Annotated in this window: 51 protein-coding genes, 2 pseudogenes and 1 riboswitch (2 of these 54 running past the window's edge); of the genes and pseudogenes, 28 read left to right on the top strand and 25 right to left on the bottom strand. The window is 67.8% G+C overall.

Going from position 1 to position 56406, the window contains the following annotated elements; all coding sequences use genetic code 11:
- The 7 genes from ACFQ50_RS06905 to ACFQ50_RS06875 form a co-directional block, all read right to left on the bottom strand.
- Positions 1-373, bottom strand: partial view of a SulP family inorganic anion transporter gene (locus tag ACFQ50_RS06905; protein ID WP_377994786.1) — the beginning only. The gene continues 1961 nt to the left of window position 1, outside the view; the window shows 373 of its 2334 coding nt (coding positions 1-373); its start codon is at positions 371-373; its stop codon lies beyond the left edge, outside the window.
- 420 nt (positions 374-793) lie between these two features.
- Complete coding sequence (locus tag ACFQ50_RS06900; protein ID WP_377994785.1) at positions 794-1654, bottom strand: phosphogluconate dehydrogenase C-terminal domain-containing protein; 861 nt, start codon at positions 1652-1654, stop codon at positions 794-796.
- A gap of 1 nt (position 1655) precedes the next feature.
- Positions 1656-2471, bottom strand: coding sequence for a sugar phosphate isomerase/epimerase family protein (locus ACFQ50_RS06895; RefSeq protein WP_377994784.1), 816 nt, complete (start codon positions 2469-2471; stop codon positions 1656-1658).
- A complete protein-coding gene (locus tag ACFQ50_RS06890; RefSeq protein ID WP_377994783.1) occupies positions 2468-3301 on the bottom strand; it encodes a triose-phosphate isomerase family protein in 834 nt (277 codons plus the stop codon). Before ACFQ50_RS06890 ends, ACFQ50_RS06895 begins: the two co-directional genes overlap by 4 nt.
- Positions 3285-3755: a ribose-5-phosphate isomerase gene (locus ACFQ50_RS06885; protein WP_377994782.1), complete on the bottom strand. Its 471-nt coding sequence runs from the start codon at positions 3753-3755 to the stop codon at positions 3285-3287. The genes ACFQ50_RS06890 and ACFQ50_RS06885 overlap by 17 nt, the downstream gene beginning before the upstream one ends.
- On the bottom strand, positions 3752-5524 hold the full coding sequence (locus ACFQ50_RS06880) for a dihydroxyacetone kinase family protein (protein WP_377994781.1): 1773 nt from the start codon (positions 5522-5524) through the stop codon (positions 3752-3754). The genes ACFQ50_RS06885 and ACFQ50_RS06880 overlap by 4 nt, the downstream gene beginning before the upstream one ends.
- A gap of 151 nt (positions 5525-5675) precedes the next feature.
- The gene (locus tag ACFQ50_RS06875) at positions 5676-7040 is read right to left on the bottom strand and encodes an MFS transporter (RefSeq protein WP_377994780.1); all 1365 of its coding nucleotides are present in this window, start codon (positions 7038-7040) and stop codon (positions 5676-5678) included.
- A gap of 213 nt (positions 7041-7253) precedes the next feature.
- On the opposite strand from ACFQ50_RS06875, the gene ACFQ50_RS06870 reads away from it, so the two are divergent.
- The 4 genes from ACFQ50_RS06870 to ACFQ50_RS06855 all read left to right on the top strand — a co-directional run bounded on the left by ACFQ50_RS06870 (position 7254) and on the right by ACFQ50_RS06855 (position 9702).
- A complete protein-coding gene (locus tag ACFQ50_RS06870; RefSeq protein ID WP_377994779.1) occupies positions 7254-7997 on the top strand; it encodes a FadR/GntR family transcriptional regulator in 744 nt (247 codons plus the stop codon).
- 72 nt (positions 7998-8069) lie between these two features.
- Positions 8070-8294 (top strand): sigma factor-like helix-turn-helix DNA-binding protein, encoded by a 225-nt coding sequence (locus tag ACFQ50_RS06865; protein ID WP_377994778.1) that lies wholly within the window; start codon positions 8070-8072, stop codon positions 8292-8294.
- A gap of 123 nt (positions 8295-8417) precedes the next feature.
- Positions 8418-8780 carry a cupin domain-containing protein gene (locus ACFQ50_RS06860; protein ID WP_377994777.1) on the top strand — a complete coding sequence of 121 codons (363 nt, stop codon included), beginning with the start codon at positions 8418-8420 and terminating at the stop codon, positions 8778-8780.
- 67 nt (positions 8781-8847) lie between these two features.
- Positions 8848-9702: a prephenate dehydratase gene (locus ACFQ50_RS06855; RefSeq protein WP_377994776.1), complete on the top strand. Its 855-nt coding sequence runs from the start codon at positions 8848-8850 to the stop codon at positions 9700-9702.
- Here the strand turns inward: ACFQ50_RS06855 and ACFQ50_RS06850 are convergent.
- Positions 9699-10859 (bottom strand): benzoate/H(+) symporter BenE family transporter, encoded by a 1161-nt coding sequence (locus ACFQ50_RS06850; protein ID WP_377994775.1) that lies wholly within the window; start codon positions 10857-10859, stop codon positions 9699-9701. The genes ACFQ50_RS06855 and ACFQ50_RS06850 overlap by 4 nt on opposite strands.
- A 182-nt stretch (positions 10860-11041) precedes the next feature.
- Here ACFQ50_RS06850 and ACFQ50_RS06845 point away from each other — a divergent pair, with 182 nt between their 5' ends.
- The 3 genes from ACFQ50_RS06845 to ACFQ50_RS06835 all read left to right on the top strand — a co-directional run bounded on the left by ACFQ50_RS06845 (position 11042) and on the right by ACFQ50_RS06835 (position 13753).
- Entirely contained in the window at positions 11042-11893 is an 852-nt protein-coding gene (locus ACFQ50_RS06845; protein ID WP_377994774.1) for a Rieske 2Fe-2S domain-containing protein, read from the top strand.
- Positions 11894-12001: 108 nt separating this feature from the next.
- Positions 12002-12430, top strand: coding sequence for a YciI family protein (locus ACFQ50_RS06840; protein WP_377994773.1), 429 nt, complete (start codon positions 12002-12004; stop codon positions 12428-12430).
- Between the two features lie 60 nt (positions 12431-12490).
- Positions 12491-13753 (top strand): RNA polymerase sigma factor, encoded by a 1263-nt coding sequence (locus tag ACFQ50_RS06835; RefSeq protein WP_377994796.1) that lies wholly within the window; start codon positions 12491-12493, stop codon positions 13751-13753.
- 7 nt (positions 13754-13760) lie between these two features.
- On the opposite strand, the gene ACFQ50_RS06830 is transcribed toward ACFQ50_RS06835, so the two are convergent.
- Positions 13761-14315 (bottom strand): cysteine hydrolase family protein, encoded by a 555-nt coding sequence (locus ACFQ50_RS06830; RefSeq protein WP_377994772.1) that lies wholly within the window; start codon positions 14313-14315, stop codon positions 13761-13763.
- 212 nt (positions 14316-14527) lie between these two features.
- On the opposite strand from ACFQ50_RS06830, the gene ACFQ50_RS06825 reads away from it, so the two are divergent.
- Complete coding sequence (locus ACFQ50_RS06825) at positions 14528-15109, top strand: adenylate kinase (protein ID WP_377994771.1); 582 nt, start codon at positions 14528-14530, stop codon at positions 15107-15109.
- A gap of 42 nt (positions 15110-15151) precedes the next feature.
- Here ACFQ50_RS06825 and ACFQ50_RS06820 read toward each other — a convergent pair whose 3' ends face one another.
- Positions 15152-15820: a response regulator gene (locus ACFQ50_RS06820; protein WP_377994770.1), complete on the bottom strand. Its 669-nt coding sequence runs from the start codon at positions 15818-15820 to the stop codon at positions 15152-15154.
- A gap of 12 nt (positions 15821-15832) precedes the next feature.
- Complete coding sequence (locus ACFQ50_RS06815; RefSeq protein WP_377994795.1) at positions 15833-17407, bottom strand: ATP-binding protein; 1575 nt, start codon at positions 17405-17407, stop codon at positions 15833-15835.
- 249 nt (positions 17408-17656) lie between these two features.
- On the opposite strand from ACFQ50_RS06815, the gene ACFQ50_RS06810 reads away from it, so the two are divergent.
- From ACFQ50_RS06810 to ACFQ50_RS06785, 6 genes are all read left to right on the top strand, one after another.
- Positions 17657-18667: a Bug family tripartite tricarboxylate transporter substrate binding protein gene (locus ACFQ50_RS06810; protein ID WP_377994769.1), complete on the top strand. Its 1011-nt coding sequence runs from the start codon at positions 17657-17659 to the stop codon at positions 18665-18667.
- The gene (locus tag ACFQ50_RS06805; RefSeq protein ID WP_377994768.1) at positions 18664-19167 is read left to right on the top strand and encodes a tripartite tricarboxylate transporter TctB family protein; all 504 of its coding nucleotides are present in this window, start codon (positions 18664-18666) and stop codon (positions 19165-19167) included. Before ACFQ50_RS06810 ends, ACFQ50_RS06805 begins: the two co-directional genes overlap by 4 nt.
- The gene (locus ACFQ50_RS06800; protein WP_377994767.1) at positions 19168-20826 is read left to right on the top strand and encodes a tripartite tricarboxylate transporter permease; all 1659 of its coding nucleotides are present in this window, start codon (positions 19168-19170) and stop codon (positions 20824-20826) included.
- The gene (locus ACFQ50_RS06795; protein ID WP_377994766.1) at positions 20823-21218 is read left to right on the top strand and encodes a universal stress protein; all 396 of its coding nucleotides are present in this window, start codon (positions 20823-20825) and stop codon (positions 21216-21218) included. Before ACFQ50_RS06800 ends, ACFQ50_RS06795 begins: the two co-directional genes overlap by 4 nt.
- A gap of 95 nt (positions 21219-21313) precedes the next feature.
- A complete protein-coding gene (locus tag ACFQ50_RS06790) occupies positions 21314-21634 on the top strand; it encodes a hypothetical protein (protein WP_377994765.1) in 321 nt (106 codons plus the stop codon).
- Between the two features lie 49 nt (positions 21635-21683).
- A complete protein-coding gene (locus ACFQ50_RS06785) occupies positions 21684-22646 on the top strand; it encodes a D-2-hydroxyacid dehydrogenase family protein (RefSeq protein WP_377994764.1) in 963 nt (320 codons plus the stop codon).
- Positions 22647-22725: 79 nt separating this feature from the next.
- On the opposite strand, the gene ACFQ50_RS06780 is transcribed toward ACFQ50_RS06785, so the two are convergent.
- The 8 genes from ACFQ50_RS06780 to ACFQ50_RS06745 all read right to left on the bottom strand — a co-directional run bounded on the left by ACFQ50_RS06780 (position 22726) and on the right by ACFQ50_RS06745 (position 33166).
- Entirely contained in the window at positions 22726-24366 is a 1641-nt protein-coding gene (locus ACFQ50_RS06780; protein WP_377994763.1) for a DUF222 domain-containing protein, read from the bottom strand.
- Between the two features lie 349 nt (positions 24367-24715).
- Positions 24716-27514, bottom strand: coding sequence for a PEP/pyruvate-binding domain-containing protein (locus tag ACFQ50_RS06775; RefSeq protein ID WP_377994762.1), 2799 nt, complete (start codon positions 27512-27514; stop codon positions 24716-24718).
- 81 nt (positions 27515-27595) lie between these two features.
- Entirely contained in the window at positions 27596-28018 is a 423-nt protein-coding gene (locus ACFQ50_RS06770) for a heat shock protein transcriptional repressor HspR (RefSeq protein WP_377994761.1), read from the bottom strand.
- Between the two features lie 15 nt (positions 28019-28033).
- Complete coding sequence (locus tag ACFQ50_RS06765) at positions 28034-29011, bottom strand: DnaJ C-terminal domain-containing protein (protein WP_377994760.1); 978 nt, start codon at positions 29009-29011, stop codon at positions 28034-28036.
- A gap of 93 nt (positions 29012-29104) precedes the next feature.
- Positions 29105-29761, bottom strand: coding sequence for a nucleotide exchange factor GrpE (locus ACFQ50_RS06760; protein WP_377994759.1), 657 nt, complete (start codon positions 29759-29761; stop codon positions 29105-29107).
- A gap of 2 nt (positions 29762-29763) precedes the next feature.
- Positions 29764-31635 carry a molecular chaperone DnaK gene (gene dnaK, locus ACFQ50_RS06755; RefSeq protein ID WP_377994758.1) on the bottom strand — a complete coding sequence of 624 codons (1872 nt, stop codon included), beginning with the start codon at positions 31633-31635 and terminating at the stop codon, positions 29764-29766.
- A gap of 237 nt (positions 31636-31872) precedes the next feature.
- Positions 31873-32316, bottom strand: coding sequence for a hypothetical protein (locus tag ACFQ50_RS06750; RefSeq protein ID WP_377994757.1), 444 nt, complete (start codon positions 32314-32316; stop codon positions 31873-31875).
- A gap of 127 nt (positions 32317-32443) precedes the next feature.
- On the bottom strand, positions 32444-33166 hold the full coding sequence (locus ACFQ50_RS06745; protein ID WP_377994756.1) for a TetR/AcrR family transcriptional regulator: 723 nt from the start codon (positions 33164-33166) through the stop codon (positions 32444-32446).
- Between the two features lie 144 nt (positions 33167-33310).
- On the opposite strand from ACFQ50_RS06745, the gene ACFQ50_RS06740 reads away from it, so the two are divergent.
- Entirely contained in the window at positions 33311-34291 is a 981-nt protein-coding gene (locus tag ACFQ50_RS06740) for an NAD-dependent epimerase/dehydratase family protein (protein ID WP_377994755.1), read from the top strand.
- Here ACFQ50_RS06740 and ACFQ50_RS06735 read toward each other — a convergent pair.
- Positions 34288-36468: pseudogene (locus tag ACFQ50_RS06735) on the bottom strand (MMPL family transporter). The gene ACFQ50_RS06740 and the pseudogene ACFQ50_RS06735 sit on opposite strands and share 4 nt — an antisense overlap.
- 157 nt (positions 36469-36625) lie before the next feature.
- On the opposite strand from ACFQ50_RS06735, the gene ACFQ50_RS06730 reads away from it, so the two are divergent.
- The 5 genes and pseudogenes from ACFQ50_RS06730 to pabB all read left to right on the top strand — a co-directional run bounded on the left by ACFQ50_RS06730 (position 36626) and on the right by pabB (position 41649).
- A complete protein-coding gene (locus ACFQ50_RS06730) occupies positions 36626-37141 on the top strand; it encodes a MarR family winged helix-turn-helix transcriptional regulator (RefSeq protein ID WP_377994754.1) in 516 nt (171 codons plus the stop codon).
- A 51-nt stretch (positions 37142-37192) separates the two neighbouring features.
- Positions 37193-38008: a methyltransferase domain-containing protein gene (locus ACFQ50_RS06725; RefSeq protein WP_377994753.1), complete on the top strand. Its 816-nt coding sequence runs from the start codon at positions 37193-37195 to the stop codon at positions 38006-38008.
- Between the two features lie 142 nt (positions 38009-38150).
- Positions 38151-38774, top strand: coding sequence for a LysE family transporter (locus ACFQ50_RS06720; protein ID WP_377994752.1), 624 nt, complete (start codon positions 38151-38153; stop codon positions 38772-38774).
- 116 nt (positions 38775-38890) lie between these two features.
- Positions 38891-39424, top strand: a pseudogene (locus tag ACFQ50_RS06715) (low molecular weight protein-tyrosine-phosphatase); the annotation flags it as partial.
- Between the two features lie 134 nt (positions 39425-39558).
- Complete coding sequence (gene pabB / locus ACFQ50_RS06710; protein ID WP_377994751.1) at positions 39559-41649, top strand: aminodeoxychorismate synthase component I; 2091 nt, start codon at positions 39559-39561, stop codon at positions 41647-41649.
- Between the two features lie 64 nt (positions 41650-41713).
- Here the strand turns inward: pabB and cls are convergent, their stop codons facing one another.
- Positions 41714-43189 (bottom strand): cardiolipin synthase, encoded by a 1476-nt coding sequence (cls, locus tag ACFQ50_RS06705; RefSeq protein WP_377994750.1) that lies wholly within the window; start codon positions 43187-43189, stop codon positions 41714-41716.
- 93 nt (positions 43190-43282) lie between these two features.
- Between cls and ACFQ50_RS06700 the strand changes: the two genes are divergently transcribed.
- The 3 genes from ACFQ50_RS06700 (at position 43283) to ACFQ50_RS06690 (ending at position 47115) form a co-directional block, all read left to right on the top strand.
- Positions 43283-44215, top strand: a complete 933-nt coding sequence (locus tag ACFQ50_RS06700) for an aminodeoxychorismate lyase (protein ID WP_377994749.1) — start codon at positions 43283-43285, stop codon at positions 44213-44215.
- Between the two features lie 99 nt (positions 44216-44314).
- Positions 44315-45862, top strand: a complete 1548-nt coding sequence (locus tag ACFQ50_RS06695; RefSeq protein WP_377994748.1) for an FAD-dependent oxidoreductase — start codon at positions 44315-44317, stop codon at positions 45860-45862.
- Between the two features lie 152 nt (positions 45863-46014).
- A complete protein-coding gene (locus tag ACFQ50_RS06690) occupies positions 46015-47115 on the top strand; it encodes an EAL domain-containing protein (protein ID WP_377994747.1) in 1101 nt (366 codons plus the stop codon).
- 53 nt (positions 47116-47168) lie between these two features.
- Here the strand turns inward: ACFQ50_RS06690 and ACFQ50_RS06685 are convergent, their stop codons facing one another.
- Genes ACFQ50_RS06685 through ACFQ50_RS06675 form a run of 3 tightly spaced genes read right to left on the bottom strand, consistent with a single transcriptional unit; the run spans position 47169 to position 51220 of the window.
- A complete protein-coding gene (locus ACFQ50_RS06685) occupies positions 47169-48218 on the bottom strand; it encodes a PLP-dependent cysteine synthase family protein (protein WP_377994746.1) in 1050 nt (349 codons plus the stop codon).
- A complete protein-coding gene (locus ACFQ50_RS06680) occupies positions 48215-49921 on the bottom strand; it encodes an aromatic amino acid ammonia-lyase (protein ID WP_377994745.1) in 1707 nt (568 codons plus the stop codon). Before ACFQ50_RS06680 ends, ACFQ50_RS06685 begins: the two co-directional genes overlap by 4 nt.
- 3 nt (positions 49922-49924) lie before the next feature.
- Positions 49925-51220, bottom strand: coding sequence for an NtaA/DmoA family FMN-dependent monooxygenase (locus ACFQ50_RS06675; protein ID WP_377994744.1), 1296 nt, complete (start codon positions 51218-51220; stop codon positions 49925-49927).
- A gap of 197 nt (positions 51221-51417) precedes the next feature.
- Positions 51418-51533, top strand: a riboswitch (SAM riboswitch).
- 13 nt (positions 51534-51546) lie between these two features.
- Between ACFQ50_RS06675 and ACFQ50_RS06670 the strand changes: the two genes are divergently transcribed.
- From ACFQ50_RS06670 to ACFQ50_RS06650, 5 genes are all read left to right on the top strand, one after another.
- The gene (locus ACFQ50_RS06670) at positions 51547-51855 is read left to right on the top strand and encodes a DUF1737 domain-containing protein (RefSeq protein ID WP_377994743.1); all 309 of its coding nucleotides are present in this window, start codon (positions 51547-51549) and stop codon (positions 51853-51855) included.
- Entirely contained in the window at positions 51852-52262 is a 411-nt protein-coding gene (locus tag ACFQ50_RS06665) for a rhodanese-like domain-containing protein (protein ID WP_377994742.1), read from the top strand. Before ACFQ50_RS06670 ends, ACFQ50_RS06665 begins: the two co-directional genes overlap by 4 nt.
- Position 52263: 1 nt before the next feature.
- Complete coding sequence (locus tag ACFQ50_RS06660) at positions 52264-53472, top strand: O-succinylhomoserine sulfhydrylase (RefSeq protein ID WP_377994741.1); 1209 nt, start codon at positions 52264-52266, stop codon at positions 53470-53472.
- A 374-nt stretch (positions 53473-53846) separates the two neighbouring features.
- Complete coding sequence (locus tag ACFQ50_RS06655; RefSeq protein ID WP_377994740.1) at positions 53847-54227, top strand: YegP family protein; 381 nt, start codon at positions 53847-53849, stop codon at positions 54225-54227.
- A 54-nt stretch (positions 54228-54281) separates the two neighbouring features.
- A complete protein-coding gene (locus ACFQ50_RS06650; protein ID WP_377994739.1) occupies positions 54282-55445 on the top strand; it encodes an aminotransferase class V-fold PLP-dependent enzyme in 1164 nt (387 codons plus the stop codon).
- Positions 55446-55483: 38 nt separating this feature from the next.
- Here the strand turns inward: ACFQ50_RS06650 and egtD are convergent, their stop codons facing one another.
- Positions 55484-56406: the 3' portion of an L-histidine N(alpha)-methyltransferase gene (gene egtD, locus ACFQ50_RS06645; RefSeq protein WP_377994738.1), read on the bottom strand. It continues 64 nt past the right edge of the window; only the last 923 of its 987 coding nucleotides appear in the window; its start codon lies off the right edge, out of view — the gene reads right to left on this strand; the stop codon is at positions 55484-55486.

Here is a 56406-nt window from a genome sequence, read left to right as displayed (position 1 = left end):
CCACCCTGGCCATGCCCAGCAGCACCTGCAGGACGCCGGCCGCCACGGTGATGGCGCAGGTGACGGGCCAGCCGAACTGCTCAATGAGGCCGGCGACGATGACTGTCAGGCCCGCAGCCGGGCCGCTCACCTGCAGCGGCGCACCGCCCAGGCTGCCGGCCACGATGCCGCCGACCGCAGCCGCGATCAATCCGGCCATGACCGGCGCGCCCGACGCCGCGGCAATGCCGAGCGACAGCGGAACGGCAACGAGGAACACCACGAGGGAAGCCGGAAGGTCCCAGCGGAGGCCGGATGTCAGGCGTGCCAGGACTGGTATCCGGCTCCTGCCGGGGTGGATGGGGTCTGGATCCGTGGCGGCTGGCGAGGGCATATAAGTCCTTAGCTCGTTCGAAGGGTCCTTATCCACGCTATTGACGCCCCGATAGAGGCCGCAAGGGTACCCGCCCGTGAGAAGAAACACGAGGTCAGACCGGACATAATGCGAAAACTCGTGCACTAATCCATTCGTTTGCATAAAACCTCCGCCGCCTCGCGGTCCGGTGTTCCCCATGGCACAGGGGCTCGCCGCCGGCCAGGAAAAACGGCCGCCGTTCAAGTCACATGGCCCGGGCCGCGGGTGACCGCGCGTTCACCCGAAAAATAAAGTCCGACGGCGGATCCCCGGCCGTGGGCGGCGGTGCCCGGTTCGGCTGATGAAGGTCTGTTAAACAGCAGTGGATCCATCCCCGCGGGATGGATCCAGTGCTGTTTTGGGCCAGTGCCGGCTAAAGGCGCTGAGCGGCTGACGGCCTTAGCGCTTGACGGCGTCCAGCTTCAGCATCTTGGCGATGACGTGGTCGAGCTCGGAGTCGTCGAAGATCTTCTTCCAGTCGTCCTTGATGATGGTGTTCTTGCCGTACTGGATGGCAATTTCGCAGGCCTCGGAGAACGGGTTGGAGCCGCGCAGGGCGTTGGTGAGGGCGATCTGCACGTGGCCGAACAGCATGGCCTTGGCCGCTTCCTCGGGCACGCCGGCGGTGTGGACGGTCTCGTGCAGCGCCTCGTTGAGCAGGGTGCCGATCATGCAGGCCACGGTCTCCACAAGGGTGGGCTCGAGGATGGCGAGCTGCTTCACGGTGACCCAGTGGACGTCGATCACGGGGGCGTAGATGACGCGGATGGTGGCCTCGGCGGCCGCCTTGGTGTCCGCGGAAGCGTCCTCGTCGATCGCGGCGACAACGTTCTGCGGGGCGCCCTCGCCGCCGAAGGTGTCCGCCCATTCTTCCTTGGTGGTGCGCTCCAGGAACACGGACGGGTGGCAGGGGTGGGCCACGGCCTGGACGACGTCGTCGCGCTTGGCCAGCAGGCCGGCGTAGGCGGCAGCCGGGTCCAGGGTGAGCAGGATGGCGCCGGACTTCATCTGCGGGACGACGCCTTCGGACACGATGCCCAGGACGGTGTCCGGAACGGCGAGGATTACGACGTCCGCGCCCTTGACGGCCTCGTCGGTGGCGGTGATTTCACGGCCTTCGGCGCGGACGCGGTCCTGGCCTGCGGGTGAGTTCTCGGAGTAGAACACGGTGTGGCCGGACTTCTGGAGGTTACGGGAAACGCGCATCCCCATCTTGCCTCCGGCTCCGATAACGGCGACGGTCAACTGTTCTGCAGACATTTCATTTGCTCCTTAGGAAATCGAGGCTTTGCTGGGTCCACTGGTTTTCGAGGCGGATGGTTTCGTCCTCGGAGTCCTGCCACGGCAGCCAGTGTTCGACGATCTGGTTAATATTTCTTTCTTTGGGCTGGAACTTCCGGGCCATGTAGTCATAGTCCAGAAGGCCTTCCCCGAGCGGCGCGCCGGAGTATGTAAACCCGACCCACCCCTCCTTGCGGCTGAACGCAAAGTCTTTGATGTGCATGTTCAAAACATGGGGCGCGACGGCGTCAATCACCTCACGCGGCGACTCCAGGGCCGCCACGGTATTGGCCGGGTCGCTGCACACGCCCAGGTACAGGCTGCCGACGCGCTCCACGACCTCCAGGATCCGGGACGTGGGGACCTGCTCATACGTCTCGATGGCGATTTTCACTCCGGCTGCCTTGAACTCTGGCAGGACCGCGGTGAAGATCTCCACCGCCTCGTCCGCTGTCGGGGTGTGGCCCGGGACGTTGAACATGGTCCGCAGCAGCGGCGCGCCCAGGATCCTGGCGATACGCAGGAACTTCCGCAGGTGCTCGGCCCGGATGCCCTTGGTGCCCAGCTCGAGGCTGATCCCGAGCGAGTCGGCGGTGGCCCGCACAGCCTGCAGTTCGTCGTCGCCCATGGCTTCCAGCGGCGCGTAGTCGCAGATCTGGAACAGGTCCACGCCCAGTGCCGCGGTCCGCTCCAGCGCCTCGTGGATGCTCAGCGGACGGGAAACCCGGTCCGAGAGCTGCCAGAAGAAGGCGTAGCTGCTCAGGCCAATCCTTGAGCCCGATCCGATCCGGCTCATACTGCCACCTCGAGCAGCCCCAGGCGCTCCGCGGCCTCATCCAGGATGTCCCGCACCGCTGACGGGTTGTGGGCGAAGCGGCCCAGGAACAGGCCGGCGACGGCGGGGCCCAGCTGGCTGATGAGGCCGGGGCCGGCGCTGCCGCCGTAAATGACCCGGCTGCATTCCTGGCCCGGGCGGCTGCGCAGGTGGGCGTCCAGTCCGGTGATGACCTCGCTGATGAACTCGGGCGACGCCGGTTCGGCTGCGCCGATGGCCCACTGCGGCTCGTAGGCCACGATGGTGCGTCCGGTGCTGCCGAGGCTTCCGGCACGGTTCAGGACGCCGTCGAGTTCGCGGATGCAGTGCTTGATGGCGTCTGCAGCGGTGCCGCGCTCGGGTTCGCCCACGCACAGCACCGGGGTGAGGCCGTTGCGGTAGGCCGCAGCGGTCTTCAGCCCGATCACGTCGTCATCCTCGCCGAAGATGCGGCGCCGCTCAGCGTGGCCTACCTCGGCGTACCGGCCACCGGTTTCGGCCACCATCTTGCCGCTGACCTCGCCGGTGAAGGCGCCTTCGTCCTCCCAGAAGATGTCCTGGGCGCCGGCTGCGGCCCCGGCGGCGGACAGGATCCGCGCGCACTCGGGCAGCACCGGGTGGGCCGGCAGGGCGAACAGTTCAATGTCGCCGCTGCGGACGGCCGGGTGGGCCGAAGCGACCTCGGCCACGTCCCGGCACCAGTCCAGGGTTCGCTCGTAGCCGAAGTACATCTTCAGGCTGACGCCGATGATCGCCCGCGGCTGAGTCAGGCCGGCAGCGTGGGGTGCGGCGGGATTAGCAGGAAGTGACACCTTCATAGTCCTTAATCAGGGTGACCTTCTCGGCGGAGGCCGAGGACTCGTCAAAGGTGTACGTCAGCCATTCCCTGGCGAGCCGGCGGGCGAGTTCCAGGCCGACGACGCGCTGGCCGAAGGTCAGCACCTGGGCGTTGTTGCTCAGGACCGAGCGCTCAACGGAGAAGCTGTCGTGCGCGGTGACGGCGCGGATGCCGGGGACCTTGTTCGCCGCGATCGCCACGCCCAGGCCCGTGCCGCACACCAGCAGGGCCCGGTCGGCCTTGCCGGCGGCGATGAGTTCGGCGGCGGCGATGGCCACGGACGGGTAGGGGGTATGGCTGGTGGCGTCCACCCCGACGTCCTGCACGGACTCAACCAGGTCACTGGCTTCCAGGTCCGCCTTCAGGGCTTCCTTGTACTCGAATCCGGCGTCGTCGGAACCGACGACCAGGCGCAGTTTGGCGCTCATGCGTTCTCCTTAGTGGTGGTTGCCGCAGCTTTCGCCTCGGCGAAGGTGTTGTGGATGGCGCGGACGATCAGCGCCATGGATACGGCGCCGGCGTCCGGGGTGCCCAGGCTCTTCTCGGCGTGCGGGCGTGCCCGGCCCATGAGGGGCAGCAGGTTGGCGGTTTCCTCGGCGGCCCGCTGCGCCACGGTGGCCGCCTCACCCCACGCGTCGGTGAGGGACTGGCCGGAGCCGGCGCCGGCGGACAGGGCGTCGCGGAACGGCACCAGCACGTCCACGAGGGTCTTGTCGCCCACCTTGGCCTTGCCGAACCCCATGATCGCGGCCGCCGCGCCGTTTACCCCGGTGGCGACAGCGCCGGCGTCGGGCGCGTTGCTGTCCCCGACCGCATCCCCGACTGCCCGCAGGGCCATGCCCCAGAGCGCACCGGAAGTGCCGCCGGCCCGGTCGGCCCAGGCGTCGGCGGCCAGGTGCAAGGTGGTGGCCGCACCGGCACCGCGTTCGACGGCGTCCGTTGCGGCCTCGACCGCTGCCCGGACACCGCGCTCCATGCCGATGCCGTGGTCACCGTCGCCGGCAATCGCATCGATGCGGCCCAGTTCCTCGACGTTGGCGTCAATGACATCCTTGGCGGCGCCGAGGGCGGCCAGGACGCGGACGGCAGCCGCGCGCGACTCATCCGTGGCTTCCGGGATCGCCACGGTTTCTGCCGCTTCGGCGGACAGTTCGTCCGCGGACAGTTCGTCGGCGCTCAGGGCAGCGGCCGTGACGGCGCCGCGGCGGAAGGCCGGGGCGTCAGCGGGGGCGTTCCAGAGGGTTTCGAGTTCCTCGTCCAGCCAGAACAGGGTCAGCGAGGTGCCGGCCATGTCGAAGCTGGTGACCAGCTCGCCGACCTGCGGGTCAACGGCTACCAGACCGGCCTCGGCGAGGAGCTGGGCGACGCGGCGGTAGACCACGAACAGTTCCTCGTACTTCACGCTGCCCAGGCCGTTGAGGATCGGGACCACGCGGGCGCCTTGCGCGGAAAGGCCGTCCGGGACCTCGGTGAGCAGCTTGCCCACCAGCAGCTCGGCGAGCTCATCCGCCGTCGGGATGTCCGTTTCATCGATGCCGGGTTCGCCGTGGATGCCCATGCCCACGGCCATCCGCCCCTCGGGGACGGTGAACAGCGGGTTCTCGGCCCCGGGGAGGGTGCAGCCGGTGAACGCGACGCCGAAGGAGCGCGTGCGGTCGTTGGCGCGTTCGGCGATTTCCACCGCGCGGTCCATGCCGTAGCCGGCCTCGGCGGCGGCGGCCGCGACCTTGAAGACCGTCAGGTCGCCGGCGATGCCGCGCCGCTTGGCGCGCTCCTCCAGCGGGGCGGAGGAGACGTCGTCGGTGACGGCGATGCTGCGGCAGTCGATGCCCTCGGCGCGGAGCTTGTCCTGGGCCTGGGTGAAGTGCAGGACGTCGCCGGCGTAGTTGCCATAGCCCAGCAGGACGCCGGCGCCGTTGTTGGCGGCTTTGGCCACGCTGTAGACCTGCTGCGCGGAGGGCGATGCGAAGAGGTTTCCCATCGCGGCACCGTGGGCCAGGCCCTGGCCCACCAAGCCGGCGAACGCCGGATAGTGTCCGGAGCCGCCGCCAACCACCAGTGCCACGGTGTCCGCGGTGCTCTTCGTGCTGCGGGCCACGCCGCCGGCAACGCGCCGCACCCACCGGCCGTGCGAGGCAACAAAGCCCTCGATCATCTCATCAGCGAACGCTGCGGGTTCATTGAACAAGCGGGTCATGCGGAACTCCTGGACCTATCAGTGGAAATCTCGGGTGGGGCTGGCGGGGCGGTGGGGACTGGTGCCGGGGGTGACCCAACTGACTGGCAGTTGTTGTCGTTATGGGCGCTCAAAACGACAACTAGTGCGAGTCAGTTGGGTAAGCCCGCGGTCAGGGCTCGGAGTGGTGTCCAGCGCCGGTGGGGTCCAGCGCCTCGGCGGCGATGCCCTCGCTGACCTTGCCGGAGCGGCTCAGTGCCACCATCAGGATGCAGGACAGGAGCATGAAGCCGCCGACGACGAACATCGGCACGGTGTAGCTGCCGGTCAAGTCCTTGAGCCAGCCGGTGATGTAGCCGGCACTGAAGCCCGCCAGGTTGCCCATGGTGTTGATCAGGGCGATGCCGGCCGCGGCTGCAGCACCGGTGAGGAACTGGGTGGGAACGGTCCAGAAGTTGGGCAGTGCCGCGAAGATGGACATGGCCGTGATGGTGATGACGGCGATGGTGGCTGCCGGGGAGCCGGCGAACAGGGCCAGCGGGATGCTGAGGCCGCCCACCAGGGCAGGAACCGCGATGTGCCAGGTCTTGACGCCACGCTTGGTGGCGTCCTTGGACCAGAAGTACAGGGCGAAGGCTGCCGGCAGGTACGGGATCGCGGTGATGAGCCCCTTCTGGAAGACATCGAACTTGGCGCCGTAGAGGCCTTCGAAGCCGGCAATGATGGTGGGCAGGAAGAACCCGAGGGCGTAGAGGCCGTAGATGAAACCGAAGTAGATCGCGGACAGGACCCAAACACGGCCGTTGCCGAAGACGGTGCGGACGCTGACGTGCTTGTTGCTGGCGACGGTTTCGTTCTTTTCCTTCTCCAGGGCGCCGGTCAGCCAGGTCTTTTCTTCAGTGGTGAGCCACTTGGCCTTTGCCGGGGAGTCTGCTAGGTAGAACCAGGCGATGACACCGATGATGATCGCGGGGACCGCAACGCCAAAGAACATGACGCGCCAGCCGGCGAGGCCGAAGAGGCCGTGCTGCTGGATGAGGAGGCCGGCCAGCGGGGCACCGATGACGGTGGTCAGCGGCTGGGCCAGGTAGAACAGGGCCAGGATCTTGCTGCGGTGCCGGGCCGGAACCCAGAGGCTCAGGAAGAGGATGGCGCCGGGGAAGAAGCCGGCCTCGGCCACACCGAGGATGAAGCGCAGGATGTAGAGCTGCTCAACGTTGCCCACCCAGGTGAACAGGAGGGAGACGATGCCCCAGCTGACCATGATGCGGGCCAGCCAGCGCCGGGCGCCGAACTTGTGCAGCGCCAGGTTGCTGGGGACCTCGAGCAGTATGTAGCCGATGAAGAAGACGCCGGAGGCGAAGCCGAACTGCGCCGCGCCGAGGGCCAGGTCCGTGTTCATGCCGTTGGGGCCGGCAAAGGAGATGGCCGTGCGGTCAAGGTAGTTGATGAAGAACATCAAAGCAACGAACGGCACCAGCCGGATTGCGACTTTCCTGATTGCAGATCTTTCGACCACCGATTGTGTGGTGTCCACATTGACTCCTAGATGTTGGTATCCCCGGCCGCGTCCTGCTCTGGATGCTTGGGGGGTGTCTCAATGCCGTCCGCCGGAAGGAGACCGGCATTGGCTACGCGTTGTGAGATCAACCATACGACCAAAGGGGCAAATTGGTCAACCGGTTGACGAATTTCTCTTCCTTCCTCGCTGCGGCCCGAAAATTGGTCAGCCGGTTGCTACCCTTTGAAGATGTCCGAAAACTCCGCAGCCGCTACGGCCAAGATCAGCGCCGCCCTTGGCCCCATGGAACAGGGATCGGTGGTGTCCGAGGTTGCCGAGCGCCTGCTGGCCTACTTCACCAGCGGAGACATAGCGGCCGGCACCAGGCTTCCGGCCGAACGCACCCTCGCGGCATCCCTCGGCGTGGGCCGGTCGGCTGTCCGCGAAGCTTTGGCGGCCCTGGAGATCCTGGGCATCGTGATCGTGCGGCCGGGCTCCGGCACCTATCTGCGGGACGGCGTCTCGGAACTGCTCCCCCGGACCCTGAGCTGGGGCCTGATGCTGGGCGCCCCGCGCACCCGCGAGCTGGTGGAGCTCAGAAGCGGGCTCGAGGTGCAGGCCGCGCAGCTGGCCGCTGAACGCATCGACGATGCTGCGCTGGGCCGCATGCGCGACAACCTGCAGACCATGGAAGACAACCTCGAGGACCTGGCCGCGTTCGTCGAGGCGGACGCCGCATTCCACCGCGAGATCGCTGTCAGCTCGGGCAACCAGGTTCTCCGCGAGCTACTGCAAAGCATCCGCTCGCTGCTTCGCATCTGGGTGGACCGGGCCCTGACCGACGAAGGCCATGCCGCCGCCGCGCTGAAGGAACACCGCGAAATCTTCACCGCGCTGGAAGCCCATGATCCCGCCGCCGTCACGGCAACCATGCGTTCCCACATGCAGACTGCCACGCGGCGCCTGCTCGCAGGGTTCGACGCCGCCCAGTAAGGGGGACGGGCCGCCCCGTTTGGGGGTGCCCGCCGTCAGGATTCTCGAAGGACGCCGCGGAAGCCTGTGTCCATGGTCAATGCCGAGAGCGAGCCGGCGGGCTCCCGCGTCAGCGAGGCCCTGATGATGCTCGACATGGAGCAGCGCGACGTCCTGATGGCCCTGCATTACGGCCGGCTCACGGTTGCCGAGGTGGCAACGCAGTTCGACATTTCCCCCGCGCTGGTCAGCCACCGGGCACTCGCCGCCCTGAGGACCCTCCGCCGCCTGCTTGACCAGGGCGCGCAGGCACCGTAGCACAGGCATTCGGTCCCTTGACATGCCGGTCCAGCGGGCCTACAACGTGGCATAGCAGGGCGCAGCATCTGCGTTCCAAGGCCTTCATTCCCGAAGCAGGAATACCCACAACAGGAGGTTAAGATGCCAGGTCCAATCCGCAAGAATTTCGACTCCCCCGAGGAGACCCGGCCGTTTGAGGACGGCAAGGGCCAGCTCCAACTTGTGAACGTGGAAGGCGGCGCCGTCGGCCGGGCCACGTTCGAGGCGGGCTGGCGGTGGTCTGAGCACGTGAAACCGATCGCGAAAACGGACAGTTGCCAGGCTGCCCACATGGGCTACTTCATCTCCGGCCGGATGAAGGTGGTCATGGATGACGGCGAGGAGATTGAGTACGGCCCCGGCGATTTCGGCATCATCCCGCCCGGACATGATGCCTGGACGGTTGGCGATGAAGCCTGTGTAGTGATCGACTGGCAGGGGTTTGCTGACTACGCGAAGAGGTGAGCAGCACCGTTTCGGTTAGGCGGCGCTGTTTGGGTTAGGCGGCGCCGGGCGTGACATCATACGGAACATGGCCCAGAAAATTGCGTTCCAGGGTGAGCCCGGCGCCAACTCAGATATTGCCTGCAAGCAGATGTTCCCCCAGCTGGAGAGTGTTCCCTGCGCCAGCTTCGAGGACGCCTTCGAGCTGGTGTCCAGCGGCGAGACGGATCTGGCCATGATCCCGATCGAAAACTCCATTGCGGGCCGGGTGGCGGACATCCACCTGCTGCTGCCGCACTCGGGCCTGCAGATCGTGGGCGAGTTCTTCCTGCCCATCCACTTCGACCTGCTCGGCATCCCCGGCAGCACCATCGAAGGGGCCACCGAGGTCCACAGCCACATTCACGCCCTGGGCCAGTGCCGGAAGCTGATCCGCGAGGCGGGGCTCAAACCCGTGATCGCCGGCGATACCGCCGGCTCCGCCCGCGAGGTGCGCGAGTGGAACGATCCCACCAAGCTGTCCCTCGCGCCGCCGCTGGCCGCCGAGCTCTATGGCCTTGAGGTCCTGGCATCAGCGGTCGAGGACGACCCCTCCAACACCACCCGCTTTGTGGTCCTGGCCCGGGAGACGGAACTTCCGGCCCGGGAAGCCCTGCCCGGACCGGCAGTCACCAGTTTCGTGTTCCGTGTGCGGAACGTCCCCTCCGCGCTCTACAAGGCCCTGGGCGGCTTCGCCACGAACGGCGTGAATATGACCCGGCTGGAAAGCTATATGGTGGGCAACGAGTTTGCCGCGACCATGTTCATGGTCGATGTCGAGGGGCACCCCGAGGACCTGTCGCTGAAGCTTGCCCTGGAGGAACTCGACTTCTTCACCACCGAGGTGTGGATTCTTGGCGTCTACCCGGGCGCCGAACACAGAACACAGCGGGCCGCCGGCTAACCCGCAGTTTTGCCCCGCGGCCTGTTCCGGACCTTCAGGACCTCCCGGACCAGGAGCCCTGCCAGCAGGGCCCAGAACGCCGCCCCGATGCCCATGAAGCTCAGCCCCGATGCGGCCACGAGGAAGGTCACCACGGCTCCCGTCCGTTCGCCCGGCTCTGCCAGCGCCGACGCGGCAGACCCGGCGATTGTGCCCAGCAGGGCGAGCCCGGCGACGGCTTCCAGCACCCCCGGCGGGGCCGCGGCCACCACGGCGGCGAGCCCCGCGGAGAAGGCGCCCAGAAGCAGGTAAGCCAGCCCTGACACGAAGCCGGCCACCCAGCGCCGGCCGCGGTCCGCGCCTGCTTCCTCCCCGGCAGCCAGTGCGGCACTGAGCGCGGCAAGGTTGATGGCGTGGCCGCCGAACGGCGCCGCCAGCAGCGTGCCGGCACAGGTGACCAACATGGCGGACCGCCACGGCGTCCGGTAACCGAAGGACCCCAGCACCGCCACTCCGGGAACATTCTGGGATGCCATGGTGACGATGTACAGCGGCAGGGCGATCCCCGCCACTGCTCCCAGCGACCAGGCAGGAGTTGTCCACTGCATCGCCGGCAGCAGGCCGTCCGCCGGCACTGCCCGTCCTTCGACCACCAGCTGGACAACGATGCCGGCGAGTGCCATGGCCAGAGCGCCGGGCACAGACCAACGGGGCGCGAACCGGAACAGCACCAGCCAGCAGAGCAGGACCGGAACCACCAGCAACGGAGCGGTCTGCAGCGCCTTCACCGGTGCAAGGCACAACGGCAGCAGAACTCCCGCCAGCATGGCGTGGGCCAGAGGTGTCGGGATGCTGCTGATGAGTTTGCCCAGGGGCCGGGCCAGCCCCGTCACAGCGATGAGAACCCCTGTCACCAGGAAGGCGCCGACGGCGGCCGGCCACCCGCCGTCGGGCACTCCGGCGACGGCCAGCAGGGCCGCACCCGGTGTTGACCAGGCCAGGGTCACCGGAAGCCGGCTCTGCCGGGCAAGGATCACGACGCCGATGCCCACCGCCAGGCAGAGGGCCAGGAGACCGCTCGATGCCTGCTGCGGGTTCGCCCCTACTGCGCGGAGTCCGGAGAGGACCACGGCGAAGGTCGAAGTGAAGCCAACAAGCGCCGTCACAATTCCAGCCATGACCGGCCTCACCAGCCCCTCGGAGACCGGGGCAGCGGGGTCGCGGGATATTCGGGGGGATGACAGCGGCACGTGAGAGTACGTTACCGGAGACTGCCCTGCCGGCACCTTGTCATCGGGTCCGCGGCAATGCAGACTTTGGTGGACCACCTGTCCTGACTGCCAGGCCGAAGGAGTCCACCGTGAATCCGTTGCATGCGCTAGTTGACGCCATTGAACACTTCGACCGGCTGGACGGGGTGGCGTCCGCCCTCTCCACGGCCGTTGGAAAAGCCGTGCAGCCGCGGCCTGTCCGCAACACCCTCAGCGGCACATCCCTGGGCCACCCGCTGCATCCCGTCCTGACCGATTTCCCCATCGGCGCCTGGACCATGGCCACCGTACTGGACGCCGTGGGCGGGCCCGCCGCTGAGCCGGCCGCGGACATCCTGGTCGCCGTCGGGATAGCGACGGCCGTTCCAACCGCAGCGGCCGGCCTCAACGACTGGTCCGACACTCAGGGAAAGTCGCGCCGGGTGGGTCTGGTCCACGCCGTGGCCAACGGAACGGCACTTTGCCTGTTCTCGTCCTCGGCCGTGGCCAGGGCCACCGGCAGCCGGGCCGTCGGAAAAACACTGGGGCTGGCCGGCTTCGGGGTCCTGATGTTTGGCGGCTTCCTCGGCGGCCACCTTGTCTTCGGCAACACGGTCAACGTCAACAAGACGGCAGGCAGGACAGGCCCCAGGGACTGGACGCCCGTTCTGGCGGAGTCCGAACTGGCGGACGGGGAGCACCGGAAGGTGGACGCGGGCAAGGTCTCCGTGCTGCTGTACCGCTTCGGCTCCGGGATCCTGGCTCTGGACAGCGTGTGCAGCCACATGGGAGGTCCGCTCGAGAAGGGAACAATCGCGGACGGCTGCGTCACCTGCCCCTGGCACGGCAGCACATTCCGGCTCGGGAACGGCCACATAGTCCGCGGGCCGGCAACCACTCCCCAGCCAAGCTACGAAGCCAGGGTGAACGACGGCCAGGTAGAGGTCCGCCGGCGCCGATAAGCCCGCCGCAAAAAAAATCTTCAGGCCTCCTGTCGATTTCCGCATGGCCCGTTCGACGGGATAGTAGACGGACGCACACGGCGTCCACGTCAAGGCAAGGAGAGAACCATGAAGTACATGTTCATCATGCGCGCCACGGACGAAGCCATCGAAGCGTCGAAGCAGGTTCCGTTCGAGGAGATCCTCAACCAGATGGGCGCCTACAACGAACGGCTCATCAAGGCCGGCGTCATGCTCGCCGGTGAGGGCCTGACTGATCTGTCCGAGGGCTCGGCCTTCGTGGTCGATTTCGCCGACGAACCGCCCGTGGTGACGGACGGCCCTTACGGCGAAACACACGAGCTGTTCAACGGCTTTTGGATTGTCCAGGTGGCTTCCAAGGAAGAGGCGAAGGAGTGGGCCAGCCGCTGCCCGCTGGGCCCGGGATCGAAGCTTGAGGTCCGCCGGATAGCTGAGGCCGACGACTTCGCCGACTTCGCGGACAACGAGTACATCCAGAAGGAAGCAGTGTGGCGCCAGGAGCTGAACCAGCCCTGAGCCGGCTACTGACAACTGACGGAGCCTGCAGTGAGTGAAGGGGCAGTGAGTGAAGGGGCGGTGAGCCAGGAGGCTGGGAGGCAAGACGCGGCGGCCGCGGTCCGGCGTCGTGTTGATGCCCTGTGGCGCATCGAGGGCGCGCGCATTGTCGCGGCCCTCGCCCGTGCCACCCGGGATGTTGGCTTCGCCGAGGACCTGGCCCAGGAAGCCCTGGCGGAGGCTTTGGTCCGGTGGCCGGAATCCGGGACACCGGACAATCCTGCTGCCTGGCTCACCGCCGTCGCCAAGCGTAAGGCCATCGATGCGTGGCGCCGGTCCGCGCGGCTTGAGGAGCAGTACCGGGCCATGGCCCGGGACCTGGAGGACGACGACGGCGTAGCCTGGGTTCCGCTGGAGGACGACGTGCTCCGGCTCGTGTTCACGGCCTGCCACCCGGTCCTCTCCCGGGAGGCCCAGATGGCGCTGACGCTGCGGGTGGTGGGCGGCCTCACCACCGAGGAGATCGCGCGGCTGTTCCTGGTTCCGGTCGCCACCGTGCAGCAGCGGATCGTGCGGGCCAAGAAAACGCTGGCGGCGGCCCGGGTGCCTTTCGAGGTTCCCGAGCCCAACGAGTGGGGAGCCCGGCTGGGAGCTGTCCTCGGCGTCGTCTATCTGATGTTCACGGAAGGGTACGCCGCCACCACGGGAGATGCCTGGATTCGGCCCGACCTGGCCCACGAGGCGCTGCGGGTGGGGCGCATCCTGGCCGGGCTGGTCCCCCGCGAACCCGAGGCCCACGGGCTGGTGGCCCTGATGGAGTTCCAGGCCTCCCGGTTCCCGGCCCGCACCACTCCCGACGGGTCTCCGGTCCTGCTGGCGGACCAGGACCGGACCCGGTGGGACCGGGCGCAGATCGGCCGGGGCCGTGCCGCCCTGCGCCGCTGCGACGCACTGGGACGGGGCCGCGGCAACTATGCGCTGCAGGCCGCCATTGCCGAATGCCACTCGCTGGCGCCAAGTGTCGACGACACCGACTGGCAGCGCATCGTGCTGCTCTATGAGGCGCTGGGCAGGATCGCGCCCAGCCCCGTGGTGGAACTGAACAGGGCCGTGGCGGTATCCATGGCCACCGGACCGGCGGCCGCGCTGGCCATCGTGGACGGGCTCGCCGCCGCTGGCGCGCTGCGCGGAACGCACCTGCTGCCCAGCGTCCGCGGGGAACTGCTGGTCCGGCTGGGACGACCCGGGGAGGCCCGCTCGGAGTTCACGACGGCGGCCGGGCTGGCAAGGAACCAACGCACGCGGGAGCTTCTGGAGGAGCGCGCCGCCGGCATTTCCGGTTAGCCGGCACTTAGCCGCTGAACGTGACGTCCTTTGTTTCTTCCACGGCAGCCGTCCGGCCGGGCCCTGCGTGGTATTTCCAGTAGAGGTTCGTGTGGGCTATGACCTGGTCCGGCGGAGGAGCACCCCATTCGGTCAGGTCCTCCGTCGTGTGGGCGTCGCTGACCAGCGTCACGTCGTAGCCGCGGACGAACGCCCCGTGGATGGTGGACCTGATGCATTCGTCCGTCTGGGCTCCGGCGACCATTAGCCGGCCCACCGCAGCGGCGGCCAGCACCTGCTCCAGGTCGGTGCCGTCGAAGGCGTCGCTGAATGACTTCTGGACCACCGGTTCCTGCTCGCGGCGGCCCAGCTCGGGCACGTACTCCCAGGCCTCGCTCCCCTTCTCCAGCCGGTCATCGGAATGCTGGACCCAGACGACCGGAATCCCGGCCTCGCGGGCCCGGTCCACCAGGGCGGCGATGTTGGACACGACGGCGTCCCGCTGGTGCGCTTCGGCCACCACCCCCTTCTGCATATCAAGCACCATCAGGGCGGTGTTGGGCCGGTCCCGCAGCGTGGTCATAATGGTCTCAGCGTGGTCATAATGGTCTCCTTGGTGCCGGGCGGCTTCGTGCCCGGAGAGTTGCTGGGTCCCAGCCTAGGAGCCGCTACCGCCGTTGGGAACACCCGGAAGCTGGGAACACCGCGGCACATGGGCACCCACCCATTGCAGGCGGAGGGGGCGGGCGGAAGAATGGGCACTAGCGTGCTTTCTCGGCAGATCGGACCAAAAGCATGACCCGCATCCTGCTCATCGGCCCGCCCGGCTCAGGCAAAGGCACCCAGGCGCACCGGCTCAGCGGACAGCTGCACATCCCGGAGATATCCACCGGCGACATGTTCCGCAGCCACCTGGCCAACGGCTCGGCCCTGGGCCGGGAAATCAAGGAATTCCTCGACGCCGGCAACCTCGTCCCGGACAATCTCACCACGGCAATGCTGCGGGAGCGGCTGCAGGAACGGGACGCGAGGAACGGCTTCCTGCTGGACGGCTACCCGCGCACCGTGAGCCAGATGGACGACCTCGACGGCATCCTGGACGCGGCCGGGACCAGGCTCGATGCCGTGGTGGAAATTACCGCACACGACGACGAGATCGTCCGGCGCCTGCTGCTCCGATCCGAGGCTGAGGGACGGAGCGATGATACCGAGGACGTCATTCGCCACCGGTTGGAGCTGTACCGGCAGGAAACGGAGCCCGTCATCGAACGGTACGGCCGGCGCGCCTTGCTGGTAAGCGTTGATGGCACGGCGGACATTGACGCCGTCACCATCAGCGCGCTGCAGGGCATTGAATCCGTCAGAGCCCAGCCCTAAAAACCTCGTCTGGGGGCAGCCGGGCCATCAACAGCCGGCTGCTCACCCCGCCTTCCACACATATCGCCGCTCGGGACGTCCGACGCCGTACTTGAGTGTCACGTCCACCAGCCCCGCGTCGTTGAGGTACTCGAGATAGCGCCGCGCGCTGACACGCGACGTCCCCACCTGCTCGGCCAATTCCGCTGCCGACACGTCTGCGCCGCCGGCGCGCAGCGCCTTCTCCACCAGCTGGAGCGTCTCGGCGCTGCAGCCTTTCGGCAGCGGCCGGTCCGCGCGTTCCAGCCCAAAGACGCGGTTGACGTCCGACTGCTCAGCCACGTCCTTGGACGAGTCGAGGCTTTGGTAGGTGTTGCGGTAGTGCTCCAGCCGTTCCTGCAGGTCGGTCTGGGAAAACGGCTTGATGAGGTAGTGCACGATCCCGCCGCGGAGCGCCTTCCGCACGGTCTCCACCTCGCGCGCGGCACTGATCACCAGCACGTCCAGCTCAGGCGCCACTTCCCGCAGCTGGTGCATCAGGTCCAGGCCGTTGACGTCGGGCAGGTGGATGTCCAGCAGCACCAGGTCCGGCTGCAGCCGGGCCGTCTCCAGTACCGCCTGCGCTCCTGTGTGCGCCACCCCGACGACGGCGAATCCCGGCGTGCGCTGGATAAAGCCCGCGTGGACTTTGGCCACCATGAAGTCGTCGTCGACGATAAGTACGTTGATCAAGGCTGCCCCTCTTTAAGCATCAGCAGTTTTGCGCATCAGCAGTGCCGTGAATACCGCACCGTGGTCGTTCCGAACGATGAGCCGTCCGCCGCGGCGCTGGCAGACCACCCTGGCGAGCGCCAGGCCGTAGCCGCGGCCGCCGTCGGGCGAATTCTTGGTACTGAACCCCTGCCGGAAAATGTCGTCCATGACCTCTACCGGGACCCCCGGTCCCGAGTCCCGCACGTCAACCCGCACGCCGCCGTCGTTCTCTCCGATCAGTACCTCAACCTCCGCCTCGGAGGTGTTGGTGACGGCATCAAGAGCGTTATCCACCAGGTTGCCCACCACGGTGGTCAGGTCACGGGAGAGTTCCTCGTCAACCTTGCCCAGCCGCGAATCCCCCACGAGCTGCAGGGACACCCCGCGTTCGGCGGCGAGGCTCGACTTGGCAATGAGGAGCGCGGCGAGGGCAGGGTCCTCGATCCTGCTGGTCACGTCGTCGTTCAGCCGGGTCCGGTTCGACGTCGTGCCGTTGACGAACTGGACGACGGCGTCATACTCGCCAATCTGGATCAGTCCAGAGATCGTGTGAAGCTGGTTGGCGAACTCGTGTGCCTGCGCCCGGAGGGTGTCGGTGGCCGTCCGCGTTGTACCCAGCTCGCGTTCCAGGGAGGCCAGCTCCGTCCGGTCGCGCAGGGTGGTGACTGAGCCGATCACCCGTCCGTGCGAGCGCATCGGCATCCGGTTCAGCACCAGCAGCTTCTCCCCCACCAGGACCAGCCGGTCCGGGCCGGGCTGGTCTTCGGTGAGGACCTCGCGCAGCACCGGCTGCACCGCAAGGCTCCCGAGGTCCTTGCCCACGCAGTCGTGCGGGAGACCCAGCAGGCTCCGCGCACTGTCGTTGACCACCGTGATCCGCTGCTGGGGATCCAGCGCCACCACGCCTTCCTTGAGCCCGTGCAGCATCGCCTCCCGGTTCTCCACAAGGCCGGTGATCTCGTCCGGCTCCATGCCCAGCGTCTGGCGTTTGACGCGGCGGGCCAGCAGGAGCGAGCCGGCCACGCCCAGTACGCTTGCCACGCCCAGATAAGTCAGCAGGTTCGGGACCGCGTCACCCAGCCGCTCCAGCACCGACGGGTAGTTCCTGCCCACAACGGCAATTCCCACCATTTTCCCGGCGTCATCCAGCACCGGCACGTGCGCGGCGACGGCTTCCCCGGCTCCGGTTCCGACCACCCCGGTCCACGCCCGCCCGGACATTACCGCGCTGTCGCCCAGTTCCAGCTGGCGGCCCTCCTGGGACGGGTCCGACGACGTCACCACCGTCCGGTCGGCCCGGGCCAGCGCCACCTGGGAGGACCCCGAAATCGTCCGGACCGCCTCGGACACCGAAGGCAGCACGGAGTTGCCCTGGGGCTGGGCATCCGGCAGCAGGCTCCGGACGGCAGGGGTCGCTGCGAGCGTCTCCGCGGCAGAAAGGGCCCGGCGGCCCTCGACGCGTTCAAAGGCTGCCGCCGACTGGGCCAGCGAGATCGCCACCACGGCCACCAGCACGGCCAGCACGATCAGGAGCTGCAGCCGAAGATACTGTCCCGCAAGGGACATTCCTCGCCGTCGAGTCATGTGCTGCTGTTCTTCCTGTGGGTCCGGTCTTCCAGTAGGTCCGGGGGTGCGCTGAACTATACCTGACACGCTACCCGGCCATTTCCCCGTCAGGGCGCCCAGTGGGACTCCGGAAACGTGAACGAAATGAACTTAACTTTCTCTGCTTACACAAGGGTGAGCCCGGTCACGTTGGGCCCTAGCATCGGAATCACCCCGATCAAACGGATCAAAAACGAGAAGAGGAAAAACATGCGCGGAATGAGCGCACTGCGCGTGGCCGCAGTAGCCGCAGGCATTGCCCTGATGGCGTCCGGCTGCGGAGCTACCGGCAAGACCGCGGCCGGCCCCTCCACGAGCGGAGCCAGTACCGCACCCCTTGCCGGGCTGCGGATCATGGTGCCGAATACCCCCGGCGGCGGCTACGACACCACCGCCCGCGCCGCGGCAAAGGTTCTCGAGGACGAGAAGCTGGCCACGAACCCCGAGGTCTTCAACCTCGCCGGCGCCGGCGGCACCGTGGGCCTGGCCCGCATCGTCAACGAAAAAGGCAACGGCGACCTGGCCATGCTCATGGGCCTTGGCGTCGTTGGCGCCAGCTACACCAACAAGTCCGAGTCAAAGCTGACCCAGACCACCCCGCTGGCCCGCCTCATCGAAGAGCCCGGCGCCATCATGGTCTCCAAGGACTCCCCCTACAAGACCATCGACGACCTTGTGACCGCTTGGAAGAAGGACCCGTCCAAGGTCAGCGTCGGCGGCGGCTCATCGGCGGGCGGCCCTGACCACCTCCTGCCCATGCAGCTCGCAGGTGCAGTGGGCATCGACGCCAAGAAGGTCAACTTCGTTTCCTACGACGGCGGCGGCGACCTGCTCCCGGCCATCATCGGCAACAAGCTGGGCTTCGCGGCTTCCGGCGCAGGCGAATACATCCAGCAGATCAAGTCCGGCGACATCCGCGTGCTGGCGACCAGCGGTGAAAAGCGACTTGAGGGAGTGGACGCCCCCACGCTCAAGGAATCCAACATCGACTTGGTCTTCACCAACTGGCGCGGCATCGTGGCCCCTCCCGGCGTCAGCGACGCCGACCGCGACGCCCTGATCGCCACCCTGGAGAAAATGCATGAGTCGGCCGCCTGGAAGGAAACGCTGAAGACGCGCGGCTGGACCGATGCCTTCATCACCGGCGATGAATTCAAGTCGTTCCTCACCGACCAGGACAAGCGCGTAGCCGATGTCCTGACGAAGCTCGGCCTGGCGTGACCTCATTGGCCTCCCGCCTTAAAGGCCGCTCCGAGCTGGGCGTCGCAGCCCTGCTCGGGGTGGCCGGCGCCATCGTCCTCGCCGACGCGTTGCGCCTGGTTGTGCCCTACTCCCAGTCAGACCCGGTGGGACCCAAGGCCCTGCCGATCGTGGTGGGTGGGCTCCTGCTCGTCTGCGCCGCAATGCTGGCAGTGAATGTCCTGCGCGGCGGCCGCGGCGAGGCCGAAGGCGGCGAGGACGTCGACCTGACCCACCCGGCCGACTGGAAGACCGTCCTACCGCTGGCCGGTGCGTTCGTCGCCAACATCCTGCTGATCGACTGGGCCGGCTGGGTCATCTCCGGAACGGTGCTCTTCTGGGGCAGCGTCTGGGCGCTGGGCAGCCGCCACTATGTCCGTGACGGACTCATCTCCGTGGCCCTGGCGCTCCTGACCTTCTACGGCTTCTACCTCGGCCTGGGCATCGCCCTCCCTGCCGGGCTCCTTGAAGGGATTCTCTAGATGGACATCCTGTCCTCACTCATGGCCGGGTTCGCCACCGCGCTGACCCCCATGAACCTCCTGTACGCCCTGATCGGCGTTCTCCTCGGCACCGCCGTCGGCGTGCTGCCCGGCATTGGCCCGGCCATGACCGTGGCCCTGCTGCTTCCGGTGACCTCCGTCCTGGAACCGACGAGTGCCTTCATCATGTTCGCCGGCATCTACTACGGCGGCATGTACGGCGGCTCGACCACCTCAATTCTGCTCAACACCCCCGGCGAATCGTCCTCGGTGATCACTGCGATCGAGGGCAACAAGATGGCCAAGGCCGGCAGGGCAGCCCAGGCGCTGGCGACGGCGGCCATCGGCTCGTTCATTGCCGGCACCATCGGCACCACTCTCCTGGTGGTCTTCGCGCCGATCGTGGTTAAGTTCGCCGTAAGCCTCGGCTCGCCGAGCTACTTCGCCATCATGGTCCTGGCCCTGCTGGCCGTTACCGCCGTCCTTGGTTCGTCCCGACTGCGTGGATTCGCGTCCCTGGGCCTGGGGCTGGCGGTCGGCCTCGTAGGCCTTGACATCGTTTCCGGCCAGGCCCGCCTCACCTTCGGCCTGCCGCTGCTGGCTGACGGCCTCGACGTCGTGGTGGTCGCAGTGGCGATCTTCGCTGTCGGTGAAGCCCTCTGGGTCGCGGCACACCTGCGCCGCACCCCGCTGCAGATCATCCCGGTGGGCACGCCATGGATGGGCAAGAAGGACTGGAAGCGGTCCTGGAAGCCGTGGCTGCGCGGCACTGCCTTCGGCTTCCCGTTCGGCGCACTGCCCGCGGGCGGCGCCGAGATCCCCACGTTCCTCTCCTACGTCACCGAGAAGCGGCTCTCCAAGCACCCCGAGGAGTTCGGCAAGGGCGCCATCGAAGGCGTTGCCGGACCGGAGGCTGCCAACAACGCCGCCGCCGCCGGTACCCTGACCCCCATGCTGGCCCTCGGCCTGCCGACCAACGCGACGGCGGCAGTCATGCTCGCCGCGTTCGTGCAGTTCGGCATCCAGCCGGGTCCGCTGCTGTTCGCAAACGAAGGCCCCCTGGTGTGGGCGCTGATCGCCAGCCTGTTCATCGGCAACTTCCTCCTGCTGCTGGTCAACCTGCCCCTGGCGCCCGTCTGGGCAAAGCTGCTCCGCCTGCCCCGCCCCTACCTCTATGCCGGCATCCTCTTCTTCGCCACGCTGGGCGCCTACTCGGTGAACCTGCAGGCGTTCGACCTGGTGGTCCTGCTGGTCCTGGGCGCACTCGGCTTCATGATGCGCCGTTATGGGCTTCCCGTCCTGCCGCTCATCCTTGGCGTGATCCTCGGACCGCGTCTTGAAAAGCAGCTCCGTCAGACACTGCAGCTGAGCGCGGGCGACGTGTCCGGCCTCTGGAGCGAGCCGATCGCCGTCGTCGTCTACATCATCGTGGCCCTGGTCCTCCTCTGGCCCTTGGCGGCAAAGCTCTGGCGCCGCCTGCGGCCGCGCCCCGCCGGACTGGCCATGGCCGGTGGGCCTGCCGAGGAGCCGTCGGTTGAGGAACCCTCAGCCGGTTCCTATCTTTCACCCGCTGTGGAGGCACCTGCCGCTGTCCGCCCTGCGGCTGACAACCACGCCGCCCACGCCAACCACGCCAACCACGGACAGGAGAACCCGTGAGTATCATCGTCGGTTACGTCCCCACGGCCGAGGGGACCGCAGCCCTGGACCGGGCCATCACGGAGGCGCACAAGAGCCAAACGCGACTGGTCATCATCAATTCCTCCCGGGGAGACGCCATCGTGGACAAGAGGTACGCCCAGGCGGCCGACATCAACGAGGTGACAGAACGGCTGGACCACGAAGGGATAGAGCACCTGGTGCTTCAGCCGGTCCGGGGCAACGACGCGGCCAACGAGGTGCTGGACGCTGCGGAGAAGTACCGGGCCGAACTCATCGTGATCGGCCTCCGGAAACGGACCCCGGTAGGGAAGCTGATCATGGGCAGCACCGCCCAGCAGATTTTGCTGGAGGCATCGTGCCCGGTGCTGGCCGTCAAAGCGGGCGGCTGAGCCTTCGCCCCTGAGCGGCTCCGCCCTCACGCCACCACTAACCACGCCGCGGGCCGCGGCATTTTGACCCGAGGCATTTTGGAAGGACATCACTCATGACCGTTTGCGCCCCCGATCTCCGGGCCCGTTCACCATGGCCGGCCCGCCAACCCGTAACCAACTGGGCAACGCTCTCCCCCGCTGACGAGGTGGAGATCCGCCGCAACGGGTGCGCCGTCGCCGCAGGCTGCATCGACATGCGGGCTCCGGACGGCAGCGTCATCTGGCTTATCCAGGACGGCGGCCGGGGACGCGCGCTGTTTCTGCAGAACGACGGCGTGATGGTCTTCCGGCGCGCCCGGAGGACCATCACCGGCCCGGGCGGCACCCGGATTCCCGGCCGGGACGGCCAGACCCGCTGGGCCCGCCGGTCCTGACAATTGCCGACCGGCGCTGGCCGCGGCAACCGTCCGATACCGTAAAGCCATGAACCAGTACCGGCTAGCCATCCTGGACGACTACCAGGGAGTCGCGGAGGACTTCGCCCCGTGGAGCTCCCTGGCAGAGCGAGGCGTCGCCGTCACGGTGTTCGGCGGGCATTTTGGCTCGGAGGCCGAAACCGCAGCGGCCCTCGCGGACTTTGACATCGTCATCGCCATGCGGGAGCGCACGCCGTTTCCCCGCAGCGTCATCGGGCAGCTGCCGCAGCTGAAACTGCTCGTGACCACCGGCGCCGCCAATGCTGCCATCGATCTGGAAGCGGCAGCCGAGCACGGCGTTGTAGTGTGCGGAACGGGCGGCTCGCCCACAGCCGCGCCGGAACTGACATGGGCCTTGCTGCTGGCTTTCGCCCGGAACCTGACCGCGGAAGAGACGTCCCTGCGGGCCGGGCGCTGGCAACACGGCATCGGGTTCGAGCTCGCCGGCAAGACGCTCGGAATCGTTGGCCTCGGAAAGATCGGGAAGCGCATGGCCGCCTACGGCCGCGCCTTCGGGATGGACGTACTGGCCTGGAGCCAGAACCTGACGGAGGAAACGGCCGCAGCGGCCGGCGCCCGCAGGGTCAGCAAGGAAGAACTCTTCACGGAGTCCGACGTCGTCTCGCTGCACCTCCGCCTGTCGCCGCGCTCGGAGGGGACGGTTGGCGAACGGGAACTGCAGCTTCTCGGCCCGCAGGGCGTCCTCGTCAACACCGCCCGCGGCCCCCTCGTCGACCAAACGGCTCTCGTCTCAGCCCTGCAGGAGGGGTGGATCCGCGGTGTGGCCATTGACGTGTTCGACGAGGAACCGCTTCCGGCAGGGCACGCTTTGCTGGCCGCGCCCCGGACACTCCTGACGCCCCATCTGGGCTACGTCACACAGGAGAGTTACCGGGCATTCTTCGGCGGCGCATTCGAGGACGTCACGGCATGGCTGGACGGCTCCCCGATCAGGGTGCTCACGCCGTAGGAAGCTGACTGCCTGGGACTCTAGCGCCGGAGGCAGCCGAAACTGCGGTTGGGCGCGTCGGAATACGAAAGACACGCCCTCATGCAGCGCTTGGTGGAGACCAGTCGTGCAAGGGATCCAAGGGCAGGGGTGGGCCGAGGTTCTCGGGTCTGTCGAGGTCGAAGTTGCCTCGTTCGAGGCTGTCCGGGTCGAGGCTGTCCGGTTCGAGGCTGTCTGGCCAGTGGGGTGGTTCCCAGTCCTGGTATTCGGTGGGGTAGGACCGTCCGGCGGGTGAGATCCAGCCGGGCGGGCTCTCCCTGGTGGCGCCGACCGGCGTCCACGCCGACGCGTGTTTCAGGCGGTGATGTTTGGGGCAGGGCTGGCCAAGATTGGCGACGCCGGTGGTGCCGCCGTCGGCCCAGGCCAGGATGTGGTCGGCGTCGTTGTCCAGGGAGTGGTTGTTGCAGCCCGGGAACGTGCACCGCGCATCGCGGAGCCGCAGCCATTGGCGCATCGGTTTGGTGAGCCGGTAGCTGGTGCGTCCGATCTCCAGCGGAGCCCCGTCCCGCGGATCGGTCAGGACGCGCAGGAACGATCTCGCGCCGTCGGCGACGAGCCGGCGGGCCATGCTGGCGGGAATGGGCCCGTACCCGTCCAGTGTGGCCGGTTCCTCGGTCAGTCCGAGCAGCGAAAAAACCGGAACCGTGACCAGGACCTGCGCCCTCGGGGACGGCACATCACCCACCGGCACACCACGAGCCGTCCCATCAGCAGCGGGCCCGTCCCCCGCGGCCCCAAGACTTGGGGCCCCAACACCTGCGGGCCCAGCACCTGCGGGCACCGGGCCGGCGAAGAATGCTGCGCCCGTGCCATCAATCCCCGAAACGGGACCGAGCATGCCGGTGGAAAAGACATCGGCCCGGAGCTGGCTCAGGGTCCGGGTCTCGGTCGGGCCCTGGGCTGCGCGTGCGGCGGCGGTGGAGCGGTTCCAGATCCCGGCGGCCTGGTCCGCGGGCAGGAACGCCGAGAGCCAGGCCATGCCGTCCCGGGCCGGGACGTACTCCAGGCGCCGGTCCTTCACACTGTTGCGGTGGCGGGTTTCGATGCTGTCCTGATGATGCCGTTCCCGCCAATACCGTGCCTTGGCGCGGAACCTCGCCGGGGTCAGCTCCCCCGCCGGGCAACCCCGCGCCCGGTTGGAAGCGTCCGGATCCAGGAAGTGCGCTTCCAGGGCTGCTGCGGCTTCGGCTGACAGCCCGTCGGTTTCATCGCACATGACCCGCCCGTGCTGCCAGGAAATGCTCCCCGCCCGCAAAGCTCCCAGCGTCACCGGCAGATCCGTGCTCAGCATGCTCGATTCAACCAGCAACCGCGCTGCCGCACCCTCGCTGATGGTCAGCGCACCGGCCACCTCCGCCGTCACGGACATCTGCCGCACGGCAACGTCCTGCGGGCTTTCACCAGGTCCCGCCATCGCCGCATCCGCCGCGGCGTAACCGGCGGCAAACTGCACCTTCACCGCCGCAAGCCGGGCCTCCATCCCGGCCACCCCGGTCAGGCCGCCCAGGAACGCAGCCGCCTGCTCCCCAAGCGGGTCAACGTGATGCGGCAACGGATCAGCGCCCGCCGGGGCAGGATCAAGAACAGCCGCGCCAGCGGCCCTCCGGAGCTCGGCGGCCAACGCCAAGGCAGAGGCACCAATAGCCTCCAACACCTCCGCAGCAGCCGTGCCGTTATCCATACCCACAGTATGAGAGGGGGCACTGACATTCTTAACCGCGCCAGCGGAGGACCCCCGGCTGAGCAAGCCATCGCCGTCGTTCCCTGTCACAGAAGCCAACACGCCGGCACCCGGCCCTGCGGCCCGGTGTGCGGTGCGTCCCCCGAAAGCTTCCATAAACCCATTCTGATCCGGGGCACTGACATTCTTACCTGCAGTACCGCAGACCAGGGCCGCAACTGTACGCTCGTGCGCGTTCCCCACAAATCAGCCGTGGTAGCCTGCAACGCTGCCACTACCGCCGGTCGCCCACCGCCTCCGAGGGCCCCGGCCCTGCGTCAGCTGCCCGTGGCGGCAGTGACCCTGGACTTTAGGGAGCACAGGAACCGTCGAGCATGACGGTTCCGGCGTCGCCGTCGACCTTAATCTGCTGTCCGCTGGTGACCCGCTGGGTGGCCACGCCCGTTCCCAGAACGGCGGGAATGCCGTACTCACGGGCGACAATCGAGCTGTGGCTCAGCGGGCCGCCAACGTCCGTGACCACCGCCGATGCCATCGCAAACAGCGGTGTCCACGCGGGGGTGGTCATGCGTGCCACGAGCACCTCGCCGGGACGCATGCTGGCGAAGTCGTCGGGGCCGTGCAGCAGCCTGGCCGGTGCGGTCACCTGTCCGGAGCTCGCGCCGACGCCGGTAATGACATCTCCGGCCTGCTGCCGCGTACGCGCGGGCATCATGCTGCCGAACGCGCGTTCCATCCACCGGCTCTCGGGCAGCAGCTGCGGGGCCGCGGCTTTTCGCTGGCCCCGCCACAGCATCTTGCGCTGTTCAACGGCTTCTGCCCGCACCGGCCGGTCCGTGCCGGTGATGGCCGCGCCGGGCGTTGCCAGCCCGAAGTCGATGGCATTGCGGAGTTCATCGAGGCGAAGCCAGAAGATGTCGGAGGGTGCGGCGATGACGCCCGAAGCCGTGAGCCGCTCCCCCAGTTCCAGCAGCATCCGGCGCATCAGTGGCCACGCCAGGCCGACGTCGGCCAGTGCGTCCTCGCGCACAGGCGCCGCTTTCTGCGCCCACCGCAGCAGCCTGCGGAAAACCGCTCGACGGCGCGGCCCCAGTCTGGCGCTGATCAGCCGGGCCTGTTCCTCCCGCCGGTCGGCTGACAACTGCTGGCGCTGGTGCGGATCCTTGCCCTGGCCCCGCACGAAGTACCTCAGGGTCTCCAGCAGTGCCGACGGGTCATCGGCCGGCACAGGATTAACGAAATCAAGGTTGTAGACGGCGTGCCCGTAGCGGTCCAGGTGCCGCTGGAGGCGGGAACGCCACTGGTCCCACTGTTCCGGATCCACGCCCGCAACCCCGTCCCCGCTCCCGTACACGCCAGCGGGCGGCGTGCCGCTGCGGAGACCATCGGCGATGGCGGCCGCTGATCCTTCCGTGACGGCGGCGGCGAGCTGCGGCCTCTCGCGGGTCCACACCGCAAGGTCATACAGGGATTTCTCCGCGCGGATGGGCTCGCTGTCGTAGCCGAGGAGGAAGACCTCCGCGGACGGGTCGCCGGGCCCGCGGACGAGCTTGTCGTAGTAGCCCCGGAGCATGATCTCGCTGGTGGCGGCGATCGGAATGATGGACTGCACCGCTGTGTAGTACGCGGCCCCGGCGTCCAGCAGCGCGGAAATGCCGTCCAGCAACTCGGGGGCCGGACGGTCCGCCGGCGGTTTGGCCGCCCAGAACTTCACAAGCCCGCGGTACCTTGGGTGCGAATGTTCGCGCCAGCCCTTGATTCCCATATGGGCCTTGCCCCGGGCCAGTGCGCGCATCGCCGTCAGCGACTTGCCCATCACCCGCCGCATTCCGGCGTTGCTGTAGTAGTAGTACGCGTAGCCGTTGACGGTGGGAAGCGACACGTCCCCTGGCCGCACCACGTTACTGCTTCCGACCGCCTCGGCCAGCAGGGCTTTCAGGGACCGGGTAACCGAGCCGTCGATGAGGTCGGCGAACAGGGGCGACAACGGGTCCGGCAGCTGCTCGACGATGCTGGCACGGAAGTACATCCCGTCCGGATAGGGCAGCGGCCATTCCGTCGGTGCGTCGGCCGAAGGCTCGGGCAGTGCGGTGATCGGACGCGCCTGCAGGATGAAGAATTCCCCTGCCGCCTGCGCCCACTCTATGTCCTGGGGCACCCCGAAGTGCTTCGCTATGGCCGCTCCCTGGCGGGCCAGCGCGGCCGCCGCATCATCGCCGAGCACGGGCGCCCGGCGTTTCTCTTCGGGAACAGGCTGCTCAGTGGTGCCGGTTCGGCCATAGACCGTCATCACGTCTTTGTCCGCCGTCCGGCGCTGCTCCACGCGCCCCGTCGCAGCATCCACCACGACGTCGTCCGTGGAAACGGCCCCGCTGACCACGGACTCGCCCAGCCCCCAGGCGGCGCTGATCACCGACTGGTCCCGGCGGCCGGTAGCAGGGTTGGCTGTGAACAGCACGCCGGCGGCCCCGGCGTCGACCATTTCCTGAATCACCACGGCGAGGCGCACAGTGGCCGGGTCGAAGCCGTTCCGTGAGCGGTATGCCATGGCGCGGGCGTTCCACAACGACGCCCAGCAGTCAATGACTGCGGCGGCCACGGCATCCGGCCCGGTGACGTTCAGGTAAGTGTCCTGCTGGCCCGCGAAGCTGGCCGAGGCGAGGTCCTCCGCCGTGGCCGAGGACCGCACCGCCACCCGTGCGGCGTCGCCGCTGGACTCCGCTCCGGCCTCGTCGCCTGCTCCGGCCGCCGTCTGGTTGCCCAGCCGCCCGTAGGCAGCGAGGAGTTCTCCGCCAATCTCCTCGGGCATCCTGCTCTCGGCGAACAAGGCGCGGATCTGCATGGCGGCAGCGTCATAGTCGTTGTTCGAAGCGCCGGCGGGGAGGGCGGCAAGTTCAAGGATGCGGCCGGCGATCCCGTTGGCGTTGACGAAGTCCTGGTAGGCCGCCGTGGTGAGCACGAAGCCCGGCGGCACCGGAAAACCGGCCCGGGCCAGCTCACCGAGGTTGGCACCCTTGCCGCCTGCCTCGTCCAGATCGCTGCGTCCCAGCTGGTCAAAATCCTTGATGTAGGTCACGGCCCTGCGTCCCTTCTGCCCGGGAGCCTGGGCCGCGGCATTGCGGCTGGTGACCCCGTTCCGGCGCTGCACCCTATTTTGGCACCGCATCCGATTCTGGCAATGGGAAGGCCATCCGCGCTTGGCCGGAGGCGCTTGGCTGGAGGCGGCTTGCTAGCTATCGCCGCGCGGGCGCCACACCACGACGGCCTGCGAACGGGGACGGGGGCGCTGGCCGCGCGCCAGGCTCACCACGTCGCCGGCGGTGCCGGCGGCGAAGATCCGGGAATCCAGGGGATCACGACGGCGGGCCAGTTCCTCGGTCAGTTCGCTCACCCGGCGCTGCAGTGCAGCCACCTGGTTTTCGAGCTCCAGAATGCGCTTGATCCCCTCGAGCGAGACGCCCTCGTGGGACAGCCGCTGCACCTCGCGGAGCCGGTTGACGTCCTGCTGGGAGTAGCGCCGGGACTTGCCCGGCGCCCGGCTGGGCGAGACAATGCCCAGCCGGTCGTACTGGCGGAGTGTCTGCGGGTGCATGTCGGCAAGCTCGGCGGCCACCGAGATGACGAAGATCGGCTGATCGAAATTGATGTCCACGGCCGGCACCCGTCCCTAAAGCCGGGCCTTGGCTGCCAGGCCCTGGCGGACGTCCGCTCCGGTGGTGGCCGCTGCGAATGCTTTCACGGCCTCCTCGGCTTCCTTGCTCAGGTTCTGCGGCACGGCGACGTCGATGGTCACCAGCAGGTCCCCGGTGGCCTTCGATGTCTTGACACCGCGGCCCTTGACCCGGAGCGTGCGCCCCGACGGCGTGCCGGCGGGAACACGGACCCGGACGTGTTCGCCGTCGATCGTGGGAACCTCGATGTCGGCGCCCAAAGCAGCCTCCGGGAAGCTGACCGGAACGTGGATCCGGAGGTTGTCGCCGTCGCGCGTGTAAAAGTCATGGGTCTTGACATTGACGGTGACCAGAAGGTCGCCGTTGCCCGCCGGGCCGTACTGGCCCTTGCCGCGGACGCGCACCTTCTGGCCGTCCTTGATGCCCGCGGGCACCCGGACGTCGATGACCTCGCCGTCCGGTTCGCGCAGCCCAATGGTGGTGCCGCGGATGGACCCGGCGAAGGAGATGCTGGTGCTCGCCGACCGGTCGGCACCCTTCTGCGGTGCGCGCTGGTAACCGGCAGGGCCGCCACCGAAGCCGCCGCCGAACAGGTCGGCGAACTCGGGTGGAACGCCACCAGCGGTGCTGAACCCGCCGGAGTGGCGACCGGCGCCACCGGTGAAGAGGCCGCCGAAGAGGTCCTCGAAGCCGCCGTTCGCCGTGCTCCCGGCACCGTGAGGCGCAAAACGTGCCCCGCCGCCCATGGCCCGGATGGCGTCATACTGCTGCCGCTCATCAGGATCGGACAGCACGGAGTACGCCTCGGAGATGTCCTTGAACTTCTTCTCCGCAGCAGCGTCCCCGGAGTTCGTATCCGGGTGGTACTGCCGCGCAAGCTTCCGGTATGCCTTCTTGATGTCGGCGTCGGAAGCGTCCTTGGCAACACCAAGGATCTTGTAGAAGTCCTTGTCCACCCAGTCCTGGCTAGCCAATGGCGTTTCCTTTCAAATCTCTGTGCCGAGATGGCAGTTCGCGGCAATGTTCTTGCGAATCACTGCGCGAACTGCCAACTCGATGGGGTAATGCTACGCCGGGACAGCGACGATGACCTGGGCCGCGCGGAGGACCCGTTCACCTGACTTGTAGCCGGAGCGGAGAACCTGGCTGACGGTGTCAACCTCGATGTCATCGCCGGGCTGCTGGATGAGGGCCTCGTGGATGGTCGGGTCGAACTCCACGCCGGTCTCGTCGATGCGGGTCAGGCCGTACGTCTTCAGCGCGTTCTCCAGCTTGGCGGCGATCGCGGCGAACGGGCCGTCCGCGAGGTCACCGTGCTGGCGGGCGGCGTCGACGTCGTCCAGCACCGGGAGCAGGGAGTTCAGGACGCCGATGACGGCCATCTCCCCTGCCACGGCGCGGTCGCGTTCGACCCGCTTGCGGTAGTTGACGTACTCGGCCTGCAGGCGGAGCAGGTCGTTCTTCAGCTCCGCCGCCGCGGCGGCCTCGGTCCCCTGCGCCACGGACTCCTCGGCGGGCACCTCGACCTGGTTGAGGATTTCCTCAGCCTGGGCGAGGGCGTCGCCGTCGGAATCCGCCGCGGAGGCTGCCGGCTCACCCTGCGGGTGGCGGGCTTCCCCGGTTACCGGGTCCACCTTGCGGTGGTCCCGGATGACCGGTTCGTCGCGGTTGCTGCCCTGGTCGCGGGAAGAGTTGTGCTCTTCTTCGTTACCGTGATGCGGCATGGTTACTTCTTCTCTTCTTCGTCGACGATCTCAGCGTCGACGATATCTTCATCCGAAGAACCCGTCTTGTCGCCGGCGGGGGTGCCTTCAGCACCTGCAGCGCCGGTGGCGCCGTCCGGGGAACCGGCCTGGGCGTAGATGGCCTCGCCGAGCTTGGTCTGGGAAGCCTGCAGCTTCTCAAACGCGGTCTTGACGGCGGCGTCGTCGGTGCCTTCGAGGGCCTTCTTGAGGGCGTCGACGTCGGACTGGACCTCGGTCTTGACCTCTTCCGGCAGCTTGTCAGCGTTGTCGGCGATCAGCTTGTCCACGGAGTAGGCGAGCTGCTCGGCGGTGTTGCGGGTGTCAGTGGCCTCGCGGCGGGCCTTGTCCTCGGCTGCGTGCTCCTCGGCGTCCTTGACCATGCGGTCGATGTCTTCCTTGGAGAGCGCGGTGCCGCCGGTGATGGTCATGGACTGTTCCTTGCCGGTGCCCTTGTCCTTCGCGGAGACGTGCACGATGCCGTTGGCGTCGATGTCGAAGGTGACCTCGACCTGCGGGACGCCGCGCGGGGCCGGCGCGATGCCGGTCAGCTCGAACGTGCCCAGCGGCTTGTTGTCGCGGGTGAACTCGCGCTCGCCCTGGAAGACCTGGATGGCCACGGACGGCTGGTTGTCGTCAGCCGTGGTGAAGGTCTCGGACCGCTTGGTGGGGATGGCCGTGTTGCGCTCGATCAGGTGCGTCATGACACCGCCCTTGGTTTCGATGCCCAGGGACAGCGGGGTGACGTCGATCAGGAGAACGTCCTTGCGCTCACCCTTCAGCACGCCGGCCTGCAGGGCTGCGCCAACGGCCACAACCTCGTCCGGGTTGACGCCCTTGTTGGGCTCCTTGCCGCCGGCCAGTTCCTTGACCAGTTCGGAGACAGCGGGCATGCGGGTGGAGCCGCCGACGAGCACGATGTGGTCGATGTCGGAAAGCTTGATGCCCGCTTCCTTGATGACGTCGTGGAACGGCTTCTTGGTGCGCTCGAGCAGGTCCTTGGTCAGGTCCTGGAACTTGGCGCGGGTCAGCTGCTCGTCCAGGTGCACCGGGCCGTCCGGGGTGACGGAGAGGTACTGGAGCGAGACGTTGGTGCTGGTGGAGGAGGAGAGTTCCTTCTTGGCCTGCTCGGCAGCTTCGCGGAGGCGCTGCAGTGCGATCTTGTCCTTGGACAGGTCGATGCCCTTGACCTTGAGCTGGTTCAGCAGGTACTCCACGACGCGGTTGTCCCAGTCGTCGCCGCCGAGGCGGTTGTCACCGGCGGTGGCGCGCACCTGGATGGTGGAGAAGTCATCTTCGTCCTTGCCGACTTCCAGCAGGGAGACGTCGAACGTGCCGCCACCGAGGTCGAAGACCAGGATGAGTTCGTCTTCCTTGCCCTTGTCCAGGCCGTAGGCCAGGGCTGCCGCGGTGGGCTCGTTGACGATGCGCAGGACGTTCAGGCCGGCAATCTCGCCGGCTTCCTTCGTGGCCTGGCGCTCGGCGTCGTTGAAGTAGGCCGGAACGGTGATCACAGCGTCGGTGACCTTTTCGCCAAGGTAGGACTCGGCGTCGTTCTTGAGCTTCATGAGGACACGGGCGGAGATTTCCTGGGCCGTGTACTTCTTGTCGTCGATGGGCACGGACCAGTCGGTGCCCATGTGGCGCTTGACGGAAGCGATGGTGCGGTCGATGTTGTTGACGGCCTGGCGCTTGGCGATTTCGCCGACCAGGACTTCGCCGGACTTGGAGAACGCAACGACCGACGGCGTGGTGCGGCCACCCTCGGCGTTGGCAATAACGGTGGGCTCGCCACCTTCGAGAACGGAGACGACGGAGTTGGTGGTTCCGAGGTCGATACCTACTGCACGTGACATGTGTTGCTTCCTTCTTTCCGTGGAAACTTGGGGTCGCCCACTTCCTTGAGCGGTCTGCACTCAACTTTACTCAGCGCGGAATTTAAGTCAATCCAAACTTGAGTCAGGTGCGCTCAACTTTGCCTTCGAGCCTCCCCAAAACAGAGAAGAACCCCCGATTGCCCCGCGGGATATCCGCGTAAAACCAGGGGTTCTTCGATAAATGGCGGGCGAATTTCGCCCAGCGTGAACCTGCGCCTAGCCGCCCGGGGAAGTGCCGCCGTCGTCATTCCGCGGCGCGTTGACCTGGCCGCCGAGCAGTTCGTCCTTCAGCTCTTCGGCGGCACCGCCTTCCGGGGCCGTGCCGGCAGCGCCGTAGTCACCCTCGGGATATTCGCCTTCCTCGTCTCCGGGCAACTCCTGCCCAACGGCGCCGGCCCGGCCGTAGTCACCTTCCGGATACTCGCCCTCTTCCGCCTCGGCGGCAGGTGCCACCGTCCCCGCGTCGCCGTAGTCCCCCACCTGGTATTCGCCTTCCGGCTCGGCGACGGGCTCGCCTCCGGCCACGCCGGCATCGCCGTAATCGCCTTCCACGTACTGGCCGCCACCCTCCTCAAGCCGGCCACCGTCCCCCTCGAGTGCCGGATTCCTGGAACCGGTATGGGCCTTTCCGTCGGCGCCGGACTCACTGTTTTCAGTCATCGGTTGATCACTCCTTCGAAAGGACTGTGCGCGCCTGGTCCGGGCGCACTGGAAGTCTACTCAGCGGGCGCGGACAGCAACAGGGGCCGGAGGGGGCAGCGTGAACAGCGGGGCCAATCCGGACGTACTACAGGCCGGCGAGATCCGCCAGTACGGCTATGTGGTGCTCGAACAGTTCATCCGGCGCGGTAAACGTGCCGGCACCGTACTGCCCGAACACTTCAAAACTGACGGCCCCGAAAAGGGAAGTCCACACGAGGGCGCCCCGGGCCAGGAGTGCGTCCGGAACTGCCAGATGCAGCTCCCCGCGGATCGCCTCCAGGTCCGCAGCCAGCGCAGGCGCCAGCGCCCTGCCTTCGGGCGCGGCAAAGCTGGCCGCCCGGTACGCCGCATCCAGAATCCCCACCAGCTTGATCACCACCCGGGTGCCCGGGCCGGTGGTCCGCTCCGCGGGCGCCTGGTAACCGGGCACCGGACTGCCGAACAGGAGGGCGTAGCGTGCGGGTTCGCGGAGCGCCCAGCCCCGGACGGCACGGGCCAGTGCAGCAAAGCGGCCCCTGAAGTCTCCGTCGGCGACGGCCCCGACGGCGGCATCCACCTCGTCGCCAAGCTCGTCATAGGCATCCACCAGCAGGAGAGTCAGGAGTTCATCCCGGCTTTCGACGTAGCGGTACACAGCTGACGAGACCACGCCCAGGTCGCGGGCAACGGCGCGGAGCGAGAGGGCAGCAGCACCATGCTGCGCCAGGTGCTGCCGGCCAAGCCGGACGATATCGGCAATGGTCTGCGCCCGCGCACGTTCCCGCGGCGTGCGAAACTTCCCGCTGGCGGTCGGAGAGATGGCTGGCATCCGCCCAGCATGGCACGAATCAGAGCAGTGTCAACAATTGAGAGCAGTGCTCTTGACTTTAATGCCAGCCGGCCGCACTCTTAATTCGAGAGCAGTGCTCTCAAAGCCCGGCCGTCAGGGTCACAACAGCAAAGGAGAACGTCAATGTCAGGTCTTTATGTGGTCACCGGTGCGGGCCCTGTGGGCTGGACGGTGGCAGAGCAGCTGGCAGAGCGGGGCGAGCGCGTCCGGGTCCTCACCCGCTCCGGCAACGGCCCCGACCATCCGCAGATCGAAAAGCTGAAGGCGGATGTGTCCAGCCCGGGTCTGCTGGGTGACGCTTTCGAGGGCGCGGCGGCGGTCTTCCACTGCGTCCACGGTTCCGCCTACAGCGCCGCGGCCTGGGAGCGGGAGCTTCCGGGCGCCGAACAGGCGGTCCTGGCGGTAGCAGGCGAGGCGGGCGCCGTCGTCGTTTTTCCCGAAAGCCTTTACTCGTACAGCGAGCCCGGCCAGGTGATGACGGAGCAAAGCCCGCGGGAGGCGCGCGGCGGCAAACGCGGCGTCCGCTCGGCACTGCTGCGGGCCCGGGCGGCAAGCGCCACGGACACCGTATCCGTGGTGGCGGGCGATTTTTTCGGCCCCCGTGTCCGGATGGCCCACGCCGGCGAGCGCATGGTGCCCGCCGTCCTCGCACGTCGGCCGCTGCAGATGGTGGGAAGCGCGGACCAGCCGCATTCCTTCACGTACGTTCCCGATCTTGCCGCGGCCATGATCAGGGCCGCGGCGAAGCCCGGGCTGTGGAACCGGGTCCTGCACGCGCCCACCATCCCGCCGCTCACGCAACGCCAGATCGCGCAAGCCTTCGCCGCCGCCGCTAATATGCCGCTCGCGAGGGTCCACACGGTGCCGGGCTGGGTTCTGCGCACCCTGGGGCTGTTCTCCGCCGACATGCGGGAGCTCGGCGAAATGCTCTACCAGTTCCAGCGGCCGTTCGTGATGGATTCGAGGGCCAGCGAAGAGCAGCTGGGCCTTCTCCCGACTCCCCTGCACGAGGCTGCCAAGGCAACTGTGGAGTGGTGGCGCTCAGAGCTCGCCGCGGGTCCGGACACGGGACGAGCCCCGGCGGGGATGCCCGCGGGAAGCTAGCGGACGAAAACTTCCGCGGGGCCTTCCAGTCTGCTGGCTTCCGGCGCATCGTGCCGGCCGAGTTTGCCCGGCCACCAGATGCGCCGGCCCAGGTCATAGGCCAGGGCGGGAACCAGGAGCGAGCGAACCAGAACGGTGTCCAGCAGCACGCCGAAGGCCACGATGAAGGCCAGCTGCACCAGGAACATGATGGGGATGACGCCCAGGGCCGCAAACGTGGCGGCAAGGACCACCCCGGCGGACGTGATCACCCCGCCGGTCACACCGAGGCCGCGCAGAATCCCCGGCCGGGTCCCGTGCTTCAGCGACTCCTCGCGGACCCGGCTCATCAGGAAGATGTTGTAGTCCACACCCAGGGCCACCAGGAACACGAAGCCGAACAGGGGCACGGTGGCGTCGGCTCCGGGAAAGCCAAGGACGTTGTTGAACACGATGGCGGAAACGCCCATGGCGGCCGCATAGGACAGAACCACCGAGGCAATCAGCAGGACGGGCGCGAGGACGGACCGCAGCAGCACCATGAGGATGAGCAGAATGACGGCGAGCACCACCGGGATGATCGTCGCGAGGTCCCGCTGCGCCGTGGTGTTGGTGTCCAGGGCGGTGGCGGTCACGCCGCCCACCAGGGCGCCGGGGTCCACCCGCTTCACGCTGTCCCGCATCATTGCCACAGCATTCTCCGCAGCGTCAGAATCGGCGGCGAAGTCGAGGGTGGCGTTGAGGAGCACCCTGCCGTCGCGCACGGCCGGGCTCGCAGGCGTTCCCGGGGCTCCCGTGATGGGCACGCTGCCCTCGGCCAGGAGGTAGGCGGCCCCCACGCCGTCGGTGGCCTGGACCGTTTCGAGGACTTGCGAAGCTTTCCCCTGACTGGACACGATGACCGCGGGACTGCCGCTGCCGGCGTCGAAATGGCGCGCCAGGGCATCCTGCCCGTCCACGGCGTTGGACTGGCTGAGGATGACGGCGGTCTGCGGCACGCCGTTGGCTTTCAGCTGCAGGATTCCGGCCGAGGCCACGGCCAGCAGGAGCACGGACGCCACCCACACCGCACGGGGACGCCGGGACACCAGGGTCCCCGCGGCACGCCAGAGCCCACGCTGGCCTTCCAGCCCGGTGGTCAGTTCCGGCTCACGCGCCTCTTCAGGCAGCAGCCTGGGCCGGAACGGCCAGAACGCGGCACGCCCCAGGAGCGCCGCGAAGGCCGGGAGCAGGGTGAGCGCGGCGAAAAGCGAGCACACGATGCCCGCAGCCGCCACCGGGCCCAGCGCCTTGTTGGAGTTGAGGTCGGAAAACAGCAGGCAAAGGAGGGCGATGGCAACCGTGGCGCCAGAGGCCAGGATCGGGGCGAAAGACGCCCGCCAGGCGGCGAGCGCGGCGGCGGTGCGGTTGGCCGTGTGCTCGAGTGCCTCACGGAAGCGGGCCACGTAGAGCAGTGCGTAGTCGGTGGCTGCGCCGATCACCAGGATGGAGAGGATGCCCTGGCTCTGGCCGTTGAGCTGGATCCAGCCCGCCTTCGCCATGCCGAACACCAGCAGGATGGCGCCGCACAGCGCAAACACCGACGTCAGCAGCACGGCGAAGGGCAGGAGCACAGACCGGTAGACCACAAGCAGGATGACAAACACCGCGGCCAGCGCCACGAGCAGCAGGATGCCGTCGATGCCGGCGAAGGCCCCCGTAAGGTCGGCCGCGAGCCCGGCAGGTCCCGTGACGAACGTCTGCGTGCCGTCCGGCGCGGCCGCCCGGACCTCGTCGCGCAGTTCTGCGACGGCGCCCGCCGGCTCAGATGCGGCAACGGACACGATGTACTGCACGGCCTGCCGGCCCTGGGACGGCACCGGCCCCACCACCGCGCTGCCCAGCCGCAGGCCTTCCAGCCTGGTTTTCAGGGTGGCCGCCTCACCCAGTTGGGCAGGGGTGAGCGCGCTACCGCTTTATATCACGACGACGGCGGGAACCTCGCCGGAGTCCTGGAACTTCTGTTGCCACTCCCGGGCCTCGGTGGCCTCCGCCCCGGCCGGAAGGAAAGACGCCTGGTCATTGGACGAGACCTCATCCAGCCTGCCGAACGTGGGCCCGCCCACCCCGGCGATGGCAACCCAGCCGACGACGAGGACAAACGGAATGAGCCACCGGAACCAGAACCGTGGGCTCGAGGTGCGGGCTGCCTGGATCATGGGGAAGACCTCCTGGGCGTGACAGCCACTCGGGCCGTTGTCGGTGATTGTTCCAGCATAAACTATCTCCACCATAGAGATACATAGCCCCTTCAAGGGGATCACGGATGCCCGGGCTGTAAACTCCGGAAGGCAACATTGAGGAGAGGAGGCGGCTGTGGCCGAGAAGCCTGGCACCCCGCAGCAACACGGCGGACCTGCCCCCTCCGCCCTAGGGACGCAGCACCCTCTGGTCCGGCTGCTTCAGGAGTTCACCCTGGAGGCCAACCGCTACGTTGACGCCGCCGGCGGGCGGAATGACATGCACCGGACGGACCTAAACGCCCTTGCCGCCGTCATGCGGCACTCGGCCAGTGGCGACGTCGTGACCCCGGGAACCCTGCGGAAGGAACTCAACCTCAGTTCCCCGGCCACCACGGCGCTCATCGACCGGCTGTGCGGGTCCGGGCATCTGGTCCGCGTGCGCGAAGGCCAGGACCGGCGGCAGGTCCAGCTCCGGATGACGGAGAAGGCGTACCGCGACGGCTCCGCCATGTTCCTGCCCCTTGCCCGCCACATGGGCAGCGCCATGGCCGGGTTCACGGCGCAGGAACTCGAGACGGCCGCCCGGTTCATGGATGCCATGGTCGCGGCCACGGTCGAGGCCAGCCACGAGGTCTCCGGCACGCCATAACGCGCCCTCCTGATACCTCCCCGAGATGCGCAGAAGGAGTAGCGTTTCCCTATGAGCGCGCAGCAGCCGGAAGATGTCTACACTCACGGCCACCACGAGTCCGTGGTCCGGGCCCATGCCTCGCGGACGGCGGAGAATTCGGCCGCATTCATCATCCCCCACCTCACCCAGGGCGTATCGGTGCTCGACGTCGGGTGCGGGCCGGGCAGCATCACCTGTGACTTCGCGCTTCTGGTCGCCCCCGGGAAGGTGACGGGGCTGGACCGCTCCCCCGACGTGATCACCCACGCCCGTGAGCTGGCGGCCGACCGCGGCGTCGAGAACGTGGAGTTCGTGGCGGGCAACATCTACGACCTCGATTTCGAGGACGACACCTTCGATGTGGTCCACGCCCACCAGGTCCTGCAGCACCTGACCGACCCCGTCGAGGCGCTGCGGGAAATGCGGCGGGTGGCCAGGCCTGGCGGCATCGTTGCGGTCCGCGACGCGGATTTCCACGGCATGAGCTGGTATCCCGCCATCCCGGAGCTCGACGAGTGGATGGAGCTCTACCAGCGGATCGCCCGGCGGAACGGCGCGGAGCCCGATGCCGGCCGCCGGCTCGTCTCGTGGGCCCAGGCGGCCGGCTTCACGGACGTGGCGCCCACCAGCAGCAACTGGCTCTACGCCACCGGGCAGCAGCGCCGCTGGCAGGCCAGGGTGTGGGGCGAACGCGTGCTCCATTCGGCCTTCGCGGAGCAGGCCCTCGAGTACGGCTTCGCGCAGGAGGCCGACCTCACGCGCATCTCGGCCGGCTGGCACCGCTGGGGCTCCACCGACGACGGCTGGTTCCTCATCCCCAACGGCGAGATCATCGCCCGGGCCTAGACACCGGGTCCAACTGCGCGCTCCCGGTCGCCGGCCTCGTCGAATTGCCAAAAACGGCCGCTCAACGCCCGCGCCAGGCGGCCACTTTTGGCAATTCTCGCCTGCGGAACGGCCCACTCCCCGGACCGACTAAACTTGATGGGTGCAATTCTCCCTGTGGCTGGCCCTCGCGGGCGCCGGCGTCCTCATCAGCTTTACGCCCGGCGCAGGCGCCATCAACACCATGAGCAACTCGCTGACGGCCGGGTTCAAGCGGTCCATCTGGGGCATCCTGGGGCAACAGGCCGCCCTGATCCTGCACGTCATCGTTGTGGCCCTGGGCGTCGGCGTCCTGGTTGCGGGCTCGCCCGTTGCCTTCAACGCCATCCGCTACGCCGGAGCGGCCTACCTCGTGTATCTGGGCATCAGGCAGTTCCTGCGCAAGCCGGACCTGGACCAGGATAAGGTGGCCGCGCTCCGGAACGAGCCTGCCTGGTCCATGTTCCGCCGGGGGCTGTGGGTCAACCTGCTCAACCCCAAGGCCATCGTGTTTTTCCTGGCCTTCATGCCGCAGTTCATCCGGCCCGCCAACCCGCTGCTGCCCCAGTACGCCGTGCTCGCGGCAACGGTGGTTCTCATCGACGTCCTCGTCATGTGGTTCTTCTTCGCGGCGGCGGCAAAATCGTTCCAGCGCTTTACCCACAATGCCCACGGACAAACCGTCCTCAACAGGGTTTTCGGCGTCCTGTTCGTCGCAGTGGGTGTACTGCTGGCGTTCATTCACTAGTCCTGGTCGGGCGCCGTGGCAATCTTGTGACAGGAATATTCACAAACTTTACGAAGCCTGCAGATAATAAGGGCCCTTACTAGCCAAGCGGGACTGGCATCGTCCATGCTTAGGCAATGAACTCAACGACGAGCCCATACCGCGTCATCACAGTCTGCACCGGCAACATCTGCCGTTCTCCCATGGCGGAGCTGATGCTGAGTGCCGCCTTCGCGGAGGCCGGGCTCGCCGACGTCGTCATCGTTGATTCCGCGGGCACCACCGCCTACGAGGCCGGGCGCCCCATCGACCCCCGGGCAGCACGGAAACTCACCACCCACCACCTTCTGTCGGACCGGCACATCGCACGGGAATGGCAATCCGAATGGTTCAGCGAGCGCCAGCTGATATTGGCGCTGGACGTGGACCACTACGGCTGGCTCCGGGCCTCTGCCCCGGACGACGAGTCACTGTCGAGGGTCCGCATGCTCCGCAGTTTCGACCCGGACATGGAGGACGGCGATCCGCTGGAACAGGGCATCGAAGACCCCTGGTACGGCGGGCATGCCGACTTCGAGGCGGTGTGGGACCAGGTCCAGGCGGCCGTCCCGGGCATCGTCCGCTACGTGCAGGACGCACTCGCGGCCGGGGAGCACGACGCCGGCACCGAAGCGGCCACGGTCCCGGCCCCGGTCCGGATGGATGAGCGGCGGGCCCGCAACGGCAAGCGCCATGGCCGCGGAACCGAGGTCAGCCCGCTTCACAACGTCCAGGTTCAGGAGAGCCAGCAGGTACGCTCTATTTCATGACCCCCGTACCTGTGATCATCGCCATTGACGGGCGGTCCGGCGCAGGTAAAACCACTTTGGCCATTGAGCTCGCGGCGAGGCTGCGGAACCACCACAAGGTCTCGCTGTTCCATCTGGAGGACATCTATCCCGGCTGGCACGGGCTGTCCGCCGGCATCGAACGCTACGTCACCACGGTGCTGGCGCCACTGAGCCGCGGCGAAGCGGCCACGTGGGTCAGCTGGGACTGGAAAAACCATAACGACGGCGAGCCACGGGTCACGCTGCCCGCGGAGATCGTGATCGTCGAGGGCGTGGGGGCTGGGGCCGCCGCAGCCAGGCCGCTTCTGGACGCCGTCATCTGGGCGGACTCCCCCGACGGCGAGCGCCGCAGCCGCGCCCTGGCACGTGACGGCGAGACGTACGGGCCATTCTGGGACCAGTGGGCCGGCCAGGAGGCGGAACTCCTGGCCGCGGACGACATCCCGCAGCACGCCCACGTCCGGGTCCTCAACCGCGCGGACGGCACCGCCCCCGCGGACGCCCTGCAGGCCCTCACCTACCTCCCCGCACTCACCACCGCCCTGGTTCCCGAACTCTCTTCCCGGCGGGGCCTGCGTCTGGTGTCTGAGCGCATCGACGCCGGCCCCGATCCCGCCGCACTTTTTCAGGCGCTGTACGGGACGTCCCCGAACGCGGTGTGGCTGGATTCCTCCCTGCGTTCGGCGGGCGCGGCCGGTCCCGGCAGGGAGACTCCCGCGGCGGCGCGCAGCCGCTTCAGTATTTTGGCGGACGACGGCGGCACGTTCGGCCAGTCTGTTCTGCACAGTTCCGGGATCACCCGGATCACCGCCGGGTGCGCCACGGCCAATGTGTCCGGACCGTTCTTCCGCTGGATGGAGACGGTATGGGGACGGAGAGCGGTGCGCGGACCGGAGGACTACCCGTGCGAGTTCGCGCTGGGCTGGCTGGGCTACCTCGGCTACGAGCTGAAGCGGGAAACCGGCGGGCGGGACGTCCGCTCGGACACGCCCGATGCGGCGCTGGTCTTTGCCGGCCGGGGCGTGGTCCTGGACCACACCGACAACACTGTGTGGCTGCTTGCCCTGGACGCGCCGGATGCCGCGGACTGGCTCGGCCGCGCCCGCGATGCGGTGACCGCCGCACCCGAAGCGGGCGGCAGCAACGGCGTCGTACTTCCGGCGGCCCAAGCCGCGGCGCCCACCCAAAAGGCGGCCGCCCAAAACGCGGCGCCGGCATTTGCCGGCCGGGACAGCGAGGCGAGCTACAAGCGCAAGATCGCCGATGCCCAGCACCAGATCGCCGAGGGGAATTCCTACGAGGTGTGCCTCACCACCACCCTCGAAGCGGCGGTGCGGGCGCTCGACCCGTGGGCCGCGTACCTTGCCCTGCGCCGGCGGAACCCGGCGCCGTTTGCCAGCTACCTGCGCTTCGGCGGGCTCACAGTGGCCAGCACGTCGCCGGAGCGGTTCCTGCGGATAGCGTCCGACGGCGGCATGCGCGCCGAGCCGATCAAGGGAACCCGCCGCCGGGCTGCTGATCCGGACACCGATGCTGCCCTCCGCCACGACCTGGCCACGTCCCTCAAGGACCGGGCGGAAAACATCATGATCGTGGACCTGCTCCGGAACGACCTGAGCCACTTCGCCGAGCCGGGGTCGGTCACTGTCAGCCGGCTGTGCGAGATCGAAAGCTACGCCACGGTGCACCAGCTGGTGAGCACCATCGACGCCGTTCTCCTGCCGGGGTCACCACGGGCCGAAGCCGTGGCCGCGTGCTTCCCGGCAGGGTCAATGACAGGCGCGCCGAAGATCAGCACCATGGCCATTCTCGACAGGCTCGAGGAGGGTCCGCGCGGTGTTTATTCCGGTGCGATCGGGTACTTCTCGCTGAACGGGGCCACGGATCTGGCGGTGGCCATCCGCACCCTGGTGGTGCAGGACGGCGGGGAAGGCGGAAAGGTGCGGTTAAGCCTCGGCGTCGGCGGCGCCATCACGGCCGACTCTGTGGCGCAGGACGAGTACGAGGAGATCCGCACCAAGGCCTACGGCGTCCTCTCCACCCTTGGCTCCCCCTTCCCCAATTGAGTTTTTGTCCACTTGTCGCGAGTTAAAGGGCCTTTAAGTCGCGACAAGTGGACAAAAACTCCAACTATTGGACCGTGGCCGTGAGGCGGGCCACGTTGTCCACGTATCTGGCCGCGAGGGGCCGGCGCATCCAGTCCTCCAACCGGAGTTCGTGGGAGATGCCGCGGTAGGTGTCCTCCACGGCGCGCATGCTGTTGACGGTGTCGGCCCCCAGGAGCATCACGGAGACCTCCAGGTTCAGGGAGAAGGACCGCATGTCCATGTTGCTGGAGCCCAGAACCGCCACTTCGTCGTCGATGGTGAAGTGCTTGGCATGGAGCACGAACGGCGCCTTGTAGAGGTAGATCCGGACGCCGGCGCGCAGCAGGGCCTCGTAGTACGACTGCTGGGCGTGGTGGACCAGGAACTGGTCGCCCTTCTCGGAGACGAACAGTTCCACGTCCACGCCGCGCTGCGCCGCGGTGGTGATGGCGTAGAGCAGGGAATCGTCCGGTACGAAGTAAGGGCTGCAGACGGAAATCCGGTGCTGCGCGGAGTAGATCAGTGTGTTGAAGAGCCGGAGGTTGTTCTCGGTGGTGAAGCCGGGGCCGCTGGGTACCACCTGGGCCGTGACGCCGCCCGGCGACGGCTCGGCAGAGAGCTGCAACTGGTCCTCGAGCGACTCGTCGGTCTCGCTGAGCCAGTCGGTGGCAAAGACGACATTGAGCGTGGGAACGATTGGGCCCCGCAGGCACGCCATCAGTTCGACCCACTCCCGGCCGGCTTTGCGGTGCTTGGGGTTGTTGTAGGAGGGTTCGATCAGGTTCTGCGACCCCGTGAACGCGACTTCGCCGTCGATCACCATGATCTTGCGGTGGTTGCGCAGGTCCGGCCGGCGCCATTGGCCGTGGATGGGCAGCAGCGGCAGCATCCGCCGCCACTGGATGTTGCCGGCCTTGAGCCGCTTCAGCAGGTTGTTGTACCCCTTCACGCGCAAGGTTCCGATGTGGTCGAAGAGCACACGGACCTGGACGCCGCGGTCCGCAGCCTCCTCCAGAGCCGTGAGGAGGTCGTCCGTGACGTGGTCCGTGCTCATGATGTAGAACTCGGCGTTAACGAAGCGCTTGGCCTTTCGCACGGCCTCGGTCATGGCGCGGATGGAGTCCGGATAGCCGGGAATCAGCTCCACCTGGTTGCCGTCCACGAGCGGGATCGACCCGAGCCGGCGGTTGAGTTCGGCGGCGGACTGGACCCATTCCGGCCCCGAATACTCGCTGGCGACGTCGGAAAGCGCCGCGCTGCCGGCCCGGACGCGCTCATTGACCAGCTGCTGCTGTTCGGTGCGGCGGCGCGACAGCCTGAAGTTGCCAAACAGCAGGAACAGGATCAGGCCCAGGGCAGGCACAAAGAAGATACCCAGCAGCCAGGCCATGGCCGTGGTGGGCCGCCGGTTGCCCGGGATGATGCCCACGGCCAGGACCCTGATGACCAGATCCGCGCCGCTGAGCAGCAGGATCAGCCACGCCGGCAGTGTTTCCGCCAGCGGAAATGGCCACAGCACAGTTGGAACCCCCGTTATTTCTTACCCTCACAGCCATTCCGTATGGAGCGGTGAGGCCAGCCTATCGGGCACCCGCCGCACTAAGCTGGTGGCATGACCTCTCGTACCTCCCACACAGTGCTGGTGTTCCTGGATCCGGAGTATCGGAACGGCCGGCTCGCCGACCCCGAAAAGCCGCAGCTGATGGCCACGGACCTGGGCGCCACCCGCGGTGACGGGGTCTTCGAGTCAATGCTCGCCGTCGCAGGCCACACGCGGAAGATCCAGGCCCACTTGGACCGGCTGGCCCGCTCGGCGCAGGCGCTGGACCTTGAGATTCCGGGACAGGACGACTGGCGCCGCGCGGTGGAGACGGGCGTCGCGGCGTTCCGCTCCGACAACCCGGCAGCCTCCCCGGAACTGGACGAGGCCGTGGTCAAGCTCATCGTCACCCGCGGCATCGAGGGCGCGTTCGCCCCCACCTGCTGGGTACAGGTCTCCCCCGTCGCCGCGGCCGGCCGGCGCCAGCGCGAGACCGGCATCGACGTCATCCTCCTTGACCGCGGCTACGACAGCGACGCGGCCGAGCGTGCCCCGTGGCTGCTGCTCGGCGCGAAGACCCTGTCCTACGCGGTGAACATGGCCGCGCTGCGCCATGCCCACAAGCAGGGCGCGGACGACGTCATCTTCACGTCCTCGGACGGCCGCGTGCTGGAGGGCCCCACGTCCACAGTGCTGCTGGCTAACGTGGAGAAGAACGACGGCGAAACAACAGTTAAGCGCCTCGTCACGCCGCAGCTGGACAGCGGCATCCTCCCGGGAACGTCACAGGGCGCCCTGTTCGCCGCCGCCAAGGCCGCCGGCTGGGAACTGGGCTACGGCCCTCTGAAGCCCCGGGACCTGGCCGACGCCGACGCCGTCTGGCTGATTTCCAGCATCCGCCTCCTGGCGCCGGTCAACCACATCGACGGCCGCGAAATCGGCACGCCGGCACTGCGCAAGCAGCTGACCGCCGAACTGAACGAACTGTTCGCCGGAATCGAGTAGCGCAGGGCCTGACGGGCGTTCCCTGCCGGGGCATTCCCAGCCGCCGGCGGCGGGGGTATGGTCTGCCTCAGGAGGCGATCGCATGCGGTATCCAGCGTCATGAACGGGTCCAGCGCCGGCAGGCCGGTATCCCTCTGGGTGGCCACGGCCGGTACCACCACCTACCCCTCCCTGGACACCGACGTCGAGGTTGACGTGGCCGTCATCGGCGGCGGCATCGCGGGACTGACCGCAGCGCTTGCCCTCAAACGCGCCGGGCAGACGGTGGCGGTGGTCGAGGCCGGCAGGGTGGGCACCGGCGTCACGGGTCACACCACAGGCAAGGTCACCTCGCTGCACCGCCTCGCCTACACGGAGCTGGCCGGCAAGCACGGCGACGCCACGGCCCGCACATACGGTCAGGCCAACCAGGCAGCGATCGGGCACATAGCCCGCACCGTCGCAGAGGAGGGCATCGACTGCGGCTTCCGCCGGGTTGCCAACTACACCTACGCGGAATCGGAGGCGGGCCTGGAGCTGGTGCGGGCAGAAGCCGAACGCGCCGCCCGGCTGGGGCTTCCTTCGACGTTCACCAGCGAGGTGCCGCTCCCGTTTCCGGTCAGGGGCGCGGTGCGCTTCGATGACCAGGCGCAGTTCCATTCCATCCGGTACCTGCAGGGCCTGGCCAGCAGCGTTGACGGCGGCGGGAGCTTTGTGTTCGAGGACTCCCGGGCATTGTCGTTCCGGGACGGCTCCCCCGCCCTGGTCACCACGGAGAGCGGTTCTGTCCGGGCACGGGAAGTCATTGTGGCCACGAATGTGCCCTTCGGCGACGCTGGCCGGTTCGACGCGCGGTGCTACCTGCACCGTTCGTACATCGTCGCCAGCCGCATCGAAGGACCACCTACGGATGCCACCTTCATCGGCGCCGACGAACCCATGCGGTCGATTCTGACGGTTGCCGTGGACGGTGCGGCCTTCGTGCTCACCGGCGGTGAGGGCCACAGGGCATCCGACGGCGGGGATCCCGCCGAGCGGTATGGCCGGCTCGCTGCCTTCGCCCGCGACCGCCTCGGCGCGGGTGACCTCGCTTTTCGCTGGTCCACGCAGGATGAAATGCCGGTGGACGGACTGCCGTATGTGGGGCTCCTAACGCCCGAGGCGAAGCACGTCCATGTGATCACCGGACTGCGGAAATGGGGACTCACCAACGGCACCGCCGCGGCGCTCATGCTCGCCGACGCGTTGTGCGGCCGCGCCAACCCGTGGGCGGCGGTCTTCGACAGCCGCCGGAGCGCACCGGCGCCTGGCTTGCCGGCGTCGGACATTCCCTCACCGCCAGTGGCCGGCACGGCCACCCCAGCCGTCCCGCCTTCCCGCGGCATCGCACTTCCACCGCCTGGTGCGGGAGCGGTGGTGGACGTCGACGGCGACCCCGTGGCCGTCTACACCGATCCTGGCGGCCAGGTGCGCGCTGTCACTGCGATCTGCACCCATCTGGGCTGCACCGTGGGGTTCAACGCCGCCGACGTGAGCTGGGACTGCCCCTGCCACGGTTCCCGCTTCGCGATCGACGGAGCGGTCATCCAGGGCCCGGCCACCAAGGACCTGGCTGCCCGGAACCTGCCCGATATGGGCCAGGAGCCCGGGTCCGGCCAGCTTCAGTAACGAATCGGAACCGTTCGAAAAAATGGAGGACAAGCCGGTCCCCGGCGTTGTACTGTTCTTCCACGGCCTACTGCCCGTACCTCGCGCGGGGGTAATGGCACATGGCCTGGTTCCGGGCTCAGCCGGAATGTGTACGTATAAAGGAATAGCCGATGTCTTGGGACGAGAATTCCCTTCCCGCACGGACAAACTCACTACCCACGGGCTGGGGGGCCCAGGCAGCGCTGCCGGGGGACCTGGGGGAAATTTCTGTGCGCTGGCAAGCCCACCAGATCATCACCGAACTGCTCGCCGAATCAGATCCGGCCAGCCAGTGGACCCGCACCCGGCTGCGCGCCCTGCTCGAAGCCCATCCGGATAATCCCGAACACGTGCTGCTCGAGCACCTCACCGCCACCACAGAGCTGGCCAACGCCGAAAACGGCGCCATCCCGGTGGTGGTCGGGCAATCCCGGGCCGCGGCTGTGCCTGAGCCGGTGCCCTTCACCCGGCGCAGCAGGAACCGCATTGAAGCGATTCTTGCCGACAAGATGCTCATGACCGCTTTCCAGCCGATCCGCCGGCTTCCGGCGGGGAATGTGATCGGCGTCGAGGCCCTGACCCGGTTCGTCAGCGACGACGGTGCCAGCGCGGACCACTGGTTCACTGAGGCAGAGTCCGTGGGGCTGGGCACCGACCTTGAACTCGCAGCCTTGCACCGGGCCCTTTCCGCGGCGCAGGCCGTGCCCGACCCCATGTTCATTGCCCTGAACCTGACACCGGCAACGTGCGCGGACCCCAGGATCCCGGGCCTGCTGGAACATTCCCAGCTGGCCATGGACCGGATCGTCATCGACCTAAACGGCCCGGTCCCCCTCGACCAGTACCCGTCACTGACAGCCGCCATCGCCCCGCTGCGGCGCCGCGGGCTGCGCATCGCCGTGAATGGCGCCGAGGTGGGCTTCACGTCCATGGACCAGGTCCTTGAGCTTCACCCGGACATCATCAAGCTGGACCGGAGTTTCATCGCGGGCATCGAGGACTCCCCGGGCCAGCGGCTGAGGGCCGCCGCCATGGGTGAACTCGCCCGGCACGTTGGTGCCGTCATCGGCGCCCAGGGCGTGGAGACGCCGGCGGAACTGCAGGCCGTGACCGAACTCGGCATGGCTGCCGCGCAGGGCTACCTGCTGGGCAGGCCCTCCGTCCACCCGCTGGACTGGAATGCCTGGATCCGTTCCGAAAGCGAGACGGCCGCCAGCGGCCCGGCCTCCTGAATGGTTTCCGACGGCGCTGGTCCCCTGGGGGCGACGCGCTGGTATGAGTTGGGCTAGTCTTCCGCGAGGTCAGTGGCAAGCCGGATGTGGTTGTCCGCCAGCCACTCTGGGTTGAAGGCCTTGCTCTGGTAGTTGCTGCCGGTGTCCGGGGCGATTGCCACCACCACTGACCCGTGCGGTGCCGCCCTGGCCACCCGGAGCGCCGCCGCCACCGTCAGTCCCGACGACGGCCCGAGGGACAGTCCTTCGTCGTTGAGCAGCCGGTGCAGCGTGGTGTACACCTCGTCGTTGGGAATCCGCAGGAACCGGTCCAGCAGGCCGCGGTCGAAGACCTTCGGCCAGTCGGGCTTGGGCCAGGAGTTGCCCACCCCGTCCACCAGGATCTGGCCCGGATGCCCGCCGCTGTACACCGAGCCGTAGGGGTCGGCGCCGATCACCTCGACGTGGCCGCCGGACTTCTCCTTGAGGTACCGGCCGTTCCCGGTGATGGTGCCCCCCGTGCCCACGCCCGCGACGAAGTGCGTCACCCGGCCGGCTGTCTGCGCCCAGATTTCCGGTGCCGTCCCCTCATAGTGCGCCCGTGGGTTGGCCGGGTTGTCGAACTGCAGCGGCCGCCACGCGCCGGGGATTTCGGCCGTGATCCGGGCCGCGACCGCCCGCGCGTTCTCCGGTGAGTCCGACGGCGCGCTCCAGTCCGTAAACACCACCCGCGCCCCGTACCGGTTCAGGGCCTCCAGCTTCTCCGACGAAATGGAATCACCGGTGACCACCACCACCGGATGGCCTGTCAGTGCACCGATCAGCGCGAGCCCGATTCCGGTGTTCCCTGAGGTGCTTTCCACGATGGTCCCGCCGGGCTGCAGTTCGCCGCTGCGCTCGGCCGCCCGGACCATGCTCAGCGCGGTCCGGTCCTTGATGGACCCGCCGGGATTCTCCGATTCGAGCTTGACGAAGACAGTGCTCCCCAGCCCGCGGCTCAGCACCTCCAGCGGAACCAATGGTGTGTTCCCGACGCGCGCCAGCACAGCATCAGCATCCATGCCCGGATCCATAATCGGCGCCACATGCCGTGGCTGGTGGCCGCTCCCTGTCAGAGTGGTCATGCTTCTCCTCCGCCATCATCCGGATGGCGGTCATCCGGGCCACCCGTATTCGGGCGATCGTCATTCGGTCCGCCCGCATCCGGCGTGCGTAATGCAGGCAGTCCTGCCAGCAAATCCCCCAGCGCAGTCCGCGCACTCTCCAGCAGCACCGCCGCCGGCAGTTGCCCTGCCAGCAGCTCCGACAGCCTCGCCACCACGGCGCCGGTGCCTGTTCCGAGCTGCCGGATTTCCGGCTCCCGCAGGTCCGTGTCCTGCGCCTCTGCCAAAAGGTAGGAGGCCGTCAGGGCCTCAATGGTGAGGAGCTTGGCCGCCGCCTCTACCGAGCGCTCCAGCTGCTGAAGGGCCAGCGGGGCCAGCGTGGAGTGGTCCTCCACGTCCGCGGACAGGGTGGGCGCACCGAGCGTGGCAGGCGCCGCCAGGAACTTCAGCTCCGCCAGCAGGCTCGCGGCCGAGTACCAGAGCAGTCCGGGCAGGTCCTCGGATGCGAGCGGCGTGCCGGCCCGGGCCGCCTCGAGGTTGAGCTGCCGGATCAGGCGCTGCGGCGGGTAGAGCTTGGCGGTCCGCCGCTCGCTGCTGATTCCCACGTGCGCCAGTCCCAGCCGCAGCGCCTCGAACGCCAAGGCGAGCTGCATCGGCTGGAAGTTTCCGCCTGACACCATCCGGCCCGAGGCTATGTCCGTTAGCGGATTGTCGCCCCTGCCGTTGAGCTCCACCTCGAGCGCCTCGGCCAGGGCCGTGACCTGGGCCCGGAACGCACCGTGCGTCTGCGGCGCCGCGCGAAAGGACAGGGCATCCTGGACTGACACCTGCCGCCGCGGGTCCTCCAGCCAGCCGCCGCGCACCAGGCGCCGGACGTTGGCCGCCGAGACGCGCTGGCCGTCCACAGCCTTGGCCGACTGCACAGCAGGCGAGAACGCGCTCAGGTTCCCGCCGCCGTCGTACCGTGCGGTGGCCTCAAGCGAGAGCGCCAGGGCGGTGTCCGCCAGATCGGCGAGCCTCCGGATGCGGCGGAGTTCCAGCGCGCCGGTGCCGATCGAATAGGAGTTGGCGCTGACCAGCGCCAGGGCCTCGCCCGGCGCCAGGACCAGCGGTTCCAGCCCGGCTGCGGTGAGCGCTTCCGCGCCGTCCTGCAGGCCGCCGTCGGCAGTTAGCGCCTGTCCCTCCCCGATGGCGACGGCGGCAACCGCCGCCAGCTGGGTGAGGTCCGACGAACCGACGGACCCGTCGCGCGGAACGGCCGGCAGCACGGCCCTGTTCAGCAGTTCGGCATAGAACCGGGCAGTTTCCGGTCGCACCCCCGAGCCTCCCCGGGTGAACCCGATGAGCCTGGCCAGGATGAGGGCACGGACTTCATCCCGGCCCAGCAACGCGCCGACGCCGCTGTGGTGGTAGCGCACCACCTGCAGCTGGAAGTCGAGGATGGATTCCTGCTCCACAGCCGTGTCCCGTCCGGAGCCAAGCAGGGTGTTGAGGCCATAGACCCGGTCACCGGAATCGATGGCTGCCTGAACCACCTCGCGGGACAGGCCCACGAGCTCGAGGGCTTCGGCGCTGAGGACCACCTCCACCGCGGGATCGGCGGCCGCCGCGGCCACGTCGTCGGCCCGGATGTGGGCCGTGCCGATCAGGAACGTGCCGCGCCGGACGCCCGGCAGGAGTCCGTCGGATCCTCCGGCCCCCGCCCTTGCACCGGCCCCTGCCATGGCCTAGAAGTCCAGCAGGTTCCGGCGGAAGCCGCCGTCGCCATAGCTCGTCCGCAGCAAACCCCGACGGCGGAGCACCGGCGCCAGCCTGTCCAGCACGCCGTGAATGGTGGCCGGGTCCACGAAGCCGGAGAAGAGGAACCCGTCGCCGCCCACCGCGGCCCCGGTTTCCTCAAGGTAGTCGGCGATTTCTTCCGCGGTGCCAATGATGCTGTCACCGGCGCCGCCGCTGCGGGCCTGCAGGATCTGCCGCAAGGTGGAACCCGGCGGCGCGGCCTTGGAGAAGTGCTCCAGGGTGCCCTGGTTGCTGTTGGTGCTGAGTTCGGGGAGGGGCGCGTCGAGGTCGAACTGCCTGAAGTCGATGACGGACAGGTAGGAGATCGAGTTGAGCTGGCTGTCGATGTCCCGCTGGGTGAGCTCCCGCCGGGCAGCCCTCAACTCCTCGGCCTCGGCCCTGGAACTGGTGACGGTGGGCTTGAGGACAAACAGCACCTTGACGTCGTCGGGGTTCCGGCCGGCCCCGGCGGCTTCGGCGCGGATGGAGTCCCGGTACGCTTTCATGCCGTCCACGCCGCGGGCCAGGGCAATGGCAACATCCGCGTTCGCCCCGGCGAAGGCCTTGCCCCGGGGCGATGCCCCGGCCTGCACCAGCACCGGCTCCTCCGGCAGCGGTGCCGTGTTCAGCGGTCCCCGGACCTTGAAGAACTCGCCGTCGTGGTGGATCGGCCGGACCTTCGTGTGGTCCGCGAAGATGCCTGCCCGGGTGTCCTCCAGGATGGCGTCCGGTTCCCAGCTGCGCCAGAGCTTGCGGACGACGTCCACGAACTCCTCGGCCTTCTCGTAGCGGAGGTCGTGCTCGATCTGCTGGTCCAGTCCGTAGTTCTGCGCGGCGAGGTCGCTGCCGGAGGTCACCACGTTCCAGCCCAGCTGCCCGTTGGAGAAGTGCTGCAGGGTTGCCAGCAGCCGGGCCGCGGTGAAGGGCGGATAGAAGGAGGCGCTGATGGTGGGCACGATGCCCAGGTGCTCCGTGGCGGAGAGCAGGTACGGCACCAGCGCCAGCGGATCGTGCTTCGGCGCAAAGGACGCCTGCGCCAGCGAGACCTCCGCGCTGCCCCCGTAAGTGTCGGGGACGGTGAGCGAGTCCTCGATGATGAACAGGTCCAGCCCCGCCCGCTCGAACTCCCGGACCGCATGCTGATAGGGGGCCGGCTTCTTCCAGTCATAGCCGATTCCGTAGCCGGGCGTGCCCCAGCCCTGAACCCCGAAGCCATGGCCCACGAACCATCCAAAGTGCAGCATGGGAGTCACTGTATTCGCGGTCGAATCATTCACTGTGGCCTGGTTTCATCCGGCGTTACGGCGGTTCATCTTCCGTCATTATCCTCCCGGCCACCGGCTTTGTAACCGCAACGCGGCCTCACACCGGGCCCGATGCGTTACGGAACATGACGGCGGCGGCGGTGCGCGCCGCCGTCGTCAGTGTTACGTTTTTGGGGAGTAATGAGTACCGGCATGAAGCCCTGACTGGCCGGTCGGCAACCCTCCATTCCACGGCGGGGTGCCTCAGGTGAATACTCGGCATATCGACCACTTCGAGCTGCAAGCGTGAGAAAAGGAGATCCGTCGTGTCAGACGCCCCCGCCGTTGCAACGCTGCCGTCCCAGCAGGATAAACCTGAGGAAAAGCTGTCCTACCGCCTGATCACGGGGCCGGACAACCGCGAGTTCTGTGAGCGCATCACGGCGGCCCTGGCCGAGGGATACGTGCTGCACGGCAGCCCCGCAGCCACCTTCAACGGCACCAGCGTCATCGTGGCCCAGGCCGTCATCCTGCCTGCCGCCATCGCCACCGCAGATGCGGCCGTCGCCACCGCCGTGGACCGGCTGGACTCCGACGAGGACCTCACCGCCCAGGCTTTCGAGGGGCACGCATGAGCTACGCCGGAGACCTCACCCCCCAGGACGCCTGGGCAAAGCTCGAGGAAGGCGCCGTCCTCGTGGATGTGCGCACCGAGGGCGAATGGGCGCACATCGGCATTCCGGACACCAAGGCCACGGAGAACGATCCGCTCTTCATCCAGTGGACCTTTCCCGGCGGCATTCCCAACCCCGACTTCGTCGAGCAGCTGAAGCAGCAGGCGCCCGAGGACACCCGGGTGGAGCTGCTGTTCCTGTGCCGCTCCGGCCAGCGCTCCATCGCTGCCGCCACCGCCGCCACGCAGGCCGGCTTCACGGCCTACAACGTTCTCGAAGGCTTCGAGGGTGAGCCTGACCGCTACGGTGAGCGCACCGTGAACGGCTGGAAGAACCGTGGCCTGCCGACAAACCTGGGAAAGAACTAAGTTGACCTTTAATCACGACGCCGCCGGCTGGAGCCCCGATACCCAGGCCGTCCGCGGCGGGCTTGACCGCACCAATTTCCAAGAGACCACCGAACCGGTCTTCCTCAACTCGGGGTTCGTCTACGAGTCGGCAGCAGCCGCCGAGCGCGCCTTCACCGGCGAGGACGAGCGCTTCGTCTACTCGCGCTATGGCAACCCGTCCGTGGCCACCTTCCAGGAGCGCCTTCGCCTGCTCGAAGGCACCGAGGCGTGCTTTGCGACGGCGTCCGGCATGTCCGCCGTGTTCACCGCACTGGGCGCCCTGCTCGGCGCCGGGGACCGCGTGGTGGCCAGCCGTTCCCTGTTCGGCTCCTGCTTCGTCATCCTCAACGAAATCCTGCCGCGCTGGGGCGTGGAGACGGTGTTCGTGGACGGGCCGGACCTCGAGCAGTGGCGCGCCGCCCTCTCGGTGCCCACCACGGCCGTCTTCTTCGAATCCCCGTCCAACCCCATGCAGGAAATCGTGGACATCGCCGCTGTCAGCGAACTCGCCCACGCCGCCGGCGCCAAGGTGGTGGCGGACAACGTCTTCGCCACCCCGCTGCTGCAGCGCTGCGGAGACCTCGGCGCAGACGTAATCGTCTACTCCGGCACCAAGCACATCGACGGCCAGGGCCGCGTGATGGGCGGCGCCATCCTGGGCACCAAGGAATTCATCGACGGACCAGTCAAGCAGCTCATGCGCCACACCGGACCGGCGCTCTCCGCGTTCAATGCCTGGGTCCTCACCAAGGGCCTGGAGACAATGTCGCTCCGCGTGAACCACTCCTCCGCCACGGCGCTGCGCCTGGCCGAATGGCTCGAGGACCAGCCCGCCGTCAGCTGGGTCAAGTACCCGCTGCTGAAGTCCCACCCGCAGTACGATCTGGCCGCGAAGCAGATGAAGGCCGGCGGCACCGTGCTCACGCTGGAACTCGCGACGACGGCAGGCCAGTCGGGCAAGGACGCCGCCTTTGCGCTGCTGGACGCCCTGAGGATCATCGACATCTCCAACAACCTGGGCGACGCCAAGTCCCTGATCACCCACCCCGCCACCACCACGCACCGGGCCATGGGGCCGGAAGGACGTGCCGCGATCGGGCTCAGCGACGGAGTGGTGCGGCTGTCCGTGGGCCTGGAGGACGCGGATGACCTGATCGCCGACCTGGAACAGGCGATCAAGCAGATCTGACGCTGCCGGATCCCTGCCTTCGGGATCCGGCCCGTCGGAGCCTTCCCTTCGGGGCCTTTCCTTCGGGATCTGACTGCTTTCTTACCTTCAATGGCGGGCTGTGAACGTGCGTTGCGCTGCACGTACCTTCGTTTCGGCCGTCCTTGAGAACGGGGGTGCGGCACGGTTTAGTGGGGTGTACAGACAGGGTTTACCCAGGGTTTACACGGATGGTCTTGTTAGGCTCCATGTGCACTGGGCAGACTCTAATAACACCGATGAACCGATCAAACCCCTGTCGGTTCAGCACCCCACCCAAGGACAGACGCAGCGATGCGTTCGGGGCCACGGCCGCGAAGACGCTGCGTGCAGCCTCCCTGACCGGAAGGACCGCCATGGCCGGAGTATTTGAAGTTTTTGTTGATGCAGAATCCCAGTTCCGGTTCCGGCTGAAGGCCCCCGATGGAACGGTACTGGCAATCTCCGCTCCCTTTGAGGACAAGCGCGCGGCTGCGGCCGGGATCGCCGACGTACGCGAATGCGCCGGGACGGGCCTCATCACGGACCTTTCCGCGGCGACGCCGCAGGTTCAGGGATCCGTACCGGCGGCTGCTGCTGCCCAGGTACCCGCCCAGGCTCTTCCGGCCCGGGCCGACCACGGCAGGCAGGGATTCGGAAAGAAGCGCACGCCGTCGGAAGCTGCCGGCGCCCGCGGCGCGGGGCACTGGAGGCCGACGGCCCCGGCCGCCCCTGCACGCTGGACCGGCGCGGCCTGACGCAAAGGGTGCAGATCTGGGCGCAGCCCTGCCGCGTGAGGCAGGATGTGGGCTATGCCAATCGATGTCGACGAGGTGCGCAGGCAGACCCGCGGGCTCCGGAGCGTAGTCCATTTCAATAACGCCGGAAGTTCCCTCATGCCCGCCCCTGTTGTGGACACCGTCGTCGGCCATCTGCGCCGCGAAGAGGACATCGGCGGTTATGAAGCGGCAGAGGAAGCCGACGACAGGCTTGAAAACGTCTATTCCTCGGTGGCTCGGCTGCTCGGAGCCCGGCCGGAGGAGGTAGCCCTTGCCGAGAACGGCAGCCGGGCGTGGGCGGCGGCGGTCTACAGCTTTCCCTTCACTCCCCGCGGGCGGCTGCTGATCGGCAGCACCGAATATGCCGGCAATGTCCTCGCACTGCGGCAGCTTGCGGAGCACAACGACCTTGAGATTGTTGTTCTGCGAGATGATGTGCACGGACAGGTCGACGTGGAACACCTGCAGCTGGAACTGGAGCGCGGAAACGTCGCCATGGTGGCCCTGACCCATGTGCCCATGGCGAATGGCCTGGTCAACCCGGCGGCCGAGGTCGGCAAGCGTTGCCGTGCCGCCGGGGTGATGTTTGTGCTCGACGCGTGCCAGTCAGTGGGCCAGGTGCCTCTGGACGTGCAGGCTTTGGGCTGCGACGTGCTGGCGGGCACCGGACGGAAGTTTCTGCGCGGCCCGCGGGGTACGGCGTTCCTGTACGTGCGTGCAGCACTCCTCGACCGCCTGGAACCATCCATGCTGGACGGGCACTCCGCCCGTCCAGCCGGGTCCTCCGGCTTTGAAGTCCGCAGCGATGCCCGGCGCTTCGAGAGCTGGGAGAGCAATGCCGCCGGAAGGCTGGGGCTGGGACGTGCCGTCGACTACGCCCTGGACTTGGGCCTGGACGCCGTGCAGGAGCGTGTGGCCGGGCTGGCTGACCGGCTGCGGACTGAACTGGCGTCAGTACGGGGCATCACCGTCCATGACCGCGGGATCACCCGTTGCGGCATCGTCACCTTCACGGTGGCCGGCAGCGATGCTGGCGGCATCAGGCGCCTGCTGGCAGACCACCGGATCAACGTCTCGGTGGCGCCCCGCTCCTTCCCCGCGGGGACACCGCCGGAGGCCGAAATGGTGGTGCGGGCCTCCGTCCACTACTACAACACGGAAGCCGAAGTGCAGCGCCTGGTAGGCCTCCTTCAATAGAAGCCCGCCGGTATCGGCGGGTCCCTCCGGCGGTCAGCTCAGGTGGCTTCTGCCAGCGTCATGGCAAAGCGCCCCTGCCGGTCAGTCCACTGCCCTGCGACGGAGAACCCGGCTGATTCCAGCTCGTTGACCACTCCTTCAAGCCGGAATTTGGCGGAAATCTCGGTGCGCAGTTCCTCCCCCTCGTGGAAACGGACTTCCATGCCCACCCCCGGCAGCCGGACCAGCATGGGCTTGCTGGCGCGCAGCCGCATTTCGATCCACTCCTCCTGGGGCATCCACACGGCCACATGTTCGAAGGCCATCACATCAAAATCACCGCCCAGCTGGGTGTTGAGAACCCGGAGGACGTTCCTGTTGAAGTCAGCGGTGACCCCCTCGGCGTCGGCATATGCCGGAACCAGGACGTCGGGCGACTTCACCAGGTCAGTGCCGAGCAGCAGCGAGCCGCCATCTCCGTGAAGCAGTTCCCGCACTCCGGAGAGGAAGCGGGCCCTGGCGGCCGGCTCAAAATTACCGATGGTGCCGCCCAGGAATGCCACCATGCGGCGTCCCTCCCGGGGAAGCACATGTAACTGGGTTTCGAAATCCGCTGCTACGGCGTCGAGCGCAAGGCCGGGGAATGCGGGCGCCAATTCGTTTCGTGCGTCCAGCAGTGCACTGTCGCTGACATCCACGGCAACGTAGCGCCGAAGGTGTCCCGCCTGGCCCAGGGCCGCAAGCAGCAGCGGGGTCTTCCTGGAGGATCCGGACCCGAGCTCGATGAGGGTCTCTGCCGGGCTCGCGGCAGCCATCTCGCCGGCAAAGAGCTCAAGCACTTCACGTTCGGCGCGGGTTGGGTAGTACTCCGGCAGACCCGTGATGCGCTCAAAGAGCTCGCTGCCCAGCTTGTCGTAGAACCACTTGGGCGGCAGCGTCTTCGGCGACGTGCCAAGCCCTGCGAGCACGTCGCTGTGCAGGC

This window comes from Arthrobacter sp. NPDC056493 (assembly GCF_042795115.1).
Classification (GTDB): domain Bacteria; phylum Actinomycetota; class Actinomycetes; order Actinomycetales; family Micrococcaceae; genus Arthrobacter.
The sequence above is the reverse complement of the archived record's forward strand: the minus strand, read 5'-3'. Positions and strand labels throughout refer to the sequence as shown.

What these genes read in the sequence shown, in the direction of transcription:
- ACFQ50_RS06655 (WP_377994740.1), top strand. Translation starts at nt 53,847, where the DNA reads ATGGCCGGAGTATTTGAAGTTTTTGTTGATGCAGAATCCCAGTTCCGG.
- dnaK (WP_377994758.1), bottom strand. Translation starts at nt 31,635, where the DNA reads ATGTCACGTGCAGTAGGTATCGACCTCGGAACCACCAACTCCGTCGTC.
- ACFQ50_RS06780 (WP_377994763.1), bottom strand. Translation starts at nt 24,366, where the DNA reads ATGGATAACGGCACGGCTGCTGCGGAGGTGTTGGAGGCTATTGGTGCC.
- ACFQ50_RS06760 (WP_377994759.1), bottom strand. Translation starts at nt 29,761, where the DNA reads ATGCCGCATCACGGTAACGAAGAAGAGCACAACTCTTCCCGCGACCAG.
- ACFQ50_RS06725 (WP_377994753.1), top strand. Translation starts at nt 37,193, where the DNA reads ATGAGCGCGCAGCAGCCGGAAGATGTCTACACTCACGGCCACCACGAG.
- ACFQ50_RS06740 (WP_377994755.1), top strand. Translation starts at nt 33,311, where the DNA reads ATGTCAGGTCTTTATGTGGTCACCGGTGCGGGCCCTGTGGGCTGGACG.
- ACFQ50_RS06815 (WP_377994795.1), bottom strand. Translation starts at nt 17,407, where the DNA reads ATGTCCCTTGCGGGACAGTATCTTCGGCTGCAGCTCCTGATCGTGCTG.
- ACFQ50_RS06675 (WP_377994744.1), bottom strand. Translation starts at nt 51,220, where the DNA reads ATGCTGCACTTTGGATGGTTCGTGGGCCATGGCTTCGGGGTTCAGGGC.
- ACFQ50_RS06825 (WP_377994771.1), top strand. Translation starts at nt 14,528, where the DNA reads ATGACCCGCATCCTGCTCATCGGCCCGCCCGGCTCAGGCAAAGGCACC.
- ACFQ50_RS06830 (WP_377994772.1), bottom strand. Translation starts at nt 14,315, where the DNA reads ATGACCACGCTGCGGGACCGGCCCAACACCGCCCTGATGGTGCTTGAT.
- ACFQ50_RS06810 (WP_377994769.1), top strand. Translation starts at nt 17,657, where the DNA reads ATGCGCGGAATGAGCGCACTGCGCGTGGCCGCAGTAGCCGCAGGCATT.
- ACFQ50_RS06900 (WP_377994785.1), bottom strand. Translation starts at nt 1,654, where the DNA reads ATGTCTGCAGAACAGTTGACCGTCGCCGTTATCGGAGCCGGAGGCAAG.
- ACFQ50_RS06700 (WP_377994749.1), top strand. Translation starts at nt 43,283, where the DNA reads ATGACCTCTCGTACCTCCCACACAGTGCTGGTGTTCCTGGATCCGGAG.
- ACFQ50_RS06865 (WP_377994778.1), top strand. Translation starts at nt 8,070, where the DNA reads ATGGTCAATGCCGAGAGCGAGCCGGCGGGCTCCCGCGTCAGCGAGGCC.
- ACFQ50_RS06885 (WP_377994782.1), bottom strand. Translation starts at nt 3,755, where the DNA reads ATGAGCGCCAAACTGCGCCTGGTCGTCGGTTCCGACGACGCCGGATTC.
- ACFQ50_RS06800 (WP_377994767.1), top strand. Translation starts at nt 19,168, where the DNA reads ATGGACATCCTGTCCTCACTCATGGCCGGGTTCGCCACCGCGCTGACC.
- ACFQ50_RS06690 (WP_377994747.1), top strand. Translation starts at nt 46,015, where the DNA reads ATGTCTTGGGACGAGAATTCCCTTCCCGCACGGACAAACTCACTACCC.
- ACFQ50_RS06790 (WP_377994765.1), top strand. Translation starts at nt 21,314, where the DNA reads ATGACCGTTTGCGCCCCCGATCTCCGGGCCCGTTCACCATGGCCGGCC.
- ACFQ50_RS06870 (WP_377994779.1), top strand. Translation starts at nt 7,254, where the DNA reads ATGTCCGAAAACTCCGCAGCCGCTACGGCCAAGATCAGCGCCGCCCTT.
- ACFQ50_RS06840 (WP_377994773.1), top strand. Translation starts at nt 12,002, where the DNA reads ATGAAGTACATGTTCATCATGCGCGCCACGGACGAAGCCATCGAAGCG.
- ACFQ50_RS06895 (WP_377994784.1), bottom strand. Translation starts at nt 2,471, where the DNA reads ATGAGCCGGATCGGATCGGGCTCAAGGATTGGCCTGAGCAGCTACGCC.
- ACFQ50_RS06695 (WP_377994748.1), top strand. Translation starts at nt 44,315, where the DNA reads ATGAACGGGTCCAGCGCCGGCAGGCCGGTATCCCTCTGGGTGGCCACG.
- ACFQ50_RS06855 (WP_377994776.1), top strand. Translation starts at nt 8,848, where the DNA reads ATGGCCCAGAAAATTGCGTTCCAGGGTGAGCCCGGCGCCAACTCAGAT.
- ACFQ50_RS06750 (WP_377994757.1), bottom strand. Translation starts at nt 32,316, where the DNA reads ATGACTGAAAACAGTGAGTCCGGCGCCGACGGAAAGGCCCATACCGGT.
- ACFQ50_RS06665 (WP_377994742.1), top strand. Translation starts at nt 51,852, where the DNA reads ATGAGCTACGCCGGAGACCTCACCCCCCAGGACGCCTGGGCAAAGCTC.
- ACFQ50_RS06785 (WP_377994764.1), top strand. Translation starts at nt 21,684, where the DNA reads ATGAACCAGTACCGGCTAGCCATCCTGGACGACTACCAGGGAGTCGCG.
- ACFQ50_RS06880 (WP_377994781.1), bottom strand. Translation starts at nt 5,524, where the DNA reads ATGACCCGCTTGTTCAATGAACCCGCAGCGTTCGCTGATGAGATGATC.
- ACFQ50_RS06860 (WP_377994777.1), top strand. Translation starts at nt 8,418, where the DNA reads ATGCCAGGTCCAATCCGCAAGAATTTCGACTCCCCCGAGGAGACCCGG.
- pabB (WP_377994751.1), top strand. Translation starts at nt 39,559, where the DNA reads ATGACCCCCGTACCTGTGATCATCGCCATTGACGGGCGGTCCGGCGCA.
- ACFQ50_RS06745 (WP_377994756.1), bottom strand. Translation starts at nt 33,166, where the DNA reads ATGCCAGCCATCTCTCCGACCGCCAGCGGGAAGTTTCGCACGCCGCGG.
- ACFQ50_RS06685 (WP_377994746.1), bottom strand. Translation starts at nt 48,218, where the DNA reads ATGACCACTCTGACAGGGAGCGGCCACCAGCCACGGCATGTGGCGCCG.
- ACFQ50_RS06850 (WP_377994775.1), bottom strand. Translation starts at nt 10,859, where the DNA reads ATGGCTGGAATTGTGACGGCGCTTGTTGGCTTCACTTCGACCTTCGCC.
- ACFQ50_RS06650 (WP_377994739.1), top strand. Translation starts at nt 54,282, where the DNA reads ATGCCAATCGATGTCGACGAGGTGCGCAGGCAGACCCGCGGGCTCCGG.
- ACFQ50_RS06680 (WP_377994745.1), bottom strand. Translation starts at nt 49,921, where the DNA reads ATGGCAGGGGCCGGTGCAAGGGCGGGGGCCGGAGGATCCGACGGACTC.